Source organism: Nocardia sp. NPDC050413, assembly GCF_040655475.1.
Taxonomy (GTDB): domain Bacteria; phylum Actinomycetota; class Actinomycetes; order Mycobacteriales; family Mycobacteriaceae; genus Nocardia; species Nocardia coubleae.
The window spans coordinates 113,852-171,275 of sequence record NZ_JBFAJZ010000004.1; the positions used below are offsets into that span (position 1 = coordinate 113,852).

Consider the following 57,424-nt stretch of genomic DNA (forward strand, 5'->3'; position numbering starts at 1 on the left):
ACGAGGGGCTACTCGAGCGCCCTCACGCAACGCATGCCGTTGACAGCCGACATCACGTCAGGTGCCGTGTGAAGAACCGACCGGCCTCCGCCCCGGCGTACGGCGGAACGCCGATGTGCCCGCCCATATTGGCGTTCAGGGCCTTCTCCTCGGAACCGAAGGCGTCGAACAGGTCGAGGGACCTTTGGCGGTCGTTTCCCTCGTCGTCCCATTGCAGCAGGACGTGCAGCGGAATTCTGACGTTGCGGGCCTCCTCGAGGATGGCGCGTGGCACGAAGCTGCCGGCGAAAAGGACGGCGGCGGCGATGCGTGGTTCGACGACTGCCAGTCGGGTGCCGATGGAGATGACTCCGCCCGAGTAGCCGACCGGGCCACCGATTTCGGGCAGCGCGAGGAGGGCGTCCAGGGCGGCTTGCCACTCCGGGACAGCCTCGTCTACCAGCGGGAGGACGAGCCGGTCGACGATCTCGTCGTCGACGGGTCCGCCGGCCGCCAGCGCCTGGCGCAGGTCGGCGAGGGCCTGATCGGCGGCGGCCGAACGGGGCCGGTCACCGCTGCCGGGGAGTTCGATGGTGGCCGCGGCGTAGCCCGCCGCCACGGTGGGCCGGGCCCGGGCGAGCAGGCGCGGGTACGCATTGCGCAGGCCGATAGGAGGAGGGCCGACCAGGATCAGGGGCATCGGCGTGGAGACAGACGCCGGCGTCCACAGGATTCCGGGGATGTCGCCGAGGAGGAATTCGCGTTCGAGGATGTCGTCGTCGAGGCGTTGTTCGGTAATGAATCGCACGGTCGTGCCTTTCGGGAGTGCTGGTGATCGGCGCTCCCGGACGACCTATCGCCCGACCGTGACTCCAGTGGAGAGCACCCATGTCGATACTGCGTTCACGGGTACCACCTCCTCGTCCACTGTCACGGAATTCGTGAAAGGTAGCAGTGGGCGCCATCGTTCGCCAACGGATTTTTCAACCGCCGATGATGTCCGCGGGCAGGAACATGGCGCCGAGTTGGGTGGCGATGGCGTAGGTGTGTTCGACGAGGCGGGCGGCGTCGACGTCGATGGCGCCGGTGCGCCAGGCGGTGAGGAGTTCGATGAAACCGCCGATGCCTGCCAGGGTGCTCATGCGCACGGCTGTCTCGTCGGCGTCGGGGCGCAGGTGGGGCCAGGCGGCGGCGAGCAGGAGGTCGGTGGCGTCGGTGAGCATGGCTTTGCGGCGTTGTTCGAGGACGGCGCTGCCCGCGTGGTCGGCGAGCAGGATGCGGGCCCGGCCGCGCAGGTCGGTCTGCAGTTCGACGGCGCGGGCGATGGCGGCGCGCAGGATTTCCAGGGGGGCGCGGTCGGCGTTGTCGGCCAGGATGGTCGCCAGGTCGGCGAAGACCTCCGCGCACACCTCGTCCCAGACCACGGCGAGCAGATCGTCGCGGTCGGTGAAGTTCTCGTAGAAGTAGCGGTCGTTGAGCGCGGCCCGCTGGCAGACGCCACGCATCGTCACCGCGGCCCATCCGCTGTCGAGCCAGATCTCGAGTGCCGCCGCGATCAGGTCGGCGCGGCGCTGTGCCCTGCGCTCTTCGGCGGTGCGGCCGCCCCAGGTCCGGGCTGGTGCGCGCACATCCATGGTTGACAAAGTACTCCGTCACGCGCCTAATTGGTGTCAGGTGCGGCCAATGGTGGCAGATGACACCAGTTCGGACCGGACCGGTTGAACCAGGGAGTCGCCATGCGCCTGTTTCGTCGTCGTCGAACCGAACACGCCGATGCGGTTGTCACCGGCGCGGGCAGCGGCATCGGCCGCGCCTTCGCCGTGGAACTCGGCAGGCGCGGCGGACGGGTGGTGTGCTCCGATATCGACGCCGACCGGGCCGCCGAGACCGCCGTGCTGCTGGAGAACGCGGGCGGCAAGGCCGTCGGCGCCCGCTGCGATGTCACCGCGATCGACGAGGTCACCGCGCTGGCCACCCTGGCGCAGGACTGGTTCGGTGGCGCGCCGAGCCTGGTCGCCAACAATGCCGGGATCGGCGCGGGCGGGCCGCCGGTCGGCGAGTTCACCCTCGACGACTGGGAACGCACCCTCGCGGTGAACCTGTGGGGAGTCATCAACGGCTGTCACGTCTTCACACCGATCCTGCGCGCGGCGGGGCGGGGAACGGTGGTCAATGTCGCCTCCGCCGCCGCCTTCGGCGCGGCACCACGGATGGCCGCCTACAACGTGAGCAAGGCGGGAGTGCTCGCGCTGTCGGAGACCATGGCGGCCGAGCTGGCCGGGACCGGCGTCGGCGTGACGGTGCTGTGTCCCACGGCCGTGAAAACCGGGATCCTGCGGTCGGATTCGCCGCTGGACGGCACCGCCGAACGCCTCGGCGAATCGCTACTGCGGTGGACGGGCCGCTCGCCCGCGAGTATCGCGAAGACCACCCTCGACGCCGTCGACCGTGGCGACCTCTATGTGGTGCCACAACTGGAAGCCAAAGTGCTGTGGCAGGCCAAACGCTTGATGCCCGCCACCTACACCCGTTCGGCGGGCCTGCTGGAGCGGGTCGTGCGCTGAACCGACCGGAAGGAGACGGACAATGACGTTCGCCTATCCCGACATGCTCGCCACCGTGCGGGCCAAGCAATGGGCCCTGGCCGATATCGACTGGGACGCACCGGGGGCCGAACTGGTCACCGACGAGCAGCGGCCACGACTCGCCGCGTTCATGTCCGATCTGGTGTGGATCGAACACGTCGGCGCCCGTGGTTTCGCCGCGCTGGTCCAGCAGGCGCCACCGGGTGCGCTGCGCGAGATCTACCGGCACTTCCACGCCGAGGAGCAGAAGCACGCCAATGCCGAGCTGGCGCTGATGCGCCGCTGGGGCATGCTCGACGACGACGCGATGCCGGTGCCCAACAAGAACATTCGCCTGGTGATCAGCTGGCTCGATCGCTACGCCGAGGACATGACCCTGCCCGTACTCGGCACCGTTATCCCGTCCTTGGAGACAGCGCTGGACGGCGCGCTGGTGAAATTCCTGCTCGACGAGGTCGACGACCCGGTGTGCCACGAGGTGTTCCGGCACATCAACAGCGACGAATCCCGGCACCTGGCCGTCGGCTTCCAGGTGCTGGAGCAGCTCGGCGCGGGACCGCTGCGCAAGATCGCCATCGAGACAGCGGGTTTCGCGGCGCGCCCGTCATTCGTGCTCGGCGCGCTGCTCTACGCGCCGCTGTTGTCGCGGATGGCAGCCAATATCGTGGCGCTCGGCCTGGACGAGGAAAAGCTGTGGAACGCGGTGCGGCGCTACGAGACCGTCGGCGAGCGCAGCCCGCGGATCCGGCGGCTGCCGCTCTATCACGTGGTGCGGTTGCACGCGAAGGCGACGATCGACCACCGTCAGCCGTTCCAGTTGCTCGCCGATGTGTCCAGTGCCTGTATCGACAGGTTCCCGGTCCGGGTGCTCGGTCACCGTCCGTCGTGGGTCCGCGAGCTCACCTACGACCCGGTCGCGAAATGACCGGGCTCCCCGGCACATTCGACGGCCGGCTCGTGCACTATCGCGAATTCCACCCGCGCCGTGAGTTCACCGGCGAGCGGGTGGCGATCATCGGTTCCGGCGCGGCGGCGGCACGACTGCTGCCCGGCATCGCGGCCGAGGCGGCGCGGGTGACGGTCTTCCAGACCGAGGCCGTCTGGATCGTGCCGCGCGCACCCCTGCCGCCCGCTGCCCTGCGGCACGCGCCGGATCGTCTGGTGCGGCTCGTCGCGCGCGCCAATCTCCGTTGGCAAGTGCGTGATTCGTGGTTGCGGTACCGGCTCACCCCCGACGACGACGCGGGCGTCGCTGTGCACGACAGCTACTACCGCACGCTGCGTCAACCGCACTGCCGGCTGGTCACCTGGCCGATCGCACGGCTCGCCCCACTCGGCGTGCGCACGGTCGACGGGATCGAGCACCGGGTCGACACCATCGTCTTCGCCGACGACACCCACCACGTCGTGCGCACCATCGGTCGCGGCGGGCATCTGCCCGCGACAGCCGCCAGGGTCGGCGCGGCCGACAGAAAGGAATCAGCGTGAGCGAGCGAATCAGCTGTCCGCGCACCGTGCCGACGACGGCGGGGCCGAATCTCAGTGAGGCAGCGGCATGAGCACCATCGATCACGAGATCATCATCGTCGGCGCGGGCTTCTCCGGTATCGGTGCCGCGATCGCACTGCGCGAGGCCGGTTTCGAGGACTTCCTGATGCTGGACGACGCCGACGGGGTCGGCGGCACCTGGCACTGGAACACCTATCCCGGTGTGGCCGTGGATATCCCGTCGTTCAGCTACCAATTCTCCTTCGATCAGCGGACTGAGTGGTCGCGGGTGTACGCGCCGGGTCGTGAACTCAAGGCCTATGCCGAATCCTGTGTGGACAAGTACGGTCTGCGCCCACGGATCCGGTTCGGCACCACCGTGGTCGCCGCCGATTTCGACGCCGACGGTGACCGCTGGGTGTTGCGCACCGCCGACGGCGCCGAGCTGAGCGCCCGGTTCGTGCTGAGCGCGACCGGTGTGCTCACCCGCCCGAAACTGCCCGACATCCCCGGGATCGAGTCCTTCGCCGGGACCACCGTGCACACCGCGCGCTGGGATCACGGCCTCGACCTGCGCGGCAAGCGCGCCGCGATCATCGGGACCGGGGCGTCGGCGGTGCAGGTGATCCCGGAGATCGCGCCGCTGGTCGAGCACCTCACGGTTTTCCAGCGCACCCCGATCTGGTGCCTGCCCCGCCCCAACCTGCCCGTGCCGCTACCCGCGCGCTGGGCGCTACGCCTGCCCGGCGGCCGCACCCTCACCCGGTTGATCAGCCAGACCTACGTCGAGGTGACCTTCCCCCTGGCCGCCCACTACCATCGCTCGCTGCCCACCGCCGCGATCGGCGAGCGCGCCGGGCTGGCCCACCTGCGCCGCCAGGTGAAGGACCCGGCCGTGCGCGCGAAGCTGACCCCGAACTACGCCCTCGGCTGCAAACGGCCGAGCTTCTCCAACGACTACCTGGCCACCTACAACCGCGCGAACGTCACGCTGGAAACCGCACCCATCACCGAGATCACCGCGACCGGCGTGCACACTGAGGACACCGAACATCCGGCCGACGTGCTGATTCTCGCGACCGGCTTCAAGGTGATGGAGTCGGGCAATATGCCCACCTACGACCTGCACGGCGTCGACGGCCTCGACCTGGAGAAATGGTGGGACGAGAACCGGCTGCAGGCCTACGAGGGCGTCAGCGTGCCGGGATTCCCCAACTATTTCTCCATCATGGGCCCCTACGGCTACAACGGCGCCTCGTATTTCACCCTCATCGAGAACCAGACCCGCCACATCCTGCGCTGCCTGCGCCGCGCCCGCAGCACCGGAGCCACCCGCGTGGAGGTTCGCCGCGAGGCCAACGACCGATTCTTCCGTGAGGTGCTCGCGCGCCGCGGCGGCCAGGTGTTCTGGCAGGACAGCTGCGCCGACGCGAACAGCTACTACTTCGACAAACACGGCGATGTGCCCCTTCGCCCGTCCTCCACCCTGGAGGCAGCGTGGCGCAGCGGCCATTTCGACCTGTCCGACTACATGTTCACCGCAGCTCGCCGACCACTGAGCGCTACCGTGGAAACATGAGCAGTCCAACGGTGCCGGGTGGGGTCGTGCACGAACTGCCCGCTGATCTGCGGACGGCGCTGGCGGGCAATCCCGCCGCGCTGGCCGCGTGGCACGACATCACGCCGTTGGCTCGCAACGAATTCATCTGCTGGGTCGAAGACGCCAAGCAGGCCGCGACGCGGGAGCGGCGGATTCGGCGGACCCAGGAGGAGCTCGAAGAGGGCCAGCGGCGGCCGTGCTGCTGGCCCGGATGTCAGCATCGGGAACACACCGGCAAGTAGCGCCCATCCGGGCGGGGTGGCTGGCCGAAATCCTTCCGTCAAACAGCTGTGCGGCTGCGACCGCCTGGACGGAAGTGATGGAAGACGATGCGATCTGTACGTAATTCCCTGATGGCGGCCCTGCTGCTCGGTTCGGTGGTCGGTCTGACGGCCTGTTCACAAGACGACGAGGCCGACACGGCAACGGCCGCGAGCACCACGGCGGCCACCTCATCGGCAATGGGTACCCCGGCAGCCTCGGGCCCGGTCGGGCCCGGATGCGCGGAGTACGCGGCCCAGGTCCCCGCGGGCCCCGGTTCGGTGGCGGGCATGGCGCAAGACCCGGTCGCCGTGGCGGCGTCCAACAATCCGATGTTGACGACCCTGGTGTCGGCGGTGTCGGGCAAGCTCAACCCGGATGTGAACCTGGTCGACACCCTCAACGGCGGACAGTTCACCGTGTTCGCCCCGGTCGACTCGGCGTTCGCGAAGATCGATCCCGCCACCGTCGAGTCGTTGAAGACCGACTCGGCGACCTTGACGACCATCCTGACCTACCACGTGGTTCCCGGCCGGATCGAGCCCCCGCAGATCGCCGGTACCCACGCGACGGTGCAGGGCGCCGATGTGAAGGTCAGCGGTTCCGGCGACAACCTGACCGTCAACGACGCGAAGGTGCTGTGCGGCGGCGTGCAGACCGCCAACGCCACCGTGTACATGATCGACACAGTGCTCATGCCACCGGCGTGAACGCGCAGGCACCAGCGCGGACCGTACGCTCGGGAGAAGAATTTCGTCGCACCACCCATCCGGCGGCATGGGTGGTGCGAAATCCCTCCCATGCGCATGGAAACAGGGGATCAACGATGACGAATGTCCCCGAACCCTCGCCGATCCGCCTGCGATCGGTGCCCACCGATCCGCCGCCCGCCTGTCCCACCGACCGCGGGGCGGACCGGGCTGTGCAGGCTCGGCTGGTGACACTGCTCTACGACGTCGCCGCGGGCAGTAGACCGGCGTTCACCGAGTTCTACCGGACGACCAGTCCACGGGTCTTCGGGCTCGCACTGCGGGTCGTGCGTAGTCATGCCCTCGCCGAGGAGATCGCACAGGAAGTCTTCCTGCAGGTCTGGTCCTTGGCCGCGGACTACGACCCGGACAAGGCGAGCCCGATCGGTTGGCTGATGATGCTCACCCACCGACGTGCTGTCGACCGGGTGCGCGCCGAGCAGTCCGCCACGAGTCGTGACATCGTGTTCGGCCACTGTCATCTCGGACGCGATCACGACGTGGTGTCCGAGGAAGTCACCCAGCGACTCGACGAGCAGTCGGTGCTGGATTGCCTGGAAACGATGACCGCCCTGCAGCGCGAAGCGGTCGCGCTCGCGTATTACAGCGGGCGCACATACGTCGAGGTCTCCGAGACCTTGGCAGTACCGTTGCCGACGGTGAAGAGCCGGATCCGGGACGGATTGAAGAGGCTCGAGAACTGTTTGACCGGAGGGACTTCCCGATGAGCGACACAGATCGGCGGACCCCTTGGTCGTGGATCGACGAGGCGTACCCCTACGCCTTGGACGCACTCGATGCCCGGGAACGCCACGAGATCGATGAGCGGCTAGCGGCCGCGGGAACCGTTGTGGCTGCCGATTTCCACGCCGACGTGCGGCGTATTCAGGAGACTCTCGCCGCGCTGACAGCGATGGACGTGGTGACACCGCCTGCCCGGCTGGAGGCAGCGATCTTGCAGGCGCTGGACCAGCGCGGCGCCCAGCCGCTGAGAACGAACTCCGTGGCTGGGCGCCGCCCAGCGCGATGGCTCGCGGCGGCGGCGGCAGCGGTCGTGCTCGCGGGCGCGGCGGTGGGTATCACAGTCGCTGTGGACCGGGCGAACGACGGACCGGGCGCGGTCACCGCGCAACAGGTGCTCGAGCAACCCGACAGCCGGTCGGGTTCGGCCGCTGTCACCGGCGGCGGTGAGATGGTCGTGCACCTGTCGAAGGAACTCGGGGCCGCGGCCGTGGAGTTCCACGATCTCCCGGCCCTGCCCGCCGATCGGGCGTATCAGCTGTGGCGGGTGCCGCCCGGCGGGCAACCGGAATCGGTCGCCGTGCTGGCCGGACAACCCATGATCGTCACCCCGGTCCGATTGGCCGACGTACTGGCCGTGACAGTCGAGCCCGCGGGTGGTTCGTCAGCCCCGACGCTACCGGTGCTCACCGGTATGACGGTCGACTGACCCGCCCGCGGGAGACCGGGGGCAGCCACACATCCTCAGGAGGTCAGTATGGTCTACCCCGCGCCCCGGCGGCTCGGACATCGCATGGCCGCGGCCGCCGCTACGGTGGCTGCGGCGGCCGTACTCACTGTCGGTCATCTCGTGTCCGTGGTCGTCGCGCCGTCCGCGTCACCGTTTTTCGTGCTCGGCGCCACGGTCGTCGACAACACACCGAAGTGGCTGAAGGACAGCGCGATCCGCTGGTTCGGCGCCAACGACAAACTGGCGCTGGCCATCTCGATGGCCGCGGTGATGGTGGTGGCGGCGAGTCTGCTCGGTGAGCTCGCCCGGCGTCGCTTCGCCCTCGCGGCGGGCGCGCTCACCGTGCTCGGCGTGCTCGTCGCCTTCCTGGCGCTGCGGCGTCCGAGTGCCACGTTCTGGTTCGCGGTGCCTGCGCTCGCCGGAACCCTCGCCGGTGTGGCCGCGCTGACCGTGTTGTTCATGAGCTTCTCGAAGGCGGAGCCGGAACCAGCCGCCGGACCGAGCAGGCGTGGTTTCATGCTGGCCCTGGCCGGGGTGACCGCGGGCGTCGTCGCGGCAGGCGTGGCCGGGCGATACCTCGCCACCCGATTGCGCGATATCGCCGCCGACCGCGCCGCCTTCCTGCTGCCCCGGGTCGCGAAACCGGCACCACCGGTGTCGGGTGAGATGGATCTGCCCGTTCAGGGGATCACTCCGTTCGTCACCGACGCCGACGAGTTCTACCGCGTCGACACCGCCCTGCAACTGCCCTCGCTGACCCGCGACGAATGGCGACTGCGTATCCACGGCATGGTCGACCGCGAGATCCGCCTGGACTACGACGAACTGCTGGCCCGCGACGCCGTCGAATCCGTCATCACCCTCACCTGCGTCTCCAACGAGGTCGGTGGTGACCTGCTCGGCACGGCCCGCTGGACCGGGTACCGGCTGGCCGACCTGCTGGCCGAGGCGGGTCCCTCCCGCGACGCCGATATGGTGCTGTCGCGCAGCATCGACGGCTTCACCGCGAGCACCCCGCTGGCCGCCCTCACCGGCAACCAGGACGCCCTGCTCGCCGTGGCCATGAACGGTGAGGCCCTCCCGGTGGCGCACGGTTATCCGGCCCGGATGATCGTCCCCGGCCTCTACGGATACGTCTCGGCGACCAAGTGGGTCGTCGACCTCGAGGTGACCCGCTTCGATCGCGCCGAGGCCTACTGGACTCGTCGCGGATGGGCGCCGACGGCGCCGATCAAGACCGCCTCCCGGATCGACGTCCCCGCGGCGTTCGCGACCCTGCCCGCGGGCCCGGTCGTCGTCGCGGGCGTCGCCTGGGCGCAGGGCCGCGGTATCCGCGCGGTCGAAGTGCAGGTCGACGACGGCGCCTGGCAGCAGGCCACCCTGGCCGAGGCCTACTCGATCGACACCTGGCGGCAGTGGACCTGGCGCTGGGACGCCTCACCCGGCACCCACTCCCTGCGGGTCCGAGCCACCGACGCCACCGGCTATGTCCAGACCGACGAACGAGTCCCGCCCTTCCCGGACGGTTCCACCGGACACCACAGCCGAGTGGTCACCATCCGCTGAGCCGCTGCTAGCCCAGGATCGACATGGCGATGCCGTCGAGGATGTCGTGTTCGCTGACGACGAGTTCGGTGACGCCCGCTCGCGCGGCGAGTTCGTCGGCCAGCACCTCGGTGATCACCGCGCCGCCGCCGATGACATCGACCCGGCCGGGGTGCATGGGGCCGAGGGCGGCGCGCTCGTCGTGGTCCATGGCGACCAGGCGGTCACACACCTGGTGCACCTCGTCGAGGCTCAGACGGGTGAGATGCACTCGCTCCGAGTCGTATTCGGGAAGGTCGAGGGCGACGGCCGTGATGGTGGTCATGGTGCCCGCGACACCGACCCAGGTGTGCACCTTGTCGACCGGGACCTTCGCGAACGCTTCGTCGAGCTTCTCCTGCGCGAATTCCTTTGCCGCCGCGACCTGCTCGGCCGTAGGCGGATTGCCCGGCAGGCAGCGTTCGGTGATGCGTACGCAACCGATATCGGCGGAATAGGCGGCTTGCACACCCTTTTCGTCGCCGACGACGAGTTCGGTGGAGCCGCCACCGAGGTCGACAACCACGAAAGGTCCGGCATCGGCCGACAATTCACCGACCGCGCCTGCGAAGGACAGCCGAGCTTCCTCGTCACCGGTGATGACTTCGGCGACGGCACCCTCGACCACGCGGCCCAGCTCGGTGCGGGTCATGGAGAAGAAGTCGTCCCGGTTGGTGGCGTCGCGGGTGGCCGAGGTGGCCACCATCCGCACGCGTGAAACACCTTGCGCCAGCATCACATCGACGTAGTCGGCCAGCGCGGCGCGGGTCCGTTCGATCGCGTCGGGGGCGAGTCGTCCGGTCGCGTCGACACCCTGGCCGAGTCGCACGATGCGCATCTCGCGGTGCACATCGGTGAGCACGTTGTCGGCGCCGACTTCGGAGATCAGCAGACGGATCGAGTTGGTTCCGCAATCCACTGCGGCGATGCGCTCACTCATGAGTGTTCCTCCAGGTCTCGACCGGCTGCTGTCCCGCGATTATGCCTGTTCGTCGGACTTGCGGGCAGCGGGCCAGTCGGCGGGAACGGCAGTTCCGCGCAGTCCGGCGTCGGCGGCCAGGGCCACGGACTCGTCACCGAGCGGGTTCACGCCCGGCCCCTTGGCCAGGGAATGCGCGATCAGCACGTGCAGGCACTTGACCCGGTCGGGCATGCCGCCGCCGGTGAAATCCGTTCCGAGCGACTCGATCTCGTTGCGCTCGGCCAGGTAGCTCTCGTGCGCGGCGCGGTAGGCGGCGGCCAGTTCGGGGTCGTTGGCGAGGCGTTCGGTCATCTCGCGCATCACCCCGGCCGACTCCTGCCTGCTCGCCTCAGCGGTCAAGCGCGGGTCGGTGAGGTAGTACAGCGTGGGGAACGGGGTGCCGTCGGGCAGGCGCGGCGCGGTCTTCACCACGGCGGGCAGACCGTCCGGGGTGCGGTAAGCGATCGCGAGGACTCCGCGCGGCTCGCGGCCCAGTTGCCGAGCGATGATCTCTAGGTCGCGCTCGTTCGGTGCGGTCACCTACGGTCCTTCCGGTGCTGGTTCGGAGATGCTGCGCCACAGGTCGGTGTACCAGGGGTCGGGCTCCGCTGTTCGGGTACTCATCGGCGGCGGTGCGGGGGCCTCGATGCCGGGAACCTGCACGATGTAAGGGGTTTCGCCCGGCATCACCAGCCGCAGCCGTTCACGGGCCTCGGTGCGGATGTAGGCCGGATCTTGTTGCTGCGCACGACGATCGCGCAAAGCGGCCAGGTCGGCGTCGAGTTCCGCGCGTTCCTCGGCCAGCGCGGCCGCCTCGGCACGCTGACTGAAGTACGTGCGCGTCGGCACGGCCAGGGTGAGCGCCAGTCCGCACAGTACGGCGGCCAGGATCACCGCCTTGCCGGTGGAGAGCCCGAGGATCGTGTGCTCGGTGCGTTCCAGCTTGCCGCTCGGCTTGCGGGTGGCCGTTTCCGGCCGCCGCCGGGTGGTGCGTTTGGCGGCGGTCGGACGGCCGGGTGTGTCGAGCGGACTGGGGCGTGAGCGCGCGGACCGCGACGTGCGCCGGTCGCCTCGTCCACCCGGACTGGTCCCCCGCGCACGTCGCTCGGTCATTGGCGCTCTACCCCATCATCTCCAGGTCCCGCGGTACTTCTTGTTCAGAACTCGCCGGTGAAACGCGGGAAGGCCACGTCGCCTGCGTAGCGTGCCGAATCACCGAGGGCGTCCTCGATGCGCAGCAGCTGGTTGTACTTGGCGACCCGCTCCGAACGCGCGGGGGCGCCGGTCTTGATCTGGCCGGAACCGACGGCGACCGCGAGGTCGGCGATGGTGGTGTCCTCGGTCTCGCCCGAACGGTGCGACATCATGGTCTTGTAGCCGTTGCGGTGAGCCAGGTCGACCGCGTCGAGGGTCTCGGTGAGGGTGCCGATCTGGTTGACCTTCACCAGCAGCGCGTTGGCCGCGCCCTTGGCGATGCCCTCTTCCAGGCGCTCCGGGTTGGTGACGAACAGGTCGTCGCCGACGAGCTGCACCTTGTCGCCGATGGCGTCGGTGAGCGCGACCCAGCCGTCCCAGTCGTCCTCCGACAGCGGGTCCTCGATGGAGACCAGCGGGTACTGGGTGAGCAGCTCCTCGTAGAACCGGCCCATCTCCTCGGCCGAGCGGACCTTGCCCTCGAACTTGTAACCCTCACCGGGGGTGTAGAACTCGGTGGCGGCCACGTCGAGCGCGAGCGCGACATCGGTGCCGAGCTTGTAGCCCGCCTTCTGGATGGCCAGGCTGATCAGGTCGAGCGCTTCCTTGGTGCCCGCGACGTCGGGGGCGAAGCCGCCCTCGTCACCCAGGCCGGTGGACAGGCCCTTCTCCTTGAGCACGGCCTTGAGCGAGTGGTACACCTCGGTGCCCCAGCGCAGCGCCTCGCGGAAGGTGGGCGCGCCGATCGGGGCGACCATGAATTCCTGCACGTCCACACCGGTGTCGGCGTGCGCGCCACCGTTGAGGATGTTCATCATCGGCACGGGCAGCACGTGGGCGTTCGGGCCGCCCAGGTAGCGGAACAGCTCGAGGCCCGAGGACTCGGCGGCACCGCGCGCCACGGCCAGCGAGACGCCGAGCAGGGCGTTCGCGCCGAGGCGTGACTTGTCGGGGGTGCCGTCCAGATCCAGCAGGACCTGGTCGACGGTGCGCTGCTCGACGGCGTCGAGGCCGATGATGGCGGGCGCGATCTCGTCGAGGACACCCTCGACGGCCTTGGTGACACCCTTGCCGTTGTAGCGGTCGCCACCGTCGCGCAGCTCAACGGCCTCGTGCTCACCGGTGGACGCGCCGGACGGCACGTCTGCCCTGGTCAGGGTGCCGTCGTCGAGGGCGATCTCGACCTCGACAGTGGGATTGCCGCGCGAATCCAGAATCTCGCGAGCTCCGACCTGTTCGATGATGGCCACGAAAACGACTCCTTACGACGGAAAGGCACGGTAGGTCTCACGGGATGGTCCGTGCGCAGCCGAGCCTATCGTCTCGCGGTGGCAGGCAGTAACCGGCACTCCGGGCAGGTGGCGACTAGGCGCGGCGCCCGATGCTGTAGGCGGCGGCGCGATCCCGCACGACCAGCATGTACTTGTTCGACTGGTTGTAGGCGAACAGGGCACGCTGCCAGCCGTCGGCCGAGGTCAGGTTGCCGCCGCGGGTGCAGAGGTAGCGGGCGGCGGTGAGGGCGGCGTCGTCGATGTTCTGGGGATCGAGCACGCCGTCGCCGTTGGCGTCGACGGCCCAGCGCTGCCAGGTCTCGGGGATGAACTGCAGCGGGCCGACCGCCCGGTCGTAGGTGGTGTCGCCGTCGAGGCGGCCGCCGTCGGTGTCACGGATGACGGCATTGCCCTTTGTCCCGTCGAGGGCGACACCGATGATGGGCGGGCGAACGGTCCCGTCGGCGTCCACGTCGGCGCCGCGGTGGGTGCCGTGCCCGCTCTCCACGCTGGCGATGCCCGCGATGGTCGTCCAGGCGATGCCGCACTCGGGCGCCGACCTGGCGAGCACGGCGGCGGCGTAGCCGTAGGCCTCGAGGGCCACCGGTGCGATGCCGAGCGCGTCGGATTGCTCGTCGGCCCAGCCGCGCAATTGCGTGGCGGCGCGACCCGGTGCGTCGATATCGATGACGGGTAAGGCCACGCCGGGGCCCGGTGGCATGTCACCGGGAATCGACGCGAGCGAACTGCACCCCGTGAGCAACGCGGCCACCGCCACGGCGACGATGACGCCGGCTTTCTGCACAGACACTCAACCAATCATCCAGATCAGCGCGCCGCCATGCACATCTCACAGTGACTTCTCAGAGTTCTCAGGTCGGTTCTCAGGTCGCGACGAGGCAGATGGTCGAGCCGTGGGACACGCCCGCCTCGCGTGACATTCGCGCCTCGCCTGCCGAACAACCGATGTTCGCTTCGTCGTACACGGACGTGACGCGACCGTCGGCGCTGCTGTCGTCACAGCTCACCAGCCTCGGCAGGCCGGCGGTGCCCGCGTAACCGGTGACGCAGTCGCCGGGCCGGGCGTAACCGAGGTGGTTCTGGTCGATCGGCCCCAGGCAGACGACGACGCGCAGATCGGTGTGCTCGTTGAGCGAGACCGATGCCGCGTTGGCGTTGGTGACCTCCTCGCATTTCGGGTCGGCCGGTTCGGTGTACTGGGTGCGCACCGAGAGCACCCGGTGCGTGGCGGACCGGTGCGCGCAAGCGATCGTCTTCATCGACACGTTCGAAGCGCATTCGCCCACAAAGGCTCCCGCCATCGAGTCGGAGTCCTCGGCGGGTTTCGTGCAGATCACCACGGCACGGCCACCCAGGGACGACTGGGCGTAGGCTTCGCGGGTTTCCGGGTGGGATTCGCAGGCCCGATCGGTGACCGGGACCTTGACGTGCAACTCGGTGGCGATCACGACGTGCGGTCCGCCGGTGAATCCGCATGTGCTGCGTTCGATTTCGCCGCCGGACTTGCGCACATCGATGCAGTCGCCGGGGCGAAGACCGCCCGCGTCGGTGGCGTTCTTCTCGGTCGGTTCGAGGCACAGCACGGTTTCGCCGTCGGTGGGGCTCGGGTCGGCTACCGCGCGGGTCGCCTTCTCGAACTTCATGCAGGCCAGGGCGAAGGGGTGCTGCATCGGTTCCCTGGCGTGCACCCGGTAGACGGCGAGGTCGTCGGCGCAGGCGTATTCGACGGGCAGTTCGTCCCGGCTCACGCAATCACCGACGGCCATGCGTGGTTCATCGGGGCGGGTGAGGAGGTAGCCCGTGACCGCTCCGGCGGCGGTGAGCAATACGACGACGGCGACGATCGCGAGCATCACCAGGGATCTACGCGATCGGGTCGGTTCCGGCGCGGGATTCGGAGACGATTCGCCCCACGGCCGCGCCACCGGAATGTCGGTCGACGGTGGCAGGCTCGGCGGCACAGCGCCCTCATGCGGAGGGGCGGGGTGGATCATCGGGTTCGTCTCCTTGAAAACGCTTGGGGGACAACCCGATGAGATCGGCTCGTATCGCTGCGCCGTTACACCAACAGCTCCGCGGTCGCGCGATGCGTCGGAGCCGCGAGAACGATTGCGGGATCACCTCTTTCGACGACTTCACCGTGGTCGAGAACCAGCAGGTCGGTGCAGTGCCTGGCGACCAGAGCCATGTCGTGGCTGATGAGCAGGACGGCGGTGCCGTGCTCGGTGCGCAGGCGGTCGAGCAGGGTCATGACGCCCGCGGCCGTGTGCTGATCGAGGGCGGTGGTGATCTCGTCGCAGATCAGGACGGCCGGATCGGCGGCGAGAGCTCGCGCCAGGGCGACGCGCTGACGTTGGCCGCCCGACAGTTCGTGCGGGCGCCTGCCCGCGAGGTCGGCAGGCAGATCCACATCGGCGAGCAGGGCGTCGACCCGCTTACGCACATCCGCTTTCGGCACGCGGGCGATCCGCCGCAGCGGCCGGGCCAGGGTCTGTTCGACGGTTCGGCGAGGATTCAACGCTGCCAACGGGTTCTGCGTGACCAGCTGAATACCCTTGGCCCCCGGCTTGATCCGTCGCCGTTTCCCGACCGGCGCCCGCACCGCGCCTGCTTCGACAACGCCCGCGACCCCGATCTGCAAGCCGGCGATCACCCGCGCCAACGTGGTCTTGCCTGCCCCCGAAGGCCCGACCACCGCCAATGCCGCCCCCTCGCGCACTTCCAGATCGATCTCACCGAGAATCCGGTGGTTGTCGGCGGTGGCGGTGATCCCCTTGGCGGACAGCGCGATTCTCGGCGATTCCCGCCCGTCGGTCGCGGGATACGCAGGTCCGGCGAAATCCTCGGCAACGGGGATCTCGCCGCGCGGCGCCTGGTCAGCTGACCCAGCGGCCCGGTCGTCCTCGGGCTCAGCGGTGCGGCGACCGGCTGTGCGGTGAACAGCTGCAACCGTGGCGCCGTCACCCGTCGACGCGTCACCTCGTGGGCGGCTGTACGCCGTTGCCTTCTCATCGTGCCCGATCGGCGCCGATCCAGCCCGCCGGGATCGCGGTACGGCGCTGGGTGGACGGACTTCGATCACCGTGTCGGCGATGGCACGGACGGTGGTGGTGTCATGGCCGGATAGCAGGACGGCGGTGGCGTCGGTGACGGCGAGATCGGCGATGAGCCGCGCTATTTCGGTGCGCAAGGCGCCGTGCAGACCGGCGAGGGGTTCGTCGAGAACGAGGACGGTCGGACGGCGGAGGAGGGCGCGGGCCAGGGCCACCCGGCGTTGCTGGCCACCGGACAGGCGACCGACGCGGCGCCGCAGGAACGTCTCGTCCAGCCCGACGCGATCGAGCATCGCTTGTCGTTCGGCCTCGGAGCTGGTGGGTGCGGCTTCGGCGAGGAGCGCACTGACGCGCAGGAGGGGGTTCAGCTCGGACCCGGGATCCTGGCCGACGTAGGCGATCCGCTCGCGCCGGAAAGTCCGCAGCGCACCGGGATCGAGCCCGAAGACGTCGTGTCCGGCCACCAGAACCGTGCCCGCACACCGCATCCCGGCGGGCACGTGCCCCAGCAGCGCCCGCATCGCCGTCGACTTGCCCGCCCCGGACGCCCCGGTCAGCGCCGTCACGGATCCCACCTTCAGCCGGAAGGACAACGGCGCCAACAACACCGCCCCCGCAGCGCTCACCACCGTCAGCTCATCCACCACCGCCGCATCCCCGGCGTCGACCGCCGCGGGGTGTCCGTTCCGCCGCCCGCTGGACACGAGTCCGTCCATCACCGCCTGCTCTACGTCAGTGGGCGATGCTGTCTCATCTGGCATCCCAGCGGGGGTGCCCGCTTGATCGCGCTGCCCGCCGAAACCGGAAAGCTGCACGTCACCGCGGCTGCCCGCGTCGACCATCGCACCTCGATCGGGGACGTAGTCAGTGGCTCCAGCCCGGTGGCGTCGGGCACCATCACGCGCGGACCCGGCGGTGACCACCAGGTTCACGCCGACGGCGACAACCGCGATAGCGGCGCTGGGGGCCAGCACGGCCCAGGGGTTGAGGAGGATGCCGGAGGCGTTGTCGCGGACCATGATCGCCCAGTTGTCGGCCCCGAGCGCGGACACACCGAGGAAGGAGACGGTGCTCACCAGGTAGATCGCCACGACGAAACGCAGGCCGAGCTGGGTGGTGAAGACCGAGCGGAGGTTGGGCAGGATCTCACGGAACACCAAGTAGGGCAGTGATTCTCCGCTGGCGACGGCGGCTTCGACATAGCCGGTGGCGGCGATGCTCGCGGCCGAGGCGGCGAAGATCCGTGCGCAGTAGGGCACACCGAACACCAGCGACACCACGATCAACGCCGCTACCCCACCCTCCGGCCAGGCGGTGAGCACGAGCAGGATGCCGAGCACGGCGGGCAGGAGAATGACGAGATCACCGGCGAGTTCGATCACCGAACCCGCGCGCGGGCGCACCGCCGCGACCGCCCCGAGCACCGCGGACAACACGGTCACCGCCACCGCGATCACCGCCGAGACCACGAGCAGCTGAGTGCCCCCGGTCAGCAAATGGCTGAACACATCGCGCCCGAGCCGGTCGGTGCCGAGCACCGCGTCCCCACCCGGCCCCGCGAACGGAATCCCCACCGCCTCTTCCGCCCCGTGCGGCGCGAACAACGGCCCGACCAGCGCGCCCAACACCACCAGCCCCACCCCGAAACCCGTACCCCACCGCCACGAACGCACAACTCCCCTGAAACGCCCCGCCGTGCGCGAAGCGCTCCGGCCGAGCCCCCACCTTTCCGCACCCATCACGCCACCTCCACGGATTCCCCGAAGCCCCAGCCCTCACGCCGGGCTCTCCTCGGAATCCACCGGTCCACACCGATCACACTCGTCTTCCTCGACCCGCCCGCCCTGTGCACCTCACCCCCACAAGACTCGGACATTTGATCACCACGCTCTGGTGGCAGCATCGGCCGAGTAGCTCCCGCCACCAGCGTGTGGTGATCCCGAGCGCCGGTCATCGGGAGCCCCGGGTGGACCAGGTGCGGACGAAGTCGGCGCACGCGAGGAGGACCATGATGACGATGGCGGTGAGGGCGACCACGGCGGCGACGGTCGCGGTGTCGCGGTCGGCCACCGAGCCCGCGAGGACGGCGCCGACGCCGGGGTAGTTGAAGAGGGTTTCGACGACCAGGGCGCCACCGAAGAGCATGCCCACCGACGTCGCGTATCCGGCCACGATCGTTGGAGCGGCGAAGGGCAGCATGTGGCGCAACAGGATGGTGTGGCGCGGAAGACCGTCCAGGACAGCACTTTCCACATGCGGTGCGGCGGCGACATCGAGGAGCGCCGACCGGACCACCCGCGTGTTCCAGCCGATCTGGGGAATCGCGAGCGCGAGCACCGGGAGCACGAGCATCTCGGGGCCCGCCGGGAATCCGGAGCGGTCGGTGATCGTCACGGCGGGCAACCAGCCGGTGGCCAGGGAGAACACCAGTATCAGCACGGTGCCGCAGACGAATTCGGGGACGGCGACGGCGATGGTGGTGGTCGGTTGCAGGATTCGCGAACCGAAAGCCTTGGGCCGCATCGCCCACCAGCAGCCGAGGGCGAGCGAGCACACCACCGTGAGCAGCAGGGCGATCCCGCCGAGCAGCAGCGTCTGCGGGAACTTGTCGGCGAGCATGTCACCGATCGAGTTACCGCGTGCGGTCCGGCCGAAATCACCAGTGAGCACACCGGTAATCCAGTGCCAGAACTGCACCGGCAGTGCGCGATCCAGGCCGAGCTCGTGTTCCTTGGCCGCGAGTTCGGCCGCACCGGCCTCCCGGCCCAGCACCGAGCGGGCCGCGCTGCCGGGCAGCAGGTCCACCGCGACGAACACGATGGCCAGCAGGGTCACCAGCAGCACGACCCGGCGCAGCGCGGGCAGGGCGAACGCTTTCACGGCACTCACGCCAACCAGGCACGTTCCAGCTGGACGCGGGCGAAACCGCCGAGGGTCGGCAGTCCGCGCACAGACGCGGCGGCGATGTCGACGCCGTCGGCCATGCCCCACACCAGGTAGCCGCCACGCTCGAACTCGATGCGCTGCAACTCACGCACCGCACGGCCGTACTCGTCGCCCGTCGCGGCGAGCGCCTTGGCGTTGGCGGCGTCGAATTCCGGGTCGCGGAAGGCGGTTTCGTTGCGGTTGGAGCCGGAGGTCATCAGCTTGTCGGCCAGGAACAGCACCGAATCGTTGGTTCCCCAGGACACGGTGTAGAGCGGAGCGTTCAACCAGGTCTGGTCGTAGAACGCCCCCGACTCGACCACCTGCACCTCGAGGCGGACACCGATCTCGGCGAGTTGGGTGGCGATCACCTTCGCCGACTCGACCTCACCGGGGACCTCGGCCTTGGTGACGAACGGGTAGCTACGCCCGGTATCGAAATTCGCCTCACGCAGCAAGGTTTTCGCCCGCTCGATATCGCGACTGCGGCGCAGCGAGGTGTCGTAGAGCGGGTCGGCGGTGCCGAGCACATCGGCGGCGACCGTGCCGAACCCGGAGTGCACCTGGTTCACCAGCGCCTCCCGGTCCACGCCGAGCCGCAACGCGGTGCGCACCCGGGCGTCGGCGAACGGCCCGTCGGCGGCGCGCATCGCGACACCGAGCATGGTGTCGTCCGGGCGGCGGATCACCTGCAGGTCACCGCGCCCGGCGGCGGTGCGGCCCGCGATGGCACCCACATTGGAGGCCAGATCGATCTGCCCACCGAGCACCGCGTTGCCGAGCGCGGTGACGCTGTCGAACATGGTCACCTCGATGGCATCCAGCGACGGCGGGGTGCCGTGCCAGTTCTCGTTGCGCACCAGGCGGGCGTTGCCGTTCTGGTAGGACTCGAGCCGGAACGGACCGGTGCCGACGGCGGCGGTGAAGTCGGTGGTGCCCTGCGGGACGGTGAAGGTCATCAGCCGAAGCAGCAGCGGCAGTTGGGTATTGGGTGCGGGCACGGTGAACACCACACGGTTCGGTCCGTCGGCGACGATGTCGTTCTCGGCGACCGGCATCTTCGACGCCCCGCCAACCGACCGCAGCCGCCGCATCGACCACACCACGTCCTCGGCGGTGACCGGCGCGCCGTTGTGGAACTTGGCGCCCTCGGCGATGGTGAAGGTCCAGCGGCGGTTCTCGGCGTCGGCCTCCCAGCGCGAGGCCAGGCGCGGCACGACATTCGGATCGTCGCCGGGAACGGTCAGCGCGTCGTAGACGAGGGAGGCGATCAGGAAGTCGCTCTCGTTGCTGAGATTGGCGTGCGGATCGCGTTCACTACGCGCGGCGGTGCCGAGCGCGCCGACGCGCAGCGTGCCGCCCGGCTCGACGGTTCCGTTCGACTCCTCGCCGCTGGTGCACGCGGCGGCCAGCAGCACTGCGGTGAGACCGATGCCGGATTGCAGCAACTGCCTGCGTGTGAAACCCATGGTGTTCCTCCTCGAGCGGCGGGCGCCGAACCCCTTCACCGGGCGCCGCAAACTAGGCGAGGCTAGCCTAAAACAGTGTCCCGGTGGTGGTCTTCCTTTCGACCGAGACCGTTCCGCCACGCCGCCCACGGCCCCCGATTCGGCGACTGCCAGCGACTTCGGGTAGAAATCAGCCTCATACCCATAAGCTATTTGCCATGAGAGCATGTTAGGTAAGTCTTGCCTAATCCATTGCCAGGCACTACCTTCGCTCATCGAGTCTCCACCACCCGCGTTCGACCGATGCGAAGAAGGGAAGGCCGGTGAAAAGCGTTCTCTCCGAACGTAAAACGATTCACCTGCACGACATCGAGTACCGCGAGTTCGAGCCGGACGCCGCCCGGGCCGTTCGCCGCCTCGCCGCCGACATCCGACATCAACTGAGTGACCTACCGCATACCGAGACCCTGCACGACCCCACCCTGCTCGCCGAGATCGATCGCCGCGCCGGCGAACTCCCGGCATCCGTGCGACACGCCGTCCGCCCACCCGCCACCGCGGCGGGCGCGACCGTGGTGCGGGGACTGCGCGTGAGCGACGCCGAATTCGGCCCGACGCCTGCGGATTGGCAGCGCGCGGCCGTCTCGGCGGGCGATTCGACCCACCTCGGTTCGCTGGAACTCGACATCGTCCTGCTGCTGCTCGCGCGGTGTGCCGGCGAGCTGTTCGGCTGGCTCGGTCAGCAGAACGGGCGGCTGGTCAACAACATCGTGCCCGCCGCCGGACACGAACACGAACAGTCCGGTGCCAGCAGCGCGACGCTGCTGAGCCCGCACTCCGAGGACGCCTTCCACGCCGAACGCGCCAATCTGCTGATGCTGGCGTGCGTGCGCAATCCCGACCGGGTGGCAACCACCGTGTCCTCGATCCGCGAGGTCGAACTCAGCGACGAGGACCGCCGCATCCTGGCCACCCCGACGGTGCCGATCCTGCCCGATGTCTCCTACGGCACCGACTTCGGATCGTTCGCACCACCGCTGCCTACCGTCTGGGTGGACGAAAACGGTTGTGACACCATCAGATACGACCCCGCCTACACCCCGCTCGACGACGCCGACCCGGCGTTCCGCGCGGCCTACGCCCGGCTCACCGCCGAACTCGCGCGCGTCTGCCACGCTCCGGCGCTTGCCCCCGGCGAGCTCCTGCTCGTCGACAACGACGTGGCCGTGCACGGCCGGGTACCGTTCCGCGCCCGCTACGACGGCACCGATCGGTGGCTCAAGCGCGTCAATATCCGCCTGCCGGAACGTCGTCGGCGGGGCGAGGAAGCGTCCGAGAATGGGTACGGGCAAGAGGTGATCGCGCCGTATCGGGCGCGCACCGATCGGACGGCAGGGCAGGACAGTGCAGATGAACGAGGATCCGTTGAACAACCGTGACCGCAGCGTCGGGCTCCGAGTGCTCTCGCGCAGCGATCTGGCCGATGTGCCGATCACGCCCGCCGAGGTGGTACGGGCCGTCGAGGAGGCCTATCTCGCCTTCGCCGCGGGCGAATCCGACAACCCGCGCAAGCTGAGCGTCGCCGACCCCGGTGGCTCGTCGGTGTCCTACGCGATGCTCGGCCGCGACGGTCGCCGCCGCGTGGTGGCGATGAAGACCTCCTACAAGTTCGACCCGGGTCACGACCGCAGCACCAAGCGGTACTACACCACCATCACCCTCTACGACGACACCACCGGCGCCCCCATCGCGATGATGGATTGCGCCCGGGTCGGCGCGTTGCGCACTCCGGCGGTATCGGCGCTGCTGGTGCGCGAGACGGTCCGCCGCGGCGCGGAGAGCGCGTTGCTCATCGGTACCGGAACGCAGGGGCGCAACGCGCTGCCACACCTGCTCGCGGCGAACCCGCAGCTACGCAAGCTGATGGTGTACGGCACGCACGCCGAGGGCCTCGCGGCGGTGCACGCGCAGCTGGCCGCCGAGGTGCCGCACGCGGTACTGGAACAGGTCGACGATCCGTACGCGGCGGCACCCACCGCCGATGTGGTGCTGGCGACGGCCGGTCCCGGCACGGAGGTCGCGCTCGAATCCTCCCATCTGGCACCGGGTTCCGTCGCGGTGCTCGTGGGATACGGGCTGGCACCGTCGACGCTGGTCGACGCCGACCGGGTGGTGGCGACCAGTGCCGCACAGATGGCGCTGACCGGCACCGACATGGCAGGCCCCGACGGCACGCTGCGCTCGGTCGACGTCGAACTCCCCCAGATCCTCACCCGCGCGGCAACGGCTCGTCGCTCCGACGACGAGAAGATCTTCGTCTACAACAGCGGGCTTGTGCTCACCGATATCGCGGTAGCGCATGCGCTGGCGGCGCGCGCGATCGCCGAGGGGCGGGGCACGGAGGTGCCGCTGTGGGATTAGCCGGAGCCGACTCCGTCCAGGTCGTCGACGAATCCCGTTCCAGCGCAACCGATGGCCTGACCCATTGCGCACCGCCGATGCCCGCCTACATCGATGCGGTGGAGCAACGGCTGCTCGATGATCCCCTGCTGCTCGGCGACATCGCCGAAGCGGTCGGCGGACCGTTCCACGTGCTGTTCCCGGAGCGGGTCGCGGTGAACGTCGAGGCTTTCCAGTCGGCGTTCACCGTCGCGGGGGTCGACGGGTTCGTCTACTTCGGGAAGAAGGCGAACAAGGCGGCCTGTGTGGTCCGGGCCTGCGCGGAATCCGGAGCCGGAGTGGATGTGGCCAGTACCGGCGAGCTGGTGGCGGCGCTGGCGCAGGGCGTGCGTGGCGAGGATCTGATGGTCACCGGGCCCGCCAAGTCCGACGATCTGCTGTGGCTGGCCGCACGTCATCGCGCGCTGATCGCGATCGATGCCGTCGACGAGCTCGACCGGCTCGCCGCGCTCGACCTGCCTGCCCGGATCGTGCTTCGGGTGCTGCCGGAGGGGTCGACGAGCCGGTTCGGTCTGGATCGCCGGGAACTCGAGCAGACGATCGGAGCTATTGCCCCCGGCGGACCGATCAGCCTGTCCGGCTTCAGTTTCCACCTGCCGGGTTACGACGCCACCGCTCGCGCCGAACAAGCCGCGGCCCTGGTCGACCACTGCCTGCGGGCACGATCCGAGGGTCATCCCGCCGACATCATCTCGATCGGCGGTGGCTTCGGCGTGGACTACCTCGATGCCGATTCGTGGTCTCGTTTCCGGGAGACACTCAGCGACAACTGGTTTCACGGCAGCGCGCCTGCGGAGGACTACTACCCCTATCATTTCCCGGCACCGGGTGCCGACATGCTCAGCGCCGTCCTCGCACACAACGGGCTCGTGAAAAGGCTGCGCGACAACGGCATACGACTGGCTGTCGAGCCGGGACGCGCACTGCTCGATCGCGCAGGCAGTTCTGTTTTCCGCGTGCAAGGCGTGAAAACCCGTACAGCACAGGGCCATCCGTACGACATCCTCACCGTCGACGGCACCAGTCTGAGCCTGTCCGAACAGTGGTTCGCCAGCGAATACCTGCCCGACCCGGTGCTGTGGCCGCAGCGACCCGGCGCCACCACACCCAGCTGTGTCGGCGCGACGACCTGCCTGGAATCCGACCTGCTCAGCAGGCGGCGAATCCCGCTGCCCCGCCGCGCTCGCGTCGGCGACCTGCTGATCTACCCGAACACCGCCGGGTATCAGATGGATTCCAACGAGTCACCGTTCCACGAACTCCCCCTGCCGCCCAAGGTCGTGCTGCGTGAGCGCGCCGACCGGCTGCGCTGGACCCTCGACACCACTTCCCGCTGATCCCCTTCCGATGGAGGAAACCCCATGGCTCTCGTCACGCGCGTGACGGATCTGATCGGCCGCACTCCCCTGTTCGAGCTGGCCGTCACCGACAGCGGCACCCGCCTGCTGCTCAAGCTCGAACAGTTCAATCCCACCGGTGCCGCCAAGATCCGCATGGCCCGCTCGATGGTCGACGATGCCGAGCGGCGCGGTTTGCTGCGCGATGGCGGGCATATCATCGAATCTACGTCCGGCAATACCGGGCTCGGCTTGGCGGTGGTCGCGGCCGAACGTGGCTATCGGTTCACCGCCGTGGTCGACAACCACGCCTGTAAGGACAAACTGCGCGCGATGAAGGCCATGGGCACCGACCTGGTGTTCGTCGCCGACGACGGTGACGACGAACTGGCCACCTCGGCACGGGAAGATCTCGCCGAGGCGATGGCCGCCGCCCGCGACGACGCCTTCTTCACCGAACAGCACAACAACGACGCCAACGCCGTCGGCTACTACGCGGTCGCCGAGGAATTGCTGGCCGAGGTGGAGCGAGTCGACATCCTGCTGTCGGCGGTCGGCACCGGCGGGTCGCTGTTCGGCACCGCCACCCGCCTGCGCGAACTCGGCTGCGTGCCGAAGGTGATCGGGGTGGAGCCGGTCGGGTCCATCGCCTTCGGCGGCGAAGGCGGCCCGTACTGGCAGTCGGGCACCGGTACCCCGCCCGGCGCGACCATCGGCACCGCGGTCGACTACAGCCTGCTCGACGAGGGGGTGAAGGTGAGCGATGTCGACGCGTTCGCCACCGCCCGCGCCGTCGCCAGGACACACGGGCTGCTGATCGGCGGTTCCGCGGGCGGTTCGGTGCACAATGCTCTGGCCCGGCTCGAGGAATTCCCGGCCGGCTCCACCGTGGTCACCATCGTGTGCGACGGTGGCGAGAAGTACTTGGACACCGTGTTCGACGACGACTGGATGAGCGCGCGCGAGTTGCTCGACCCGGCCGCCGAATGCGAGGTCACCACACTGCTGCGCCGGTACTCACCGCTGCGGCGCCACGACGAACTGATGGAGGTCAGGTGAGCGCGATCGCGCGCGAAACGGAGACCGGGGAGCGCTGGTGAACGGTAAGAACACCGACACCAGCGCACTGGCCAAGCTGGCGACGCCGATCGCGTTGACCCAGCTGGCCCAGATCGCGGTATCGACCACCAACCTCGTGCTGATGGGCACGCTCGGTGTCGCACAGGTCGCGGCGGGCGGCCTGGCGCTGGTGTTGTTCAACCAGATCCGCACCATGTGCGTCGGCCTGATCACCGGGACCGGTAATCAGATCGCCGGTGCTCTCGGCGCGGCGGGCAAACGCGGCGAGTCGGCCGACGACGAGGTGCGCGCGGTGGTCCGGGCGGCGTTCGTCATCGCCACCATCGCGGGCTTGCTCGGTGGTGCGGTGCTGATCGGTCTCGGCTGGGCGCTGTCGTGGCTCGGGCAGGACACCGCCGTTCTCGACCTGGCCCGTCCGATGATGATCGCGCTGGCCCCCGGCCTGCTGCCGTGCCTGTGGTTCCAGGTGTTGCGCCAGTACACCGTCGGCATGCAGCGTCCCCAGGCACTGTTGATGGTGACGCTCGGGTCCGTCGTGCTGAACCTGGTGCTCGCGCTCGCCTTCATCCACGGCTGGGCAGGCATCCCCGCCTCAGGTCTGACCGGCGTCGGCATCGCCACCTCCCTGGTCTTCCTGATCACCTTCGGGGTGTTCTGGGCGATGGTTCGCCGCGACGAGCAGCTCGGCGCCACCTTGCCGCGAACCCCGTGGCCGGTGCGCTGGGCGACCGTGCGTGAGGAACTTCGCCTCGGCACCCCCATCGCGCTGACCTACGGTTCCGAGGCGGGCATGTTCTCGGTGCTGGCGCTGGTGATGGGCAGTTTCGGCCCGGCCGCCCTGGCCGCGCACAACGTCGTGTACCAGATCATCTACATCGTCTTCCAGGTCGCGATCGGCCTGTCGCACGGTGCGTCGATCCTGGTCAGCCATGCCGTGGGCCGCGACGAGTACAGCCACGCCAAGTCCCTGGCCTGGCTCGCCCTGCGCCATGCGGGTGTACTCGCCATCGTCACGGGGGCGGTCTACATCCTGGCCCCCGACGTCGTGCTCGCGCCTTTCCTCGACACCTCCGACACCGCGACCGTCGACATCGCCCACACCCTGCTGCTCATCGGCATCGTGCTGCAGTTCTTCGACGCCGCCCAGAACATCGGGACGGGTCTGCTGCGCGGGCTGAAGGAGACCTCGGCGGGCTTCCGGCTCTCGCTCGTCGGTTACTGGGGTGTCGGCATCCCGGCCGCCCTGCTGTTCGCGTTCCCGCTGCACCTCGGGGCGGCAGGCGTCTGGTGGGGCCTCACGGCTGGCCTGGCCACGACGGCAGCGCTCATGCTCCGCAAGTACTTCAGCCTGCTCGACCAGGCGAGTACGACTCCGCTCCCGCGTATTCCAGCGACCCAGGCAGGATGACGGGCGGCGGTCGCCAGGACCGCCGCCCGTTCGTCGCACGTTTCGTCAGATGTTGACGCCGTAGTCGCGGGCGATCCCCGCGAGTCCGGACGCGTATCCCTGGCCGATGGCGCGGAACTTCCACTCGTTGTTGTGCCGGTACAGCTCACCGAAGACCATCGCGGTCTCGGTCGACGCGTCCTCGGACAGGTCGTAGCGGGCCAGTTCGACGCCGGTGTTGGCGTCGGTCACCCGGATGTAGGCGTTGCGGATCTGGCCGAAGGACTGGCCGCGGGCCTGGGCGTCGTGGATCGAGACGGGGAAGAAGATGTTGGTGATCGACGGTGGGGTGGCGGCCAGGTCGACGTTGATCACCTCGTCGTCGCCGTCGCCCTCACCGGTCAGGTTGTCGCCGGTGTGCTCGATGGTTCCCTCGGGCGAACGCAGGTTGTTGTAGAACACGAAATGCTGGTCCGACAGCACCTTCAGGTTGGCCCCGGTCGCCAACGCACTGGCATCGAGATCGTGGTCGGCGCCGGTGGTGGTCCGCACGTCCCAGCCGAGACCGACCGCGACCTTGGTGAGGTTGTCGGTCTGCTTCGACAGCGAGACATTGCCGCCCTTGGCGAGTGAGACGCTCATGAAAACCCTTCTGTCCTGATCGTGTTCAGTGCTGCTGCTCGGCCCAGGTGCGCAAGGTCTCGACCCGGCCCTCCAGGGCGCGCAGTTCGGTGTCGTCGAGAACCGTTCGCTGGATGCCACGGTCCACCGCGAAGGCGGACTGACGGTGGTCGTCGATCACGTCGACTTCGATCCGCACGGCAGCGTAGTCCTCGGCCTCGGGCATCTGCTCGGCGATCACGGTCGCCCGGCCCCGGGCCGACAGCGCCACATTGCCGCCGCCAAGGATCAGCAACGCCACCTCGGGTCGCTCCCGCAACCGGGCGAGCGACCCACGATTGGTGCGCAGGCTGATGAGGATGCGCCGGTCACCCGCGCGAACCGGCCAGGAGACCGGGATGGCGTGCGGGCCGGGATCGGTGGTGACCAGTACCGCGATGGTTTCCTGCGGCCACACCGGCAGCACGTCGAGTTCGGGATGGTCGGTCACCACATCCTGCTCTGCCGGATCGACTTCTGTTGCCATCTACCTCACCTCGACGATCGTCGGACACCCCTGCTCGCCGCGAACGACGCGCTCGCCACCGAGTCTAAAGCGCTGTGGCACTTGCCGCTAAGGTCTCGGCAGCGATCATCGGGCATTCCCCCGATCAAGATCGTTAGCCGATGGGTAACTGCGTACGTCGGCCGCAGTCGATCGCGTGGTGTCGTCGGTGGTCAGCTCGGCCAGTAGGTGCGCCAGTCCTCGGCGGTGAGCGGTAACCGCTCCCCCCGTGCCGATTCCGCCGCGTCCTCGGCCGCGCGTATGGTCGCGGCGAAGTCGAGTGCGGCCTTGCGCAGGCGTTCCTCGGCGGAATCCGGCCCGCCGAGCTCGACCGTGCGCAGGGCCGCGGGGATCAGGTCGTCGGGCAGACCCCCACGCGCTCCGCGGACGCGGATCTTCTCGGCGAGCGCGAGCGCGGGCTGGGCCATGGCGATGCCGTCGAGACAGGAGCGCCGCGCCTTCTCCGCGGATTTGCGCTCCTCCCAAGCCTTTTCCTGCGCGGCGATCTTGTCGGCCACCGAGATACCCGGTGGCAAGTCGGCCTCCACCAGATACGGGCTGCGGTGCACGAGCTTGTCGACCAGCGCCGCCGCCACATCGTCGACGGTGAATTCGCCTGCGGCTTCGGCGATCCGGGAGTGGAACAGCACCTGCAGCAGCAGATCGCCGAGTTCCTCCTTGATGGTCTCGTAGTCGCCGGAGCCGATGGCGTCGAGCAGTTCGTAGGTTTCCTCGAGCAGGTAGGGGCGCAGCGAATCGTGGGTCTGGGTGGTTTCCCAACCACCGAAGTGCCACAGCCGGTCCATCACCCGCACGGCGTCGGCCAGGCCCGCCGCGACGACGGCGGTATCGGCCGCCTCCTGCGCCTCGCTCATACGCTCGCCTCGGCCGGCACCGAAAGATCCACCATCCCTTGCGGTTTGCCGTCGAGCACCAGCAGCAGGTCGGCGACGAATTGCAGCACCGCGACATCGCGGACCCGGTCGGCGCCGACACTGTCGGTGACGCGTGGCAGCGGCAACTGCACCATTCCGCTGGCCGCGCGGTAGGTGGCGCTGGGGTAGATCCGCTTGAGCCGCATCTGTTTCGAGTCGGGCAGGTTCAGCGGGGCGATCTTCAACGTCGAACCGGTGACCACGATCTCGGACACGTCGTACTCGCGCGCCAGCAGCCGCAGCTTCGCCACCGCCACCAACCTGCCGACCTCCACCGGCACCGGCCCGTACCGGTCGACGAGCTCCTCGACGACGGCGGCCAGCGCCGAATCGTCCTGTGCGGAGGCGAGTTTGCGGTACGCCTCGAGCCGCAGCCGGTCGCTGGCGATGTAGTCGGGCGGGATGTGCGCGTCGACGGGCAGGTCGATGCGCACCTCTTTGATCTCCTCGGTGACGATCGGTTTGCCGTCGGCGGCGGCCCGGTAGGCCTCCACCGCCTCGCCGACCAGCCGCACGTACAGATCGAAACCCACGCCCGCCACGTGACCGGACTGTTCGGCGCCGAGCACATTACCCGCGCCACGGATCTCGAGGTCCTTCATCGCGACCGCCATACCGGCGCCGAGATCGGAGTTCTGGGCGATGGTCGCCAGCCGGTCGTAGGCGGTTTCGGTGAGGGGCTTCTCCGGCGGGTACAGGAAGTAGGCGTACCCGCGCTCACGGGAACGACCGACCCGGCCGCGCAACTGGTGCAGCTGGGAGAGGCCGAGGGAGTCGGCGCGTTCCACGATCAGGGTGTTGGCGTTGGAGATGTCGAGACCGGTCTCGATGATCGTGGTGCACACCAGCACGTCGTATTCGCGCTCCCAGAAACCCTGCACGGTTCGCTCGAGCTGGTCCTCGTTCATCTGACCGTGCGCCACGACCACCCGCGCCTCGGGCACCAGATCGCGAATCTTCTTGGCGGCCTTGTCGATCGAGGACACCCGATTGTGCACGTAGAACACCTGACCGTCGCGCATCAGCTCGCGGCGGATGGCGGCGGTGACCTGCTTGTCGTTGTAGGCGCCCACGTACGTGAGCACCGGATGACGTTCCTCGGGCGGGGTGAGGATGGTCGACATCTCGCGGATGCCCGCCAGGCTCATCTCCAGGGTGCGCGGGATCGGGGTGGCCGACATGGTGAGCACGTCGACGTGGGTGCGCAGCGCCTTGATGTGCTCCTTGTGTTCCACACCGAAGCGCTGTTCCTCGTCGACGATCACCAGACCGAGGTCCTTCCAGCGGACCCCGGTCTGCAGCAACCGGTGGGTGCCGACCACGATGTCGACGGATCCGTCGGCCATCCCGGCCAGGATCTCCTTGGAATCGGACGCGTCGGTGAAGCGCGACAGGCCCCGCACCGTCACCGGGAAGCCCGCCACCCGCTCGGTGAAGGTCTGCAGGTGCTGCTGGGCCAGCAGTGTGGTGGGGACGAGCACCACCACCTGCTTGCCGTCCTGCACCGCCTTGAACGCCGCGCGCACCGCGATCTCGGTCTTGCCGTAGCCGACATCGCCGCAGACCACTCGGTCCATCGGGACCGGCTTCTCCATATCGGCCTTCACATCGGTGATGGCGGTCATCTGGTCGACGGTCTCGGTGAACGCGAACGCGTCTTCCATCTCCTGCTGCCACGGGGTGTCCGGGCCGAAGGCGTGTCCCGGTGCGGCCTGGCGGGCGGCGTAGAGCTGCACCAGCTCACCGGCGATCTCGCGAACGGCCTTGCGCGCCTTGCGTTTGGTGTTCGCCCAGTCCGAACCGCCCAGCTTGGACAGGCTCGGCAGCTCGCCGCCGACGTAGCGGGAGAGCTGATCGAGCGACTCCATCGGCACGAACAACCGGTCGCCGGGCTGGCCGCGCTTGCTCGGGGCGTACTCGATCACCAGGTATTCGCGACGCGCCCCGCCGACGGTGCGTTCGATCATCTCGACGAAGCGGCCGATGCCGTGCTGGTCGTGGACCACCATGTCGCCTGCCGACAGGGCCAGCGGGTCGACCTGGTTGCGGCGCTTGGCGGGCAGCCGCTTGCCCTCGCTGGGCGCGGTGACGCGGTTGCCGGTGAGATCGGATTCGGCTACGACGACCAGGCCCGCGTCGTCGAAGATCAGCCCGTCGTGCAGCGAACCGCACAGCACACCGACCACACCGGGCTCCGGAACCGCCCCCGTCGGGAGCAGCGCGGCAGGCACCTCGGCCTCACCGAGCCGTTCCAGCACACGCTGGGCGGTGCCGTGCCCGGTGACCACCACGACGGCGCGCCCGCCGGTCGCCACATGCGCGCGCAGCGAAGCGAAGATGGTCGCGACCAGCTCCTCGGACCCGCGCGCGGTCGGGCCCGCGAGCACCGGCAGGTTCACCTCGACCGGATCGCCGGAGCTGAGCGGGCTCAACGTCCACCACGGCAGGCCGAGTTCGTCTGCGCTGCCGTGCAATTCGGGCAGCGAACGGTAACCGGAGGCGGCCAGGTCGAGACCGTGCGCGCCCAGCGGGGCATCGCTGCCGAAGGAAGCCGCCGTCCAGGAGGCCTCGAGGAATTCCTCGCCGGTGCGTACCAGGTCGGCCGCGCGGGTACGGATCTTCTCCGGGTCGCACAGCAGCAGGTGGGTGCCCTCGGGCAGCGCCTCGGTGAGCAGGCTCAGCTTGCCGGGCGCCAGGACGGGAAGCAGCGCCTCCATGCCGTCGACCGGGATGCCCTCGGCGATCTTGTCGAGCATTTCGACGAGCGCGGCGTCGGCGGCGTTGTCGACCGCGACGGCGGCGGCGCGTTCGCGCACCGGCTCGGTGAGCAGCAGTTCGCGGCACGGCTGGGCCACGACCACCTCGACGCTCAGATCGTCGATGGAGCGCTGATCGGCCACCGCGAACGGGCGCAGCTCGGTGACCTCGTCACCCCAGAACTCCACGCGCACAGGATGATCGGCCGTCGGCGGGAACAGGTCGAGAATGCCGCCGCGCACCGCGAACTCGCCACGCTTGCCGACCATGTCGACGCGCGTGTAGGCGAATTCGACCAGGCGCGCGAGCAGGGCGTCGAAGTCGTGGTCCTCGCCGACGCGCAACACGATGGGCTCGATATCGCCGAGGTCCGCCGTCATCGGCTGCATCAGCGACCGCACCGTGGTGACCACCACGCGCAGCGGTTCCGGGTACACCGGGTCGTCGGGGTGGGCGAGCCTGCGCAGCACCTCGAGCCTGCGCCCGACCGTGTCGGCGCCGGGTGAGAGGCGTTCGTGCGGCAGCGTCTCCCAGGACGGGAACATCGCCACCGAGTCGCCGAGCATCTCGGCCAGCTCGACGGTCAGGTCGTCGGCCTCGCGGCCGGTGGCCGTGACGACGACCAGCGGGCGCTGGGCGGCCACGGTGCTCGCGACGAACGCGCGCACCGCCGAGGGGGCGACCAGTTCCACCCCGGACTTGCCGACCAGATCGGCCACCGTCCGCAGCGCGGCATCACCCCCAGCCGCCTCGGCCAGTCCGGCGAGCGGGGGACGAAGGGAGGACATGAACGCTCCTGAATGCGCAGACGGGATGGTCGAGGAGGACGTAGCAAAGTCTAGTCACCGGCTCCGACATCTCCCCGAGCTGGGCGAGGCACCGGCCACGCGGCGTAGGGTCGCAGGCGTGAGTCTGGCTCAACGTGAACGCCACGCCCTTGTTCGGTCGGCACTCGCGGCGGGTGCCGAAGCACCGACGCTGTGCGGCACCTGGACCGTCTACGACCTCGCCGCCCATCTGGTGGTGCGCGAGCGCAGGCCCGACGCCGCGCTCGGCATCCTCCTGAAGCCGATGACGGGCTACCTCGACAGGCAACAGGCCAAGATCCGGCAGCGCCCGTTCCCGGTGCTCGCCGAGCAGATCCGCACCGGGCCACCGCTGTGGTCACCGCTGCGCCCGGTCGACGCGGTGGTGAACCTGACCGAGATGTTCATCCACCACGAAGACATCCGCCGCGGCGAACCAGGTTGGGAGCCAAGGCAATTGGACGATGCCGACGAGCAGCGGCTGTGGCGGGCGCTGCGGGCGATCGCCCGGGCGAACTACCGCAAGTCACCCGCGCCGCTGGTGCTGGCCACCCCGAGCGGTGAACGGATCACCGCGCACGCGGGCACCGGCGACGCGGTCGTGCTCACCGGACCGCCCTCGGAACTGCTGCTGCACGCCTTCGGGCGCGACGAGGTGCGGATCGAGGCGAGCGGACCCGACGCCGACGTGCGGGCCGTGCTCGCCACCGACCGCAGCGTCTAGACCACGTAGCGGCGCAACCGGCGTGCCGCGAACTCCCGGAAATACGACAGCTTCTCGGGCGGAACGATCGAGGGCAGCAGGAAATACCAGGCCCGTTCCATCCGGGTGGCCATCTGGTCCATCGACTCGGTGCCCACCGCGACGATGTGCACGCCCGCGGTGAGTTCCTGCAGGAGCAGCCCGACCACCTCGGCGTCGAGATCGGCGAGCAGGTCGCCCTGGGAGATCGCGCGCTCCGACAGCACCCGGTACGTCTCACCCCAGGTCTTGGCGATGTTGTCGCCCTGGGCGCCGCGATAGTCACCGATCTGGTGGGTGAGCTTGAGCATCGCACCGACCATCGGATCGTTCATCGACAGATCGGCGACCACATAGGTGATGCCGATGCACGCCTCGAGCGCGGGCACCCGGGAATCGAAGAAACCCTGACACGACCCGATGAGCCGTTCGTTGCCCTGATCGACCACCGCCCGTGCCAGCTCCTCCTTGGAGCCGAAGTGAAAGTACAAGGCGCCCTTGGTCACATTGGACTGCGCGATGATTTCGCTGAGGCTCGCGTTGGCGTAGCCCAAACGGAGAAAGACATCGGCAGCGCCAGCAAGGACGGAGTCGCGGGTGATCTCCGCGCGCGCTTGCCTAGCCATCAGATCCGCCTGTCATCCAATAATCCAGCCATCCTGAAGTAGACCGACATCCCGAAGTTGATCGACATACCGCCCGGCAGCACCCAAAAGGATGGGTGAACCGTACCACCAGACCCTTCGGGGGCACCCGAATCCTGGATTCGCTTCCGGCACGGGCGCTATCGACCGGTTACCCCGGCTTGGGCCCCGCGATGTTCGTATTCCATTCGGAGCTGAGACCCGGTTCGGCTTCCAAGTGGCTCAAACCGTTCCAGCACAGGTTCACCAGATGCGCCGCGACCACTTCCTTCGGCGGGGTGCGCTCGTCGAGCCACCAGGTGGCCGCCGTGGACACCATGCCGACGAGCGCCTGGGCGTAGAGCGGCGCCAGACTGGTGTCGAGATCGCGGCGGCCGAAGTCGCCCGCGAGAATGTGCGCCACCTGGTTGACGGCCTCGTTGAGCAGGCTCGAGTACCGGCCGTCGGCATTGGGCGCCGGCTGGTCGCGCACCAGGATGCGGAACCCGTCGGTGCGTTCCTCGATGTAGGTGAGCAGCGCCAGCGCCACTTGCTCGAGCCGCAACCGTGACCGGTTCTGGGTGAGCGAGGAGGTGACCATGTCGAGCAGCATCGACATCTCGCGGTCGACGACCACCGCGTAGAGCCCTTCCTTACCCCCGAAATGCTCGTAGACCACCGGCTTGGACACCTGCGCACGCTGCGCGATCTCCTCGATCGACGTGGCGTCGTAGCCCCGCTCCGCGAACAACGCGCGACCGATCTCGATCAACTGCTGACGCCGCTGCGTACCGGTCATTCTCGGCCTGGACACCCGACCCGGATCACTAGAAGACAACTTCCCTGCCTCTCCACCACCTGCCGGACCCACCACCCCCAACTGTCTCAGACCGCACGATGCCATCACATCCCCACCCTGCCGACGACTGATCTCGCGAGCACATGGGTAACTCGTCGGGTACCAGCTGACCAGGCCACCTCCGCAGGCTTGCCGCGTTCCCGACTTCTTCCGCACCTGAGTCTGGCCAAAATTCTCGGAGTGGCGGACCGGCCAAGATTTTCCGCGAGGCGCGATCTATGCGAGGATCATGGCCGTGCCGTAGCACAGTGGTGGGCTCTGACAGCCCACTGGTGTGGCGATCCGCCGTAGTGTAATGGCAGCACCTCTGATTTTGGTTCAGATAGTTCAGGTTCGAGTCCTGGCGGCGGAGCACACACGGGCACAGTGACGTATCGTCGGCCCGCACCCCATCACCGACCGACCGAACCCGCCACAGCACACTCGCTGACCGGCAGCCGAGGGAGATCCATGCCACCGCAGACCGCCGTCGTCGTTCTCGCAGCCGGGGCTGGGACGCGAATGCGGTCGAAGACTCCGAAAGTGCTGCATCCGCTCGCGGGACGCTCGATGCTCTCGCACGCGCTGCACGCCGCGGCGGAGATCGACCCCACCCATCTGATCACCGTCGTCGGCCACGACCGCGACAAGGTCGGCGCCGCCGTCGCCGAGGTCGGCAAGGAACTCGGACGCGAAATCGTCTGTGCGGTACAGGAACAGCAGCTCGGCACCGGCCACGCCGTGCAGTGCGCGCTCGAGGCCGTGCCCGCCGATTTCACCGGCGACCTGCTGGTCACCTCCGCCGATGTGCCGCTGCTCGACGGGCACACTCTCGGCGCCCTGCTCGACGAGCACCGCAGCTACGCCGAACGACCGGCCGTCACCGTGCTCACCTTCGTCCCCGACGACCCGAACGGTTACGGCCGGATCGTGCGCGACGACGACGGTCAGGTCGCCGAGATCGTCGAGCACGCCGACGCGACCCCGGCCCAGGCCAAGATCAAAGAGGTCAATTCCGGCGTCTACGCCTTCGACGCCGCCGTGTTGCGCACCATGATCGGGCGGCTGTCCACGGCCAATGCCCAGCACGAGCTCTACCTCACCGACGTGTTGCGGCTGGCCCGCGAGGCCGGGCACCCCGTGCACGGCGCGCGACTGGTCGACTCGAACAAGGTCACCGGGGTCAACGACCGGGTGCAGCTGTCGCAGGCCGGTGCCACGCTCAACCGGTACATCCTCGAGCGGCACATGCGCGCGGGCGTCACCGTCATCGATCCGGCTACCACCTGGGTGGACGCCAGTGTGCGGATCGGGCGCGACGCGGTCCTGCGCCCCGGAACCCAGCTGTTCGGCGAGACCCATATCGGGGAGGACGCCGAGATCGGGCCCGACACCACGCTCACCGATGTGATCGTCGGCGCGGGTGCCAAGGTGGTGCGCACCCACGGCGAGCAGGCCGAGATCGGCGAGAACGCCAATGTCGGGCCGTTCAGCTACCTGCGTCCCGGCACCGTGCTCGGCGAGCACGGCAAGCTCGGCGCGTTCGTCGAGACCAAGAACGCGACGGTCGGCGCGCACTCCAAGGTTCCGCACCTCACCTACGTCGGTGACGCGACGATCGGCGAGTACAGCAACATCGGCGCGTCCAGTGTTTTCGTGAACTACGACGGGGTGAACAAGCACCACACTGTGGTCGGTTCCCATGTGCGCACCGGCAGCGACACCATGTTCATCGCTCCGGTCACCGTGGGTGACGGCGCCTATACGGGTGCGGGTACTGTACTGCGCAGGAGCGTTCCGCCCGGGGCACTTGCCGTGTCGGGTGGGCCACAACGCACCATTGAGAACTGGGTGCAGCGCTACCGTCCCGGAACCGCTGCGGCACGCGCGGCGGCGGAAGCCATCGCGGCAGACGAGACGTCGAACAAGGCAATCGAGCAAAAGGATGGCAACCAGCAGTGACCGCGTTCTCGATCGACAATCAGAAGAACTTGATGCTCTTCGCCGGCCGGTCACATCCTGAGCTTGCCGAGCAGGTCGCCAAGGAACTCGATGTCGACATCACCCCGCAGACCGCGCGTGAGTTCGCCAACGGTGAGATCTTCGTCCGGTTCGAGGAGTCGGTGCGCGGTTCCGACGCCTTCGTGCTGCAGAGCTTCCCGGCCCCGCTGAACCAGTGGCTGATGGAACAGCTCATCATGATCGACGCGCTCAAGCGCGGTTCGGCCAAGCGGATCACCGCCGTGCTGCCGTTCTACCCCTACGCCCGCCAGGACAAGAAGCACCGCGGCCGTGAGCCCATCTCCGCCCGCCTGGTCGCCGACCTGCTCAAGACCGCCGGCGCCGACCGCATCATCAGCGTCGACCTGCACACCGACCAGATCCAGGGCTTCTTCGACGGCCCCGTCGATCACATGCACGCGCTGGTGCAGTTGTCGGACTACATCCGCACCAACTACTCCACCGACAACCTGGCCGTGGTCTCCCCCGACGCCGGTCGCGTGAAGGTCGCCGAGAAGTGGGCCGATGCGCTCGGTGGCACCCCGCTGTCGTTCATCCACAAGACCCGCGACCCGCTGGTCCCCAACCAGGTGAAGTCCAACCGCGTCGTCGGTGACGTCGAAGGCCGCACCTGCGTGCTGATCGACGACATGATCGACACCGGTGGCACCATCGCCGGCGCGGTGAAGGTGCTCAAGGAAGCGGGCGCGGGCGATGTCATCATCGCGGCCACCCACGGTGTGCTCAGCGACCCGGCCGCCGAGCGCCTCGCCTCGTGCGGTGCCAAGGAAGTGGTCATCACGAACACCCTGCCGATCAGCGAGGAGAAGAAGTTCCCCACGCTGACGGTGTTGTCGATCGCGCCGCTGCTGGCCCGCACCATCCGCGAGGTCTTCGAGAACGGCTCGGTCACCGGCCTGTTCAACGGCAACGCCTGAGTTTGTTCACCGATGGCCCTCGGCATCGCGCCGAGGGCCGTTCGTGTGTCGGCAGCGTGGTGGCGAGGGTCCGTGGGGCGATACTGGAGACGGTAGCCCGACGATAGCCCGACCTGGGAGGTCTCGATGAGCACACCGCAATCCGGAGAGGGCGAGTACCGGCCCAGGCATGCCAAGCCGGAGCGGCCCGAGGTGTCGTATTCGCTGTCGGACGAGCCGGTCGAGCCATCGCATGGCGCGCACGAGGCCAAGTATCCCGGCAGGCCCGAGGTGTCCTACGGTGGGTTGCCGGTCGACGACTCCGGCGGCGATGCCGAGGCGTCCGCGGGTAAGACCTGGTCGACCGTGGCGTTCGTGTTCGCCGTGATCGCCCTGCTGTTCTTCCCGATCATCTTCGGAGTGCTCGGGATCGCGGCGGGGCTGTACGGGAGCAAGAAGGGTGAACCGCTCGGCAACTGGTCGGCCGTGGCGGCGCTGTTCGCATTGCTCGCGGGGCTGGCGATCCGGGTGTTCTTCTTCGACGCCGACATCATCCCGTCACAGAACTGAGAACCGCACGCACGATGAACGCTTTCACCGGTTTCCCCCTGGTCGGCCTGGACTTCTACGAGGATCTCGAGGCCGACAACTCCAAGGCCTTCTGGACCGCACACAAGCACACCTACGACGAGGCGGTGCGGGCGCCGATGGTCGCGCTCACCGCCGAGCTGGCGGCCGAATTCGGGGACGCCAGGGTTTTCCGGCCCTACCGTGACGTGCGCTTCTCCGCCGACAAGACGCCCTACAAGACTCATCAGGGTGCGGTGGTCCACCTCTCCCCGGGTGTGGGCTGGTACGTGCAGATCAGCGCGGCCGGGCTGGCCGTCGGCGGCGGCTGTTTCCGGCCCGCGCCGAGCGCCCTGGCCGTCCTGCGCGCCACCATCGACGACGACGTGCGCGGCCGTGAACTGGAGGGCATCCTGGCCGCGATCACGGCCGCCGGTTACGACCTCGGCGGCGAACAGCTCAAGACCCGCCCGAAGGGCTACCCCGCCGACCATCCGCGCATCGAACTACTACGCCACAAGTCGCTGATCGTTCGCCGCGACTACGGGGCACCCGACTGGCTAGAGACCCCCGCAGGCGTCACCGAGGTCCGGCGGGCCTGGAACGAGCTACGTCCGCTCATCGAATGGCTGGCCGCCGTCCTCGAAGGCGTCGACTGATCCGCGCGGGCGTGCCTTCCTGGCACCGGTCGGCGCACAGGCCGATACTGGCACCATGAGCCGTGAACCGCTGGACATGGACATGGGCGACGACGATCAGGCCGACGACATCATCGAATACGAACGCAATATCGAAGACCCGCCCGCGGACTACGTGATCCGCAACCGCGAGGCCGACGCCGACGGCTTCCTCGGTATCGACGAGGAACTGTCGGAGGAGTGGACCGAGAGCGGCGAGCGCCACGAGGAGATGGAAGAAGACGAGCGCCCCGCCGAAGAGGTCGCCGTCCGCGCTTTCGACGAGGACTCCCTCGACAACGCCGACCTCGACGGCGACGAGAACCTGATCAGCGGCGAAGGGGTCGCCGACGAACTCGACCTCTAGAGCCGCCACACCCTGACGACCTGCCCGGTCGACATCCCGCCGACCGCGGCTGTTCCGTCGTAGCCGCGGTCAACGGCGCTCGGCCAGGACGAGGGTGAAGCGGTTCTCGGGGTCGGTCCAGGTGTGGGTGGGTGCGAAGCCCGCGGTGTCCAGTTCGGCGCTGAGGGCTTCGGGGCGGAACTTGGCCGAGATCTCGGTGCGCATCTCCTCGCCCGCGGCGAAGTCGACGGTGAGGCCGAGATCGGCGACGGTCGCGGTCATGGCTTCGGTGGCGCGCAGGCGCATTTCGATCCACTCGTTCGTGGGATCCCAGAGCGCGACGTGCTCGAACTTGTCCGGCTCGAAATCGGCGGACAGCCGGTTGTTGAGGACGTGCAGGACATTGCGGTTGAACTCGGCGGTGACACCCGCGGCGTCGTCGTAGGCGGGAACGACGATCTCGGGGGCGACCACGAGGCCCGCGCCGAGCAGCAGCAGTTCCCCGGGTTCGAGAACCTCGGTGATGCCGGCCAGGAATTCGGCGCGCTCGGCGGGCACCAGGTTACCGATGGTTCCGCCGAGGAAGGCGATCATGCGGCGCCCGCCCCTCGGCAGGTTGTGCAGGGTGTCGGTGAAGTCGCTGACCACACCGTGCACGGACAGGTTCGGGTACTCGGCGGCCAATTCGGTTGCCGCGCCACGTAGTGCGGACGCGGAAACATCCTGTGGCACATAGGTTTTCAGTGAACCTGCAGCGGTGAGTGCATCGAGGAGCAGCCGGGTCTTGGCCGCCGAGCCCGCGCCGAGTTCCACCAGTACGTCGGCGCGGGCGGCGGCGATCTCGTCGACCACATCGCGCAGCAGCGCCCGCTCGGTACGGGTGGGGTAGTACTCGGGCAGCTCGGTGATCGCCTCGAACAATTCGCTGCCGCGCGCATCGTAGAACCACTTGGGCGGCAGCGACTTCGGGTCGGCGGTGAGTCCGGCGCGGGCGTCGGCGCGCAGGGCCTCGGTGAGATCGGCGTCGGTGAGGTGGATGTCCAGCAGCGGCGCGGTCATGAACGGACCCTTTCGGTGGCGGGGAATTCCAGAGCGGTGATGGTGCAGTGGCCGGGCGACGCTGTCACCAGCTGACGATCCGCGACCGGTCGCCACCGTGGATCGTCGTCGTACGGTTCCGAGGACAGCACGGCGTAATCGTCGGTGACCAGCACCGACAAGGCATGCCAGCAGGTGGTGGCCCAGAGCTCGGAACCGTTGCCGAGCAACAGATTCACGCGGGCGTCGGGCTGATGACGCAGCACGGTGGTCACCAGTAATCGCAGCGCGTCGGCAGGCGACGTGACCGGACCGTCGGGGTCGATCGCGGCGAGCAGGGCACGTAACACGACCCACAGTGCCGCCGCGTCGGTGAGTGCCTCGGCGTGCAGGAACATCGAGGCCGAGGCGGACGGATCGAGAAAAGGCGCCAAGTCGGTGAGAACGGCGGGCAGGGTGGTTCGCCACTCCTGCACGACACCGTTGTGACTGAAGGCCCAGTGGTCGTCGGTGAAGGGGGCGCAGGCGGAGCGTTCGATCGGCATGCCGACGGTGGCCGAGCGGACGGCCGCGAGCACCGCTCGGGACTCGAGCTGCCCGAGGACCTCGGCGACGGCCGGATCGGTCCAGATGGGGGCGGGATTGCGGTAGCGGGTCACCGCGTCGCGGGCGCCGTCCATGCCGACCTCGGCGCGACGCCACCAGGCGACGCCGAAACCGTCGGCGTTGATGGTGCCGCCTGCACGCATGTCGAGTGGCGCCCAGGACTGGGCGTAGAGCGAATGCGAGCCGCGCAACACCAATTCACCGACCGCGACCGGTGGGCCGACATAGCCGAGGTGTCTGCACATCAGCGTTCGTCCTCGCGCAGGTCGCGGGCCAGCCGGAACCCGGCGAAGATCTGCCTGCGGATGGGGTGGTCCCAGTTGCGGAAGGTGCCGCGGCAGGCCACCTCGTCGGTGCCGAACGAACCGCCGCGCAGGATCCGGTAGTCCCCACCGAAGAAGACCTCCGAGTACTCGCGGTACGGGAAGGCACGGAACCCTGGGTAGGCCTCGAAGCCGGAGGAACACCACTCCCAGACGTCACCGATCAGCTGGTGCACGCCGGTTGCCGACGCACCGGCCGGATACGCGCCGACCTCGGCCGGTTCCAGATGACGCTGGCCGAGGTTGGCGGTGCGCTCGCTCGGCTCGTCCTCACCCCACGGATAGCGGCGCGACGCTCCGGTGGCCGGGTCGAACCGTGCAGCCTTCTCCCACTCGGCCTCGGTGGGCAACCGCTTACCCGCCCACCGCGCATAGGCCTGCGCCTCGAACCAGCACACGTGCACCACCGGCTGACGTGGCCGCAGCGCGGTACGCACCCCGAAAACCCTTCGGTACCACTGATTCCCCTCACGCTCCCAGAACTGCGGCGCGACGAGCCCAGCCTCCTGCCGGTGCGCCCACCCGCGCTCCGACCACAGCTCACGGCGCTCGTACCCGCCGTCGTCCATGAACGCCAGGTACTGCTCGTTGGTCACCGGGGCGACATCGATGGCGAAACTCTCGACATACACCGGATGTGCCGGCCGTTCATTGTCCAGCGCCCAGGGATCGGCTGACGTACCCATCACGAATTCGCCTGCGGGAACGACCACTTCACCGCCGATCGGAACCCGCGCGGACGGCGCGGGTGGCGCCGACAGCACCGGTGCGCCCAGACGCAACTGGTGGGTGGCCAGCATGGTCTCGTCGTGTTGCTGTTCGTGCTGAGCGATCATCCCGAACGCGAAACCATTGTCAACCAGCGGGTTTCCCAGCAGCGGACTGGATTCGAGAACGTCGAAGACCTTCTCGCGCACGGTGCCCACATAGCCACGCGCCTGCTCCGGATTCAGCAACGGCAGCGCGGGCCGGTTCGCCCTGGCGTGCTTGAAGGCGTCGTACAGTTCGTCGATATCGCTGCGCACCGGTTCCCGGCCGCCGACATCGCGCACCAGCCAGAGTTCCTCCTGGTTGCCGATGTGGGCGAGATCCCAGACCAGCGGCGACATCAGCGGTGAATGCTGCGCGACGAGGTCGGCCTCGTCGACGCTGTCGGTGAGCACGGCGGTGCGGCGGCGGGCACGAGCGAGCACCTCGGCGATCCTGGCTCGCGTGCGTTCGCGGTCGGCATGGTCGGCGGGTGCGGAAAGTGTCACGAGCGGATCTCCGAGTGAGGCTGGGCGACAGGGATCTTCACAGCGGCAAGCAGGGTCGGGCCATCGGGCGCGCGACGTCGATTCATCGCGAACCCTCCGAGCTCTCCAACTGGTTCGAGGGGCTGAGTGCCGAGCGACATCGACGCGCCGCGTCGGCCAATTCCTGTGCAGCGGCGGGTGTTCTGGCATGCTGTGCCGCCAGGTCGAGCACGTCCACCGCCACCTGGCGCACCTGCGGGTCGAGCAGCCCGTGGCGCGCCGCTGTGGTCCACTCCCCCGCGACCGGGGCCGCGAGAGCTGTTGCCTCGGCGACCACTTCGGGGGTCGAGAGCAAGGCGTCGAACAGGTGGATCGGGGTGGTCCAGGTGTCGCCGGGTTGGGTGTCGAGGTAGCGGACCTCGAGGTGCCCGGAGGCCCGGACCGGCGGAAACAGGGTGGTGAGGTGATAGTCGAGGTCCGCACGGGTGGGGCGGCGGCCGACCTCGTCGTCGAGTGCGCCCGAGAGCCAGTCGGCGAAGGTCGCGCCCGGTGGGGGCGACCAGTCGGCGTCGGGTTCGGTGCAGCGCACGCACAGCAGCGGCACGTCGAGCGCCCAGCGCGCGTAGGCGGTGATCGGGTCGGCCCAGTCGGATACCGGCGGCCTGGTCCGGGCCGGGTCGAGGCGCAACCAAGTGCGCATACGCTGGGAAACCCAATCCCCGCACGGTATTCCGTGCAAGGTGGGCGAGCAGGCGAACGCCGCGATCAGCGCGGGCCCGAGCACGTAGAGCGCAGTCCAGCGGGCACGCACCTCGGTTGGGTCGGCGCCCGCGTCGACGCTGACCTGGGTGGCGGCGGTATTGCACATCATCAGGCCGCCGAAGGGGCCGATGCCGGCGAAGGCGCGTTCCATGGCCGCGTATCGGGGCAAGCGAAGGAGCCGCTCGGCCGGGCGGTGCGCGTCGGCGGACGCGGCGGTGACGGTGATTTCCCTGGTGGCGAGCAAGTCCCGCAAACGGGCCGCATCTGCCCGCAGATTCCGCGTGAGCTCCGCCGGATCGGCGAAAGGTGCGCTGGAGAGTTCGATCTGACCACCGGGTTCGATGGTCACCGCGCTGCCACCGGGCAGGGGAAGCGCGGGTGAGGCAGGGGCAAGGGAAGTCGGAGCATGTGGCCCGAGGGCCGAGGAGAGCTGGTCGAGCGAGGGTCGGGCGCCGGTGGGTCCGGCGGTGAGCCATTCGAGTTCGGCACCGATCAGCGTGGGTGGTCCGAGCTTGAAACAGACCCCGCCCACATAGGCCTCGGCCGCCGCCCGCGACGACAATTCGCCCTGGTCGCAGGCGGAATCCGGCCAGGACGAACGTTCCAGGGTGACCGCCATGCCAACCTCCACGTGGTGAGCGCCGCCGGGGCTCGGCGCATGTCGTTCATTCCAGGGTAGCGAGGGCCACCGACAGAAAAAGTGTCCAGAAGCCGAACACCGATCGGCGCTAGGGTCGTCGCCATGCTGGATTTCGCCGCCATTACCGCCGCCACGCCGGGCCTTGCCGACGGCAAGGTCTTCCTCGACAGCGCGGGCTCGTCCCTGCCGCCGCGCATCGTCACCGACACCGTGATCGCTCATCTTCGCCGCGAAGCCGACATCGGTGGCTACCGTGCGGCAAACGAGCGACTCGACGACCTCGCCGCCGTGAAGACCTCCATCGCCACCCTGATCGGCGCCACCAACGACACCATCGCGCTCAGCGACAGTGCCACCAGGTCATGGGCCGATTTCGCCTACTCGGTGCCACTGCGCCCCGGCGACCGCGTGCTGATCTCCGGCGCCGACTACGCGAGTAATGCCATCGCCGCGTTGCAGCGCGCCGCCGCGACCGGTGCGGTGGTCGAGCGCATTCCCAGCGACGACACCGGCCGCCTCGACACCGTCGCCCTGGCGAACATGCTCGACGATCGCGTCCGCCTGGTCTCGCTGCAGCACGCGCCGACCAACGGCGGCCTGGTGAACCCGGTCGCCGAGGCGACCCGCATCGCGAAACAAGCCGGTGCGATCGTGCTGCTCGATGCCTGCCAATCGATCGGCCAACTACCGATCGATGTGATCGAACTCGGTGTCGACGCCCTGTCCGCCACCGGGCGCAAATGGTTGCGTGGCCCGCGCGGCACCGGATTCCTTTACGTGCGTAACGAACTGGCGCACACGATGGAACCCGCCCGCCTCGACCTGCACAGCGCCACCTGGACCGGCCCCACCGACTACCGCCTCGCCGACGGCGCCCAGCGCTTCGAGTTCTGGGAGTGCGATGTGGCCGCCCGCCTCGGCCTCGGCGCCGCCGTGGACTACCTGCTCGAACTCGGTCCCGACGAGGCCTACGCGGCGGTGGCCGCGGGCGCGGAATACCTGCGCGAAGCCATGGCCGACCTGCCCGGCGTCACCGTGCGCGATCTGGGAACCGAGCACAGCGGCATCGTCTCGTTCACCGTCGACGGCCACGATCCGGACCAGCTGCGTGACCGGCTCGCCGAGCACGCCGTCACCGTCACCGTCAGCCGCGCCACCTCAGCGCTGCTCGACATGACCGAGCGCGCGCTGCCCGCCGTCCTGCGCGCCTCACCGCACTACTTCGTCAGCCGCTCCGATCTCGACCGTTTCGTCGCGACCTTGGCAGCCCTGACACAGCGCTGACCGGCGGATCACGCGTTCGGCCCGCTGCCTCCGGCAGGCAATTGCCCCGGTGTGGCCAGAGCAGTCGGAGGCAGCGGCTATCGTGTTCACACAGGGGTGCCGGGGGCAATTGGGGTTAACACCGGAATCACGGGGCGGGATCTTGTTGGGAGCACGGCCGTAACCGATCGTTGGCGTAAAGGGAGTCCGACGTTGAGCAGGTTCACCGACGAAATGTTTGCCACAGCGCTGTCCAGCCCGCGTGGGCTGGTCACCGGAGAACCCGAGGCACCGCTTCGGCAGACCTGGGGGGAAATCCATCGCCAGGCGCGGCGGATGGCGGGCGGTCTCGCGGCCGCCGGGATCGGGCACGGCGATGCCGTGGGTGTGCTCGCCGGGCTGCCGGTCGACATCGCCCCTGTGTGCCAAGGGATCTGGATGCGTGGCGCCTCGATCACGATGCTGCACCAGCCGACGCCACGCACCGACCTCGCGGTCTGGGTACGCGACACCGAGACCGTCCTGAACATGATCGAGGCGAAGGCCGTCGTGCTCGGCGAGCCGTTCGCCGCCGCCGAACCGGTGCTGCGGGAGCGCGGGATCACCGTGGTCCGGGTGGCGGACCTGGCCGAGGGCGTCGACTCCGATCCGGTGCCGACCACCGAGGCCGATATCGCCCTGCAGCAGCTGACCTCCGGGTCGACGGGCTCGCCGAAGGCCGTGCGCATCACCCACGGCAACTTCTACGTCAACGCCTACGCGATGTTCAATCGCGTCAAGTTCCAGACCGACGACGACGTGATGGTCAGCTGGTTGCCGCTGTTCCACGACATGGGCATGGTCGGATTCCTCAGTGTGCCCATGCAGTTCGGCGCCGAAGTGGTGTGTGTGACGCCGCTCGACTTCCTGGCCAGGCCGCTGCTGTGGGCCGAACTCATCGCCAAGTATCGCGGGACCGTCACGGCCGCACCGAACTTCGCGTATTCACTGCTGGCGCGCCGGCTGCGGCAGGCCGAACCAGGCAGCATGGACTTGTCGAGCGTGCGCTACATGTGGAACGGCGCCGAACCGGTCGACCCCGACACCATGACGGCCCTGGCCGAGGCCGGAAAACAGTTCGGCCTCAACCCGTCTGCCCTCACCCCCGTCTACGGTATGGCCGAAACCACCCTCGCCGTGTCGATTCCCGATCCCGGTCACGGCATGGTGCTCGATATCGTCGACGCGGATCTGCTCGAGGCCGTCGGCAAGGCGGTGCCCGTCGCCGAGGACGGTCATCACGGCACGCCGCGCAAACTGCCGACCCTCGGTCACCTGGTCGACGATCTCGAGGGCCGAGTGGTCGACGACGAGCGTCAGCCGCTGCCGGTGCGCTCGGTGGGCGTGATCGAATTGCGTGGCCCCGCCGTCACTTCGGGCTACGTCACCGTCGACGGTTTCCGTCCCGCCCAGGACGCCGACGGCTGGCTCGACACCGGCGACATCGGCTACTTCACCGATGACGGCCTCATCGTGGTGTGCGGCCGCATGAAGGACGTCATCATCATGGGCGGCCGCAACATCTACCCCACCGACATCGAACGCGCCGCCCTGCGCGTCCAGGGAGTTCGCCCCGGCAATGCCGTGGCTGTGCGCCTCGACGCGGGCGAGAAACGCGAAAGCTTCGCCGTGGTAGTCGAATCCAACGACTACCAGGTTCCCGACGAGGTGAAGCGCATCGAACGTGAGATCGTCCACGAGGTCTTCGCCGAGGTGGGCGCCCGCCCCCGCACCGTAGCCATCCTGGGCCCCGGCGCCCTCCCGAAGACCTCTTCGGGAAAGCTCCGCCGCACAGCCACGGCGGCCCACCTCCGCTGACCACAACGAGCCCTCCCCGAAAACCGGGGAGGGCTCGTTGTCGAGAGTTCGCTAGTGCAGCTGGTTCTGGGCGGTTTCCAAACCGGCCTTCAGCAACAGCTCCACCGCATCGGCAGCCTGCTCCACGATCACCGGCACCTCTTTGCGCTCGGGGGCCGAGAACGGCTTGAGCACATAGTCAGCGGGATCCTGCCGACCGGGCGGGCGGCTGATGCCGATCCGGGTGCGCAGGTAGTCCTTGGTGGTGAGGGCCTGGGAAATGGACCGCAGGCCGTTGTGGCCGCCTTCGCCGCCGCCTTGCTTGAGCCGGATCGTCCCGAACGGCAGATCCAATTCGTCGTGCACCACGATCACCTGATCGACGGGCACCGAGAAGAACTTCGCCAGCGCCGCCACCGGGCGCCCGGACAGATTCATATAGGTGCGCGGTTTGGCGATGAGGACCTGGCGGCCGTCGAGGCGGGCCTGCAGCAGATCGGCGCCGGACTTCTTGTGCACGGCAAAACGGCCGCCGACGCGCTCGGCGAGCACGTCGGCGACCAGGAAGCCCACATTGTGGCGGGTGCGCTCGTATTCGGGGCCGGGGTTACCCAGCCCCACCACGAGTGCGGGCCCGGAGGATTCGGTCATCGGCCGAACCGTTGAGCGTCTTACTCGGTCTCTTCGGGGGTGTCGCCCGCGGCGGCGGTGCCTTCACCCTCGTCGTCGAGCTGAGCGGCCGACGGCGCCTGGATCACGTTGACGACCAGGATCTCCGGCTCGCCGGCCAGGGTGACGCCCTTGGGCAGCGCGATGTCGCCGGCCTGGATCTGGGTGCCCGCCTCGACGCCCTCGACCGAGACCTCGATGCTCTCGGGCAGGTTCATCGCGTCGGCCTCGATCGACAGGTTGTTGAGTTCCTGGGTGACCAGGGTGCCCGCGGCGGCATCGCCGGTGACGACGACGTTGACGTCGGCGACGACGCGCTCGCCACGCTTGACGATCAGCAGGTCGGCGTGCTCGATGTAGCGGCGGATCGGGTGGACGACGACCGACTTGGTCATCGCCAGCTGCTCCTTGCCGTCGATCTTCAGGCTCAGGATGGCGTTGGTGCCGTGCAGACGCAGGATGGCGGCGAAGGCCTTGGCGTCCAGCGACAGGTGCTGCGGCTCGGACTGGTGGCCGTACAGCACGGCGGGCACGTTGCCGTCGCGACGGGTACGGCGAGCGGCGCCCTTACCGAATTCGGTACGGACGGCGGCTTCGATCTGGTTCACGTCGGACATGACTGATGCGCTCCTACGGCTCTTCCGGGCTGGTCAAGGGCGACCCATCTACCGGGGTCGGGTGGTCTGCTCGTCGGACGAAGAACGAACGAGGACGACCGGAAGGCCGAGCCGCGTCGATCACGGTGAGCACACGGGGTGCGACTCACCCTCGCCGAGACAACCCGACCACCATACCGCACCCGATCGGCCGACCTGAAACCGCTCCGGCTCCGAACTCCCAGCCCCCACGCCCCGACCTCGAGGAGGGGCCGCGACCTCGAGCACGTAGACGCTCCAATAAACTCGATTGGTTGCCGACCACTGCGAGAGGTTCTGTGTTGACCGAGTCCGGAGAGAGCGCCGTCCCCACCCCGCGCGGATTGCCCGCCGAGGTGGCCCGTCGCCGCACGTTCGCCGTGATCTCGCACCCCGACGCGGGTAAGTCGACGCTCACCGAGGCGCTGGCGCTGCACGCGAAGATGATTTCCGAGGCGGGCGCCATCCACGGTAAGGCCGGTCGCAAGTCGACCGTGTCGGACTGGATGGAAATGGAGAAGGCACGCGGTATCTCCGTGAGTTCGACCGCGCTGCAGTTCAATTACCGCGCGGCCGGTTCGGATGTCGACAGCGTCATCAATCTCGTCGATACGCCCGGTCACTCCGATTTCTCCGAGGACACCTACCGGGTGCTCACCGCTGTCGACGCCGCGGTGATGCTGATCGACGCCGCCAAGGGCCTCGAGCCGCAGACGCTCAAGCTGTTCCAGGTGTGTCGGCACCGTGGCATCCCGGTGATCACGGTCATCAACAAGTGGGACCGTCCGGGCCAGGCACCGCTGGAACTGCTCGACGAGATCAGCGAGCGCATCGGCCTCACCCCGACTCCCCTCTTCCTCCCGGTCGGTATCGCGGGCGACTTCCGCGGCCTGCTGCGCCGCGGCCCGGAGGGCGAGGCGACCGAGTACATCCACTTCACCCGCACCGCCGGTGGCGCGACGATCGCCCCCGAGGAATCGCTGACGCCCGCCGAGGCCGAGGCACGCGAGGGTGAGGCGTGGACCACCGCCGCCGAGGAGAGCGAACTGCTCTCGGCCACCGGGCAGGACCACGATCAGGAACTGTTCCTCGCCGGGCAGACCTCGCCGGTCATCTACGCCTCGGCGATGCTGAATTTCGGTGTGCGCCAACTGCTCGAGACCCTCGTCGCGCTGGCGCCGGCACCCGGTCCGCGCGCCGATGTGAACGGCAGAGCCCGCGAGACCCGTGACCCGTTCAGCGCGGTGGTGTTCAAGGTCCAGGCAGGCATGGACACGGCCCACCGCGACCGGTTGGCCTTCATGCGCATCGTCTCGGGTGAGTTCGAACGCGGCATGGTCGTGACGCATGCACAGACCGGTCGCCCCTTCGCGACCAAGTACGCGCTCACGGTGTTCGGCCGCGAACGCACCACCGTCGACACCGCCTACCCCGGCGACGTGGTCGGCCTGGTGAACGCGACCGCGCTGGCACCGGGGCACACCCTGTTCGTGGACAAGAAGGTCGAGTTCCCGCCGATCCCCAGCTTCGCGCCCGAGCACTTCGCGACGCTGCGCGCCCAGAGCGCCGGCAAGTACAAGCAGTTCCGCAAGGCCATCGACCAGCTCGATTCCGAGGGCGTCGTCCAGGTGCTGCGCAACGACGCGCGCGGCGATGCCTCCCCCGTGCTCGCCGCCGTCGGGCCCATGCAGTTCGAGGTGGTCACCGCCCGTATGCAGGCCGAGTTCAATGTCGAGACCCAGCTCGACTTCCTCGCCTACAGCCTGGCCAGGCGCACCGATGCCGAGTCGGCGCCGGAACTGGACCGCCAGCGCGGAGTCGAGGTGTTCACCCGCACCGACGGCGCGATCCTCGCCCTGTTCAGCGACAAGTGGCGGCTGCAGTACATCGAGAAGGAACACCCGGATCTCACCCTCGAGCCGCTGGTTGCCACGGCCGACTAGCTGTCTGGGCCGGGAGGGCGGTTACTCCTCCGGTTCGCGTTCCACTCGGGAGACGTCCTGGGAGATCATGCCCCAGCGGCTCGCGGTGAGCCGCAGGCTCGGCAGGTCGCTGAGCGAGAGGACCACCTCGTAGGTGCGTTCGTAGCCGGTGTGCGCGATGCGCCAGTAACCGTCGTCGCAGCGCACGTAGCGGTCGGTGTAGAACGCGGCGCCGTGCAGGCACATGTTGTGTTCGGGGATGAGCACGGTGTCGGCGAGATACCAGGTGCCGGTGGCGGTGTCACCGTCGACATCGATTTCGGGATGGTCGCACCGGTGCTCGGTGATGACGTGCGGGCCGAGGGTGTTGCGCAGGAAGGCGAGGAAGGCCTCGCGCGACTCGAACTGCAGGTATTCGCTGTAGGTTGCCGTGGCCTCGGGCACGAGGGTGTCGGCGAACTCGTCCCAGGACTTGGTGTCCAGCGTGCGCAGATAGCGGAATTTGAGCCTGCTGATCGCGGTGACGTCGTCGGGGTGCTCGGGTGGGCGCGGCTTCGGTTGCTCGGGCGGCGCGGCGGCGGGCTGTTCGTCGTCGGCGATCACACTGTCCGTCCCGTGCCCGGCGACCAACGGCTCCTCCGCCCCGGGTAACAGCGGCCCTGAGCGTTCACGACGCACATCGACCTCCTCGACGCGCGCGTTCACAGACCCGGGCCCTTGCTCCATGCCTCCACGATCCCACCGGATGGCCCACGCGAGGCGGATCTGTACCCGATCGCTACCCCTGTCGAAACCGGAGTGTGACCTGCGCCCGCTCGGGCGCGGACTGTCTGGGCTAGCCGATGGTGAAGCAGGTGCGGCAGAAGTCCTCGCCGAATTCCGAGAGGCGAAGGCTCTTGCGCACGATCTTCGGCGCGCGCCCGGCCTTCTTGAGCGCCTCCTCGACCACCGGCTGCACCTCGAGCACCATGTAGCGGCTCAGCACCACCGGGTCGTCGGAGGTGAGGGTGAGACCGAGACGGTTGAGGTTGATGAGGTAGGAACGGGCCCGGTCGGGATAGCGCACGCCTGCCTGTTCGGGCACGGAGGTGAGGTCGCCCTGCACGAGTTCCGAGCCGATGCCGAGCGGACGGTTGGTCCGCACGTCGACGGCGGGCTGGGGACCGTTGAGGGCCATGAACCGCAGGATGCGGGCCTCGTCGGGGGCGATCTCGTCGAGGATGCGGTCGTAGGCGGGGTGCACGTCCTCGGTGAAGTACACATCGGCCGAACGGGCCAGCAGCGCATCGCCGCGGCGGCGCAGCTCCTCAGTGGTGGTGGAGCGCAAATACGGGCCGACCGCGAGGGACTGCTGGCCCGAACCGTTGGTGGTCGGCACATAGCTGACGATCTCGCGCACCGACCCCTCGGTGACGCCGAGGGCACTGCGGGCGATCGAGCGCAGCGCGTTGCCGGTGCGCTCGGCGATATCGGCGGACGACTCACCGTCGAGCGCGGCCTGCGCCAGCTCCTTGGTGACCTCGTAGGTGGTGCCGACGGCCCACTGGCTGCCGCGCACGGCGGTGCCCGCGGCCAGTCCGGCCGCCCGGAACACCCCGCGGATCAGGCGGGCTTCGTTACTGATCTGTCGCTGCTCGACATCCGAGCTGCGCTCGACGGCGCGGGTACCGGCACGGGCCAGGTCCTGTCCGGTCCTGTCGTCTGTCAACGTCCTACTCCGAAGTCTCGCCGTGGACAACGATCGCCCACCAGATTATTGCCCGACCACGCTCCAGGCACAGTGCGATCTACCGCGCGCCCCTGTCCGCGCCTCGATTGTGGCCTGTTACGAAATGTGGTGATGGTCATTGTTCCGACTCGGTGGGCCGAGTGCGGCATCCGCGACAGGTTCTGTGACTGATGTCTCAGACACTACCCTGTGGCCTGGAACACGGCGAATGGACCCGGTTCCGTACCTCACAGTAGGGTCACCTCGCTGCGGGGGTGCTAGTTTTTTGAACGCCGGTGAAGGCGGTGGTCACCGGGTATCGGCAGGAGGGTGTCGTAAGTGCTGGAAAGTGTGTTCGGTATACATCCGACGCTCCTGCTCGAAATTCTGACCATCCCGTTGTTCACAGGCGTCATCGGTTACATCACCAACTGGACCGGCATTCTCATGCTGTTCCGGCCGCTCGAGTTCCACGGCGTCAAGCTGCCCGGCCTGCGCACGGTGTTTCCCTACCTGCCCAAGCGAATTCAGGTGCTGCCACTGCTGAGTTACGACGGCCGCATCGGCTGGCAGGGCATCGTCCCCTCGCGTGCCGACAAAATGGCGAGCATCGCGGTCGACAAGGGCCTGTCGAAACTGGGCAGCGTCTCCGACTTCTACCGCGAACTCGAACCCGACAAACTCGCGGAGCACCTGGCCGAGGTGGCCGACGCGCAGATTCGCGACATCGTCGAGGTGATCCTGCGCCGTGAGCATCCGCAGCTCTGGTACAACCTGCCAACCCAGGTCCGGGAGATGATCCACCAGCGGGTGCGCTCGCAACTGCCGGAGATCCTGCGCGAACTCACCATCGAACTCGGCACCAATATCGATCAACTGCTCGATGTGAAGCAGATGGTGATCCGCTATTTCCAGGCACGCCCGCAATTGCTCAACCAGTTGTTCCAGGTGCTCGGCGCCAAAGAACTCCGGTTCATGCAGAATTTCGGTTTCTATTTCGGTGCGCCCTGCGGCCTGCTGCTCGTACTGGCACTGCACACCACTTCGCTCTCGCCCCTGATCGTGCTGCCGCTCGGCGGCATCGTGATCGGCTGGGTGGTGAACTGGGTGGGTCTGAACATGATCTTCGCGCCCGCCGAACCCAAGTGGTGGTGCCCGTGGCGGCAGGGTCTGCTCATCAAGCGTCAGCCCGAAATCACTTCCGGCTACGCGGCTTTGGTGTCGACCGAGGTGCTCACCGTCGCCAACATCGGTGACGAACTGCTCAACGGCCCGCGCTCGGACCGCACCCTGCAGATGCTCGAGGACACGCTGCGCCCGGCCGCCGACCGCGCCCTCGGCCCGGCCCGGCCCGCGGTGAAGTTCATGCTCGGCAGCCGCGAATACGACTCGCTGCAGTCCACCCTCACCGCCGAGGCCATGACAATCGCGCCCATGGCCTTCGCCGACCCCGCGTTCAATGTCCAGCAGGGCCGCCAGGTCAACGAATTCATCGCCCGGCAAATGTCCGCGCTTTCGCCGCACGACTTCGTGGACATGCTGCGTTCGGCGATCAAACAGGACGAATGGTTGCTTTTCGTCCATGGCGGCGCGCTCGGGCTCATTGCCGGATACGCTCACATCCTGGTCTTCGGAACAGGAGTAGCGACGACATGGATGTAGACGACGGACCTCCGTCCACCGAACTGGTGCGACGGTCGGTGCCGTCGCCCGATGCCCGCCGCGGTGTGCTCCCGGTATCACCGGTGCGCACCGCCCGCGCGGCGACCGGTGTCGCGCGCGTGGCGATCACCGCCGCGTCGGGGATGACGATGTGGACCCTCGACACCGCCCTCGGTGTCACGGTCACGGTGCTGCGCGGCAGTATCGCGGGCGCACCGCCGGCCGAGGTACTCGCCGACGCGCAGACCGAAGTACGCGACCGGCTGCGCAACGCCCTCGGCCTTCCCCAGAGCGGGGAACAGCACGGTGGTCCGGGCATGCCGACGCTGCGCGAACAGGGCGCCGAACTGCTCCGCCTGTCGGCGAGCACCCATGCGGTGGCACCGGATTCGCACCCGGCCTACCCGGGCATCCTCGCCGAGATCACCCCCGACGAGGCGCGCATCCTGCGGTTTCTGCACGTGGACGGACCGCAGCCGTCGATCGACGTGCGCACCGGACGTCAGCGGGCGTTCGGCGGCGAGCGCCTCATCAGCGGGCTCACCATGCTCGGTGAGCATGCGGGCCTGCGCTTTCCGAACCGGGTGCCGCAGTACCTGCCGAACCTGCGCAGGCTCGGGCTCATCGAGTCCACCCGTGAGCCGGTGGGCAACCCGAGCCGCTACCAGCTCATCGAGGCACAGGAACAGGTGCGAGAGGCGTTGAAGCGCGCCAGTTTCGGCACCAAGGTGAGCTACCGCAGCATCGTGCTCACCGAGTTCGGCGCCGACTTCGTCCAGACCTGTTTACCGGTCGTGATCAACGACGGGCGAGAGACAGCAACCTAGCTCTCCGCCAGCTCGGCCAGTTCCATCCAGCGCTCTTCCGCCGCTTCCTTTTCCGCGACGACCTCTTTGAGCTCGGTGTTGAGCTTGACGAGTTTGTCCGGGTCGGTGGCGGCGTCGGCGAGGGCGGTGTGGAGTTTCTGCTCGCGCTCGTCGAGCTTGGCGATGGAACGTTCCAGGCGCGAGAGCTCCTTGCGCGCGGCACGGCGGTCGGCCGAATCCGTCGACGTGGCGGTCGACTTGGTGTTGATCGGCTTGGCGGCGTCGGTCTGCGCGGCGCGGCGGGTGAGGTACTGGTCGATCCCGCCGGGCAGGTTGGTGAGCTTGCCGTCGCCGAACAGGGCCCAGGTGGAGTCACAGATGCGTTCGACCAGGTAGCGGTCGTGACTGATGACCACGAGGGTGCCCGCCCAGTTGTCGAGCAGGTCCTCGAGCTGCTGCAGGGTGTCGATATCGAGGTCGTTGGTGGGCTCGTCGAGCAGCAGCACGTTCGGTTCGGCCATCAGGATGCGGGTGAGCTGCAGGCGACGGCGTTCACCACCGGAGAGGTCACCGACCGGGGTGCGCTGACGGGCGGGGGTGAACCCGAGCCGCTCGGCGAGCTGACCGGCCGAGATCTCCTTGTCGCCCAGCATGATTCGCTGCGCGATCTGCTGCACGGCCTCCAGCACACGCATATCGGTGGGCAGGTCGTCGAGTTCCTGACGCAGCCAGCCGATCTGCACGGTCTGACCCTGGATCCGTTTACCCGAGGCCGGTTCCGCGTCGCCGGCCAGGGCACGCAGCAGCGTCGTCTTGCCCGAACCGTTCACGCCGACGAGACCGACCCGTTCGCCGGGCGCGAGCCGCCAGGTGAGGTCGCTGACCAGCTCGCGGCCGTCGGGGGTGGTGAGGGTGGCGTCTTCGAGCTCGATCACCACGCGCCCGAGGCGTTTTCGGGCGAAGGCGGCCAGCGAGACGGAGTCGCGCGGCGGTGGCACATCGGCGATCAGCGCCTCGGCGGCCTCGACGCGGTAGCGCGGCTTGGAGGTGCGGGCCTTGGCGCCCCGGCGCAGCCAGGCCAGTTCCTTACGGGCCAGGTTGGCGCGGCGCGCCTCGGAGGCGTCGGCCTGGCGGGCGCGTTCGGCGCGGGCGTAGATCCAGTCGCCGTAGCCGCCCTCGTAGGTCTCCACTTTGCCGCCGACGACCTCCCAGGTGCGGGTGGCGACGGTGTCGAGGAACCAGCGATCGTGGGTGACGACCACCAGCGCGGTACGACGGGCGATCAGGTGCTGTGCCAGCCACTGCACACCCTCGATGTCGAGGTGGTTGGTCGGCTCGTCGAGCACCAGCAGGTCGAGGTCGCGCACGAGGGCGGCGGCCAGCGCGACGCGGCGGCGTTCCCCACCGGACAGGTTGGTGACCGGGGTGTCGAGGCCGAGGTCGGCGATGCCGATGCCCTCGAGCACCGTGCGGATGCGCGCGTCGGCGGCCCACTCGTGTTCGGCGATGTCGACGGTCGACAGGTCGTCGGACAGTCCCGCGAGCACGACCGACCCGATCGTCGCTCCCTCAGGCAACACACCGCGCTGGGTGACCACGGCCATCCGCAGCCCACCGACCCGGCTCACCCGGCCGCTGTCGGGCGGTTCGAGACCCGTCAGCACCTCGAGCAGCGTGGTCTTACCGCCACCGTTGAGACCGACCACCCCGATTCGTTCCCCGGCGTGGATGCCGAGGGAGACGTCGTCCAACAGCGGCTTGATGCCGAAGCTCTTGGAGACTTGTTCGAGGTTGATCAGGTTCGACATTTCCGCCTCTCCGCGAATTCAAGCCAGACATAGGTGCGGGGGCACGGCGCGCCGGCGGCCGACAGGCGGAACGCGGGGCCAGTTAGCCCGTCCCCGATGAGTTACCCATGTTCTTGCGAGATCTATTGGTACGAATCGTAGAGGATGCGGCGCCAGCCGCCCGCGGCAGCTCGGTGACGGCGGTCAGTGCTTGGCCTGCGGCTCGTGGTCGAGCACCCGTGCGCCGGGGACCGGGCCGCTCGCGGTGCGCACGCTGCGGCACACGCCCGCACCGGCCAGTTCGGCGGCCACCGCGATGGCCGCTTCCTCCGTCTCGCACAGGAACGCACAGGTCGGCCCGGACCCCGACACCAGTCCGGCCAGCGCACCGGCTCCTACCCCGGCGCGCAGGGTGCGGCGCAGTTCCGGTTTCAGGGAGAGGGCGGCTGCCTGCAAGTCGTTGCCGAGCAGCGGGGCGAGGGCGTGCGGGTCGCCCGCGGCCAGGGCCTGCAGGAGTTTCTGCGGGTCGCCGAGGCGGGGCGGGTCGCCTTCCTCGCGCAGACGGTCGAGTTCGCGGAAGACCGACGGGGTGGACAGCCCGTCCTTGGCGAGGGCGAGTACCCAGTGAAAGGTGTTGCGCGACAGCACGGGCAGCAACCGTTCACCGCGGCCGGTGCCCAGTGCGGTACCACCGTGCAGGGCGAACGGCACGTCGCTGCCGAGTTCGGCGGCGACCGAGGCCAGTTCGTCGCGGCCGAGGCCCAGGTCCCACAATTCGTTGAGCCCGACGAGCGCGGCGGCCGCGTCGGCGCTGCCGCCCGCCATGCCGCCGGCCACCGGGATGCCCTTGGCGATGGCGATCTCCACGAGTGGCGCGCGCCCGGCCAGGTGGGCCAGCGCGACGGCGGCCTGCCAGACGAGGTTGGTCCGGTCGGTGGGGACCTGCGCCGCGCCCTCCCCTGTCACCCGGACGGTGAGCGAGGCGGCGGGGGCCATTCGTAGGTCGTCGGACAGGGATAATGCCTGGAAGACCGTGGTCAGGTCGTGGTACCCGTCGGCGCGCAGATCACCGACTCCGAGATGCAGATTCACCTTCGAAGGAGCGCGCACGACGACCGGGCTGGGCACAACTGACAGCACGATCACCAAGCGTAACCGGTAGTACCGACGAGTATGTGTGCCGAAACGGCCGACCGGTCGGTGGGTATCCGTGATGGACGAACCCAGGGCTTGCGCTCAGTACCCATGGGGGGTATGTTCGTTCGTGTCGGGGGCATACCCCGGGACCGTATATTCGAGCGAAG

General features: G+C 68.6%; 52 protein-coding genes and 1 tRNA gene. 26 read left to right on the top strand and 27 right to left on the bottom strand.

Translation table 11 applies throughout. The features are described from left to right. Positions 1–52: 52 nt before the first annotated feature. A complete protein-coding gene (locus tag AB0I19_RS12875; RefSeq protein WP_357147992.1) occupies positions 53–787 on the bottom strand; it encodes an alpha/beta hydrolase in 735 nt (244 codons plus the stop codon). 175 nt (positions 788–962) lie between these two features. After that, on the bottom strand, positions 963–1,613 hold the full coding sequence (locus AB0I19_RS12880) for a TetR family transcriptional regulator (protein ID WP_067637884.1): 651 nt from the start codon (positions 1,611–1,613) through the stop codon (positions 963–965). Positions 1,614–1,715: 102 nt separating this feature from the next. Here AB0I19_RS12880 and AB0I19_RS12885 point away from each other — a divergent pair, with 102 nt between their 5' ends. From AB0I19_RS12885 to AB0I19_RS12925, 9 genes are all read left to right on the top strand, one after another. Then, positions 1,716–2,543: an SDR family NAD(P)-dependent oxidoreductase gene (locus AB0I19_RS12885; RefSeq protein ID WP_357147994.1), complete on the top strand. Its 828-nt coding sequence runs from the start codon at positions 1,716–1,718 to the stop codon at positions 2,541–2,543. Between the two features lie 22 nt (positions 2,544–2,565). Continuing rightward, complete coding sequence (locus AB0I19_RS12890; protein ID WP_357147996.1) at positions 2,566–3,489, top strand: ferritin-like domain-containing protein; 924 nt, start codon at positions 2,566–2,568, stop codon at positions 3,487–3,489. Further along, positions 3,486–4,052: an NAD(P)/FAD-dependent oxidoreductase gene (locus tag AB0I19_RS12895; protein WP_357147999.1), complete on the top strand. Its 567-nt coding sequence runs from the start codon at positions 3,486–3,488 to the stop codon at positions 4,050–4,052. Before AB0I19_RS12890 ends, AB0I19_RS12895 begins: the two co-directional genes overlap by 4 nt. Positions 4,053–4,119: 67 nt before the next feature. Beyond that, positions 4,120–5,631, top strand: coding sequence for an NAD(P)/FAD-dependent oxidoreductase (locus AB0I19_RS12900; protein ID WP_357148002.1), 1,512 nt, complete (start codon positions 4,120–4,122; stop codon positions 5,629–5,631). After that, positions 5,628–5,894, top strand: a complete 267-nt coding sequence (locus AB0I19_RS12905; protein WP_357148004.1) for a YdeI/OmpD-associated family protein — start codon at positions 5,628–5,630, stop codon at positions 5,892–5,894. The genes AB0I19_RS12900 and AB0I19_RS12905 overlap by 4 nt, the downstream gene beginning before the upstream one ends. 111 nt (positions 5,895–6,005) lie before the next feature. Next, positions 6,006–6,623 (top strand): fasciclin domain-containing protein, encoded by a 618-nt coding sequence (locus AB0I19_RS12910; RefSeq protein WP_357148592.1) that lies wholly within the window; start codon positions 6,006–6,008, stop codon positions 6,621–6,623. 116 nt (positions 6,624–6,739) lie between these two features. Next, entirely contained in the window at positions 6,740–7,390 is a 651-nt protein-coding gene (sigK, locus tag AB0I19_RS12915) for an ECF RNA polymerase sigma factor SigK (protein WP_067980246.1), read from the top strand. Then, the gene (locus tag AB0I19_RS12920) at positions 7,387–8,112 is read left to right on the top strand and encodes an anti-sigma factor (protein WP_357148007.1); all 726 of its coding nucleotides are present in this window, start codon (positions 7,387–7,389) and stop codon (positions 8,110–8,112) included. Before sigK ends, AB0I19_RS12920 begins: the two co-directional genes overlap by 4 nt. 48 nt (positions 8,113–8,160) lie before the next feature. Then, the gene (locus AB0I19_RS12925) at positions 8,161–9,699 is read left to right on the top strand and encodes a molybdopterin-dependent oxidoreductase (RefSeq protein WP_357148010.1); all 1,539 of its coding nucleotides are present in this window, start codon (positions 8,161–8,163) and stop codon (positions 9,697–9,699) included. Between the two features lie 7 nt (positions 9,700–9,706). Here AB0I19_RS12925 and AB0I19_RS12930 read toward each other — a convergent pair whose 3' ends face one another. From AB0I19_RS12930 to AB0I19_RS12970, 9 genes are all read right to left on the bottom strand, one after another. Further along, the gene (locus AB0I19_RS12930) at positions 9,707–10,657 is read right to left on the bottom strand and encodes a Ppx/GppA phosphatase family protein (RefSeq protein ID WP_357148012.1); all 951 of its coding nucleotides are present in this window, start codon (positions 10,655–10,657) and stop codon (positions 9,707–9,709) included. A gap of 39 nt (positions 10,658–10,696) precedes the next feature. Beyond that, entirely contained in the window at positions 10,697–11,218 is a 522-nt protein-coding gene (locus AB0I19_RS12935; RefSeq protein WP_357148015.1) for a DUF501 domain-containing protein, read from the bottom strand. Next, the gene (locus AB0I19_RS12940; RefSeq protein WP_357148017.1) at positions 11,219–11,791 is read right to left on the bottom strand and encodes a septum formation initiator family protein; all 573 of its coding nucleotides are present in this window, start codon (positions 11,789–11,791) and stop codon (positions 11,219–11,221) included. Between the two features lie 44 nt (positions 11,792–11,835). Then, positions 11,836–13,122 (bottom strand): phosphopyruvate hydratase, encoded by a 1,287-nt coding sequence (eno, locus tag AB0I19_RS12945; protein WP_357148019.1) that lies wholly within the window; start codon positions 13,120–13,122, stop codon positions 11,836–11,838. A gap of 115 nt (positions 13,123–13,237) precedes the next feature. Then, positions 13,238–13,948, bottom strand: coding sequence for a lytic murein transglycosylase (locus tag AB0I19_RS12950; RefSeq protein ID WP_067485552.1), 711 nt, complete (start codon positions 13,946–13,948; stop codon positions 13,238–13,240). 79 nt (positions 13,949–14,027) lie between these two features. Continuing rightward, positions 14,028–15,158, bottom strand: a complete 1,131-nt coding sequence (locus tag AB0I19_RS12955; protein WP_357148022.1) for a hypothetical protein — start codon at positions 15,156–15,158, stop codon at positions 14,028–14,030. 65 nt (positions 15,159–15,223) lie between these two features. After that, entirely contained in the window at positions 15,224–17,890 is a 2,667-nt protein-coding gene (locus AB0I19_RS12960) for an ATP-binding cassette domain-containing protein (protein WP_357148025.1), read from the bottom strand. 277 nt (positions 17,891–18,167) lie between these two features. After that, positions 18,168–19,106 (bottom strand): ABC transporter permease, encoded by a 939-nt coding sequence (locus tag AB0I19_RS12965; protein WP_357148027.1) that lies wholly within the window; start codon positions 19,104–19,106, stop codon positions 18,168–18,170. Beyond that, entirely contained in the window at positions 19,103–20,611 is a 1,509-nt protein-coding gene (locus tag AB0I19_RS12970) for an ABC transporter substrate-binding protein (RefSeq protein ID WP_357148030.1), read from the bottom strand. Before AB0I19_RS12970 ends, AB0I19_RS12965 begins: the two co-directional genes overlap by 4 nt. 302 nt (positions 20,612–20,913) lie before the next feature. Here AB0I19_RS12970 and AB0I19_RS12975 point away from each other — a divergent pair, with 302 nt between their 5' ends. The 5 genes from AB0I19_RS12975 to AB0I19_RS12995 are packed head-to-tail and all read left to right on the top strand — an operon-like array spanning position 20,914 to position 26,875. After that, complete coding sequence (locus tag AB0I19_RS12975) at positions 20,914–22,029, top strand: TauD/TfdA family dioxygenase (protein WP_357148032.1); 1,116 nt, start codon at positions 20,914–20,916, stop codon at positions 22,027–22,029. After that, positions 22,001–23,011, top strand: coding sequence for an ornithine cyclodeaminase family protein (locus AB0I19_RS12980; RefSeq protein ID WP_357148035.1), 1,011 nt, complete (start codon positions 22,001–22,003; stop codon positions 23,009–23,011). Before AB0I19_RS12975 ends, AB0I19_RS12980 begins: the two co-directional genes overlap by 29 nt. Next, positions 23,002–24,387 carry an alanine racemase gene (locus AB0I19_RS12985; RefSeq protein WP_357148037.1) on the top strand — a complete coding sequence of 462 codons (1,386 nt, stop codon included), beginning with the start codon at positions 23,002–23,004 and terminating at the stop codon, positions 24,385–24,387. The genes AB0I19_RS12980 and AB0I19_RS12985 overlap by 10 nt, the downstream gene beginning before the upstream one ends. A 24-nt stretch (positions 24,388–24,411) precedes the next feature. Further along, positions 24,412–25,446, top strand: coding sequence for a cysteine synthase family protein (locus AB0I19_RS12990; RefSeq protein WP_067485546.1), 1,035 nt, complete (start codon positions 24,412–24,414; stop codon positions 25,444–25,446). A 37-nt stretch (positions 25,447–25,483) separates the two neighbouring features. Continuing rightward, positions 25,484–26,875 (top strand): MATE family efflux transporter, encoded by a 1,392-nt coding sequence (locus tag AB0I19_RS12995; protein WP_357148040.1) that lies wholly within the window; start codon positions 25,484–25,486, stop codon positions 26,873–26,875. A gap of 45 nt (positions 26,876–26,920) precedes the next feature. On the opposite strand, the gene AB0I19_RS13000 is transcribed toward AB0I19_RS12995, so the two are convergent. The 4 genes from AB0I19_RS13000 to mfd form a co-directional block, all read right to left on the bottom strand. Continuing rightward, a complete protein-coding gene (locus tag AB0I19_RS13000) occupies positions 26,921–27,496 on the bottom strand; it encodes a TerD family protein (protein ID WP_067485544.1) in 576 nt (191 codons plus the stop codon). A gap of 25 nt (positions 27,497–27,521) precedes the next feature. Further along, positions 27,522–28,001, bottom strand: coding sequence for a pyridoxamine 5'-phosphate oxidase family protein (locus AB0I19_RS13005; RefSeq protein ID WP_357148043.1), 480 nt, complete (start codon positions 27,999–28,001; stop codon positions 27,522–27,524). Between the two features lie 191 nt (positions 28,002–28,192). Then, complete coding sequence (locus AB0I19_RS13010) at positions 28,193–28,894, bottom strand: MazG family protein (RefSeq protein WP_357148045.1); 702 nt, start codon at positions 28,892–28,894, stop codon at positions 28,193–28,195. Continuing rightward, on the bottom strand, positions 28,891–32,499 hold the full coding sequence (gene mfd, locus AB0I19_RS13015; protein WP_357148047.1) for a transcription-repair coupling factor: 3,609 nt from the start codon (positions 32,497–32,499) through the stop codon (positions 28,891–28,893). The genes AB0I19_RS13010 and mfd overlap by 4 nt, the downstream gene beginning before the upstream one ends. A gap of 118 nt (positions 32,500–32,617) precedes the next feature. Between mfd and AB0I19_RS13020 the strand changes: the two genes are divergently transcribed. Further along, positions 32,618–33,241 carry a TIGR03085 family metal-binding protein gene (locus tag AB0I19_RS13020; RefSeq protein ID WP_357148050.1) on the top strand — a complete coding sequence of 208 codons (624 nt, stop codon included), beginning with the start codon at positions 32,618–32,620 and terminating at the stop codon, positions 33,239–33,241. Here the strand turns inward: AB0I19_RS13020 and AB0I19_RS13025 are convergent. Both AB0I19_RS13025 and AB0I19_RS13030 read right to left on the bottom strand, forming a co-directional pair. After that, the gene (locus AB0I19_RS13025; protein WP_067485534.1) at positions 33,238–33,885 is read right to left on the bottom strand and encodes a TetR/AcrR family transcriptional regulator; all 648 of its coding nucleotides are present in this window, start codon (positions 33,883–33,885) and stop codon (positions 33,238–33,240) included. The two genes, AB0I19_RS13020 and AB0I19_RS13025, sit on opposite strands and share 4 nt — an antisense overlap. A 169-nt stretch (positions 33,886–34,054) precedes the next feature. Further along, positions 34,055–34,681, bottom strand: coding sequence for a TetR/AcrR family transcriptional regulator (locus AB0I19_RS13030; protein WP_067485532.1), 627 nt, complete (start codon positions 34,679–34,681; stop codon positions 34,055–34,057). A 341-nt stretch (positions 34,682–35,022) separates the two neighbouring features. Here AB0I19_RS13030 and AB0I19_RS13035 point away from each other — a divergent pair. The 6 genes from AB0I19_RS13035 to AB0I19_RS13060 all read left to right on the top strand — a co-directional run bounded on the left by AB0I19_RS13035 (position 35,023) and on the right by AB0I19_RS13060 (position 39,249). Continuing rightward, a tRNA-Gln gene (locus AB0I19_RS13035) sits at positions 35,023–35,093 on the top strand. A 98-nt stretch (positions 35,094–35,191) separates the two neighbouring features. Then, the gene (glmU, locus tag AB0I19_RS13040) at positions 35,192–36,682 is read left to right on the top strand and encodes a bifunctional UDP-N-acetylglucosamine diphosphorylase/glucosamine-1-phosphate N-acetyltransferase GlmU (protein WP_181696671.1); all 1,491 of its coding nucleotides are present in this window, start codon (positions 35,192–35,194) and stop codon (positions 36,680–36,682) included. Then, positions 36,679–37,659: a ribose-phosphate diphosphokinase gene (locus AB0I19_RS13045; protein WP_357148053.1), complete on the top strand. Its 981-nt coding sequence runs from the start codon at positions 36,679–36,681 to the stop codon at positions 37,657–37,659. Before glmU ends, AB0I19_RS13045 begins: the two co-directional genes overlap by 4 nt. A 126-nt stretch (positions 37,660–37,785) precedes the next feature. Continuing rightward, positions 37,786–38,208, top strand: a complete 423-nt coding sequence (locus AB0I19_RS13050) for a hypothetical protein (protein ID WP_357148055.1) — start codon at positions 37,786–37,788, stop codon at positions 38,206–38,208. A gap of 14 nt (positions 38,209–38,222) precedes the next feature. Then, the gene (locus AB0I19_RS13055; RefSeq protein ID WP_357148058.1) at positions 38,223–38,864 is read left to right on the top strand and encodes a DUF2461 domain-containing protein; all 642 of its coding nucleotides are present in this window, start codon (positions 38,223–38,225) and stop codon (positions 38,862–38,864) included. 55 nt (positions 38,865–38,919) lie between these two features. Further along, positions 38,920–39,249: a hypothetical protein gene (locus tag AB0I19_RS13060; RefSeq protein ID WP_357148061.1), complete on the top strand. Its 330-nt coding sequence runs from the start codon at positions 38,920–38,922 to the stop codon at positions 39,247–39,249. Between the two features lie 69 nt (positions 39,250–39,318). On the opposite strand, the gene egtD is transcribed toward AB0I19_RS13060, so the two are convergent. From egtD to egtA, 4 genes are all read right to left on the bottom strand, one after another. Then, positions 39,319–40,287, bottom strand: a complete 969-nt coding sequence (gene egtD / locus AB0I19_RS13065; protein ID WP_357148064.1) for an L-histidine N(alpha)-methyltransferase — start codon at positions 40,285–40,287, stop codon at positions 39,319–39,321. Beyond that, positions 40,284–41,117 (bottom strand): ergothioneine biosynthesis protein EgtC, encoded by an 834-nt coding sequence (gene egtC / locus AB0I19_RS13070; RefSeq protein ID WP_357148066.1) that lies wholly within the window; start codon positions 41,115–41,117, stop codon positions 40,284–40,286. The genes egtD and egtC overlap by 4 nt, the downstream gene beginning before the upstream one ends. Then, positions 41,117–42,451 carry an ergothioneine biosynthesis protein EgtB gene (gene egtB, locus AB0I19_RS13075; protein WP_357148069.1) on the bottom strand — a complete coding sequence of 445 codons (1,335 nt, stop codon included), beginning with the start codon at positions 42,449–42,451 and terminating at the stop codon, positions 41,117–41,119. The genes egtC and egtB overlap by 1 nt, the downstream gene beginning before the upstream one ends. A gap of 82 nt (positions 42,452–42,533) precedes the next feature. Beyond that, positions 42,534–43,811, bottom strand: a complete 1,278-nt coding sequence (egtA, locus tag AB0I19_RS13080) for an ergothioneine biosynthesis glutamate--cysteine ligase EgtA (protein ID WP_357148071.1) — start codon at positions 43,809–43,811, stop codon at positions 42,534–42,536. A gap of 123 nt (positions 43,812–43,934) precedes the next feature. Here egtA and AB0I19_RS13085 point away from each other — a divergent pair, with 123 nt between their 5' ends. Both AB0I19_RS13085 and AB0I19_RS13090 read left to right on the top strand, forming a co-directional pair. Next, a complete protein-coding gene (locus AB0I19_RS13085) occupies positions 43,935–45,116 on the top strand; it encodes an aminotransferase class V-fold PLP-dependent enzyme (protein WP_357148074.1) in 1,182 nt (393 codons plus the stop codon). A 192-nt stretch (positions 45,117–45,308) separates the two neighbouring features. Beyond that, on the top strand, positions 45,309–46,952 hold the full coding sequence (locus tag AB0I19_RS13090; protein ID WP_357148076.1) for a fatty acyl-AMP ligase: 1,644 nt from the start codon (positions 45,309–45,311) through the stop codon (positions 46,950–46,952). A gap of 51 nt (positions 46,953–47,003) precedes the next feature. On the opposite strand, the gene pth is transcribed toward AB0I19_RS13090, so the two are convergent. Next, positions 47,004–47,582 (bottom strand): aminoacyl-tRNA hydrolase, encoded by a 579-nt coding sequence (gene pth / locus AB0I19_RS13095; RefSeq protein WP_067485516.1) that lies wholly within the window; start codon positions 47,580–47,582, stop codon positions 47,004–47,006. A 20-nt stretch (positions 47,583–47,602) separates the two neighbouring features. Further along, positions 47,603–48,217, bottom strand: coding sequence for a 50S ribosomal protein L25/general stress protein Ctc (locus AB0I19_RS13100; protein ID WP_357148080.1), 615 nt, complete (start codon positions 48,215–48,217; stop codon positions 47,603–47,605). A gap of 320 nt (positions 48,218–48,537) precedes the next feature. On the opposite strand from AB0I19_RS13100, the gene AB0I19_RS13105 reads away from it, so the two are divergent. Beyond that, positions 48,538–50,178, top strand: coding sequence for a peptide chain release factor 3 (locus AB0I19_RS13105; RefSeq protein ID WP_357148082.1), 1,641 nt, complete (start codon positions 48,538–48,540; stop codon positions 50,176–50,178). 21 nt (positions 50,179–50,199) lie between these two features. Here AB0I19_RS13105 and AB0I19_RS13110 read toward each other — a convergent pair whose 3' ends face one another. Together AB0I19_RS13110 and AB0I19_RS13115 are read right to left on the bottom strand one after the other, a co-directional pair. After that, positions 50,200–50,760, bottom strand: coding sequence for a nuclear transport factor 2 family protein (locus AB0I19_RS13110; RefSeq protein ID WP_341805455.1), 561 nt, complete (start codon positions 50,758–50,760; stop codon positions 50,200–50,202). Between the two features lie 232 nt (positions 50,761–50,992). Next, positions 50,993–51,865 (bottom strand): Abi-alpha family protein, encoded by an 873-nt coding sequence (locus AB0I19_RS13115; RefSeq protein ID WP_084456787.1) that lies wholly within the window; start codon positions 51,863–51,865, stop codon positions 50,993–50,995. Between the two features lie 339 nt (positions 51,866–52,204). Here AB0I19_RS13115 and AB0I19_RS13120 point away from each other — a divergent pair, with 339 nt between their 5' ends. Together AB0I19_RS13120 and AB0I19_RS13125 are read left to right on the top strand one after the other, a co-directional pair. Continuing rightward, the gene (locus AB0I19_RS13120) at positions 52,205–53,527 is read left to right on the top strand and encodes a hypothetical protein (RefSeq protein WP_357148085.1); all 1,323 of its coding nucleotides are present in this window, start codon (positions 52,205–52,207) and stop codon (positions 53,525–53,527) included. After that, positions 53,518–54,354, top strand: a complete 837-nt coding sequence (locus AB0I19_RS13125; protein WP_067637936.1) for an Abi-alpha family protein — start codon at positions 53,518–53,520, stop codon at positions 54,352–54,354. Before AB0I19_RS13120 ends, AB0I19_RS13125 begins: the two co-directional genes overlap by 10 nt. Here the strand turns inward: AB0I19_RS13125 and AB0I19_RS13130 are convergent. Both AB0I19_RS13130 and AB0I19_RS13135 read right to left on the bottom strand, forming a co-directional pair. Further along, positions 54,351–56,141, bottom strand: coding sequence for an ABC-F family ATP-binding cassette domain-containing protein (locus AB0I19_RS13130; protein ID WP_357148088.1), 1,791 nt, complete (start codon positions 56,139–56,141; stop codon positions 54,351–54,353). The two genes, AB0I19_RS13125 and AB0I19_RS13130, sit on opposite strands and share 4 nt — an antisense overlap. A gap of 183 nt (positions 56,142–56,324) precedes the next feature. After that, positions 56,325–57,260, bottom strand: coding sequence for a 4-(cytidine 5'-diphospho)-2-C-methyl-D-erythritol kinase (locus AB0I19_RS13135; RefSeq protein WP_357148091.1), 936 nt, complete (start codon positions 57,258–57,260; stop codon positions 56,325–56,327). Positions 57,261–57,424: the final 164 nt, after the last annotated feature.

What these genes read in the sequence shown, in the direction of transcription:
- AB0I19_RS12925 (WP_357148010.1), top strand. Translation starts at nt 8,161, where the DNA reads ATGGTCTACCCCGCGCCCCGGCGGCTCGGACATCGCATGGCCGCGGCC.
- AB0I19_RS12895 (WP_357147999.1), top strand. Translation starts at nt 3,486, where the DNA reads ATGACCGGGCTCCCCGGCACATTCGACGGCCGGCTCGTGCACTATCGC.
- mfd (WP_357148047.1), bottom strand. Translation starts at nt 32,499, where the DNA reads ATGTCCTCCCTTCGTCCCCCGCTCGCCGGACTGGCCGAGGCGGCTGGG.
- egtA (WP_357148071.1), bottom strand. Translation starts at nt 43,811, where the DNA reads ATGGCGGTCACCCTGGAACGTTCGTCCTGGCCGGATTCCGCCTGCGAC.
- AB0I19_RS12920 (WP_357148007.1), top strand. Translation starts at nt 7,387, where the DNA reads ATGAGCGACACAGATCGGCGGACCCCTTGGTCGTGGATCGACGAGGCG.
- AB0I19_RS12955 (WP_357148022.1), bottom strand. Translation starts at nt 15,158, where the DNA reads ATGATCCACCCCGCCCCTCCGCATGAGGGCGCTGTGCCGCCGAGCCTG.
- AB0I19_RS13050 (WP_357148055.1), top strand. Translation starts at nt 37,786, where the DNA reads ATGAGCACACCGCAATCCGGAGAGGGCGAGTACCGGCCCAGGCATGCC.
- AB0I19_RS13005 (WP_357148043.1), bottom strand. Translation starts at nt 28,001, where the DNA reads ATGGCAACAGAAGTCGATCCGGCAGAGCAGGATGTGGTGACCGACCAT.
- AB0I19_RS12905 (WP_357148004.1), top strand. Translation starts at nt 5,628, where the DNA reads ATGAGCAGTCCAACGGTGCCGGGTGGGGTCGTGCACGAACTGCCCGCT.
- AB0I19_RS12940 (WP_357148017.1), bottom strand. Translation starts at nt 11,791, where the DNA reads ATGACCGAGCGACGTGCGCGGGGGACCAGTCCGGGTGGACGAGGCGAC.
- AB0I19_RS12880 (WP_067637884.1), bottom strand. Translation starts at nt 1,613, where the DNA reads ATGGATGTGCGCGCACCAGCCCGGACCTGGGGCGGCCGCACCGCCGAA.
- AB0I19_RS13010 (WP_357148045.1), bottom strand. Translation starts at nt 28,894, where the DNA reads ATGAGCGAGGCGCAGGAGGCGGCCGATACCGCCGTCGTCGCGGCGGGC.
- AB0I19_RS12890 (WP_357147996.1), top strand. Translation starts at nt 2,566, where the DNA reads ATGACGTTCGCCTATCCCGACATGCTCGCCACCGTGCGGGCCAAGCAA.
- AB0I19_RS13085 (WP_357148074.1), top strand. Translation starts at nt 43,935, where the DNA reads ATGCTGGATTTCGCCGCCATTACCGCCGCCACGCCGGGCCTTGCCGAC.
- AB0I19_RS13125 (WP_067637936.1), top strand. Translation starts at nt 53,518, where the DNA reads ATGGATGTAGACGACGGACCTCCGTCCACCGAACTGGTGCGACGGTCG.
- sigK (WP_067980246.1), top strand. Translation starts at nt 6,740, where the DNA reads ATGACGAATGTCCCCGAACCCTCGCCGATCCGCCTGCGATCGGTGCCC.
- AB0I19_RS13100 (WP_357148080.1), bottom strand. Translation starts at nt 48,217, where the DNA reads ATGTCCGACGTGAACCAGATCGAAGCCGCCGTCCGTACCGAATTCGGT.
- AB0I19_RS12980 (WP_357148035.1), top strand. Translation starts at nt 22,001, where the DNA reads ATGAACGAGGATCCGTTGAACAACCGTGACCGCAGCGTCGGGCTCCGA.
- AB0I19_RS12910 (WP_357148592.1), top strand. Translation starts at nt 6,006, where the DNA reads ATGGCGGCCCTGCTGCTCGGTTCGGTGGTCGGTCTGACGGCCTGTTCA.
- AB0I19_RS13060 (WP_357148061.1), top strand. Translation starts at nt 38,920, where the DNA reads ATGAGCCGTGAACCGCTGGACATGGACATGGGCGACGACGATCAGGCC.
- AB0I19_RS13030 (WP_067485532.1), bottom strand. Translation starts at nt 34,681, where the DNA reads ATGACCGGTACGCAGCGGCGTCAGCAGTTGATCGAGATCGGTCGCGCG.
- AB0I19_RS13055 (WP_357148058.1), top strand. Translation starts at nt 38,223, where the DNA reads ATGAACGCTTTCACCGGTTTCCCCCTGGTCGGCCTGGACTTCTACGAG.
- AB0I19_RS12885 (WP_357147994.1), top strand. Translation starts at nt 1,716, where the DNA reads ATGCGCCTGTTTCGTCGTCGTCGAACCGAACACGCCGATGCGGTTGTC.
- AB0I19_RS13000 (WP_067485544.1), bottom strand. Translation starts at nt 27,496, where the DNA reads ATGAGCGTCTCACTCGCCAAGGGCGGCAATGTCTCGCTGTCGAAGCAG.
- AB0I19_RS12900 (WP_357148002.1), top strand. Translation starts at nt 4,120, where the DNA reads ATGAGCACCATCGATCACGAGATCATCATCGTCGGCGCGGGCTTCTCC.
- glmU (WP_181696671.1), top strand. Translation starts at nt 35,192, where the DNA reads ATGCCACCGCAGACCGCCGTCGTCGTTCTCGCAGCCGGGGCTGGGACG.
- AB0I19_RS13130 (WP_357148088.1), bottom strand. Translation starts at nt 56,141, where the DNA reads ATGTCGAACCTGATCAACCTCGAACAAGTCTCCAAGAGCTTCGGCATC.
- egtC (WP_357148066.1), bottom strand. Translation starts at nt 41,117, where the DNA reads ATGTGCAGACACCTCGGCTATGTCGGCCCACCGGTCGCGGTCGGTGAA.
- egtD (WP_357148064.1), bottom strand. Translation starts at nt 40,287, where the DNA reads ATGACCGCGCCGCTGCTGGACATCCACCTCACCGACGCCGATCTCACC.
- AB0I19_RS12990 (WP_067485546.1), top strand. Translation starts at nt 24,412, where the DNA reads ATGGCTCTCGTCACGCGCGTGACGGATCTGATCGGCCGCACTCCCCTG.
- pth (WP_067485516.1), bottom strand. Translation starts at nt 47,582, where the DNA reads ATGACCGAATCCTCCGGGCCCGCACTCGTGGTGGGGCTGGGTAACCCC.
- AB0I19_RS12930 (WP_357148012.1), bottom strand. Translation starts at nt 10,657, where the DNA reads ATGAGTGAGCGCATCGCCGCAGTGGATTGCGGAACCAACTCGATCCGT.
- AB0I19_RS12970 (WP_357148030.1), bottom strand. Translation starts at nt 20,611, where the DNA reads ATGGGTTTCACACGCAGGCAGTTGCTGCAATCCGGCATCGGTCTCACC.
- AB0I19_RS13025 (WP_067485534.1), bottom strand. Translation starts at nt 33,885, where the DNA reads ATGGCTAGGCAAGCGCGCGCGGAGATCACCCGCGACTCCGTCCTTGCT.